The organism is Microvirga splendida (assembly GCF_016427565.1).
In the GTDB taxonomy this organism is placed as follows: Bacteria; Pseudomonadota; Alphaproteobacteria; order Rhizobiales; family Beijerinckiaceae; genus Microvirga; species Microvirga splendida.
This window is the reverse complement of record NZ_JAELXT010000029.1, coordinates 1-54445: the sequence shown is the minus strand read 5'-3', so window position 1 is coordinate 54445 and position 54445 is coordinate 1. Positions and strand designations below refer to the sequence as shown.

The following is a 54445-nucleotide window of genomic DNA, read 5'->3' as shown; positions in this document are numbered from 1 at the left end:
GTGCTCCTTGCGTGGCTCGAAACCCCACAGCTTACGAACAAGCGGGGCAGAAGCACGGCCGGACCATCCCATTACCGAAAGCCGCACCGCCGAGGCCCATGCCGAGGGCAGCGGCAAGGCCGTCAAGGCGGGACGACGTGATGGCAATGCGCGAGACCAGGACGAAGCTCGGACCGGGACTGATCGCACCGATCAGCAAGGCTCCGACGATCGCGGAAAGAACGGCGGTTGCAGACACGGGTAGGCTCCTTGTCGCGAGTGCACAGGGAAGCGGCATCGGGCATGGCACTCCCCGATGATCCAGCCCGCACCGCCCGTTACGCATATCACCGGATTAGGCTTGTTACATTATAAATTACAGTTGCCGGCGGAGTTCTCACGCAAGAGCCTGGCGAACCCTTGACCTCCCCTGCCCCGGATGCGAAAGCGCCCCGTCCTTCACAAACCCGGTGGCCTATGTCCCAGACCCGCATCGACGTTCTCACCCTCGGCAACGCCATCGTTGACGTGCTCGCCCATACGGACGAGGCCTTCCTGCTGCAGAAGAAGGTCCACAAGGGCGCCATGCAGCTCATCGACGAGGCGCGGGCGGAAGAGCTCTACGACGACATGGGCCCGGCGATCATCGTGTCGGGCGGGTCCGGCGCCAACACGGCGGCGGGCGTGGCCTCCTTCGGCGTGAAGGCGGGCTTCATCGGCAAGGTGAAGAACGACGAGACGGGCAAGCTCTTCGCCCACGATCTCAAGGCCATCGACGTCCATTACGACGTGACGCCGGCACAGGACGGCCCGGCCACCGCCCGCAGCTTCATCCTGGTGACGCCCGACGGTGAGCGCACCATGAACACCTATCTCGGCGCCTGCCAGAACCTCACCCCCGACGACGTGAACCCGGACACGGTGCGCGCGTCCAGCATCGTCTATCTCGAAGGTTATCTCTGGGATCCGCCGGCCGCCAAAGAGGCCTTCCGCAAGGCGGTGAAGATCGCCCATGAGGCCGGCAACAAGGTGGCGCTGACGCTCTCCGACGCCTTCTGCGTCGACCGCTATCGCGACGAGTTCCTCGGCCTCATGCGCGACGGCAGCCTCGACATCCTCTTCGCCAACATCCACGAGCTGCAGAGCCTCTACGGCACGTCGGATGCCGACACCGCGCTCGCGGCGCTGCGCGAGGAGAACGTGCTCGGCGCCATCACCCGCTCGGCCGACGGCGCGCTGATCGTCAGCCGCGGCGAGACCAGGGCCGTGCCGGCCTTCCCCGTGGAGCGCGTGGTCGACACCACCGGCGCCGGCGACCTCTTCGCCTCGGGCTTCCTCGCAGGCCTCGTGAAAAACCTCGACCTCACCGACTGCGCCCGCCTCGGCGGCCTCGCGGCGGCCGAGATCATCAGCCATCTCGGCGCCCGCCCGCAGACCAGCCTCAAGGAGATGGCCGAGCAGCAGGGTTTGCTGGGGTAAGGATCGCTGTCATTCCGGGGCCGCGAGCGGAGCCCGGAATCCATAAACGCTAACGCTCCAGGAAGCGGCGTGACGCTCATGACCCTTCTTGAGGCATCGTGTTTATGGATCCCCGCCTGCGCGGGGATGACAATGTCGAGGTTCCTGCGACCTCACCCACCCGTCCGCCCGAACCACAGCCCGAACAGCGCTGCCAGAGACACGAGCGCGAGAAAACCGTTGAAGCCAACGAGCAGGATGGGCGGAATCCGCTGCACGTCCGGTTGCGGTGGCCGGGCGCCGGTGAAGAGCTGGCGCCAGACGGCGGACGCGAAGCAGAAGGCGCTGAACAGGATCAGGATGGAGCCGGTGGAGATGATCAGCCAGTCCGGCACCACGCCCTCCAGAAGCTTCTTCGCGCCGATCCCGGCGGCAAGGGCGGTCAGGCCCGTGCGCACCCAGGCGGCATAGGTTCGCTCGGCGGCGAAGAGCGTGCGGTTGGCGGCCAGTTCCGTGCGCCGGTCGGCGCTGTCCTTCATCTGCACGCTGGCGACGGCCGTGGTCGTGGCCGCGGCCTGCGTGTGGTGCGCCGCCTGCTGTGTGTTTTCCGCAGCCTCCTGGGTCTGCTCGGCGGCTTCCTGGGTCTGGACGGCCGCCTCCTTCGCGTGCTCGGCGCTGCGCTTGAGCTTTTCGTCAACGGGCTGCGTAGGCATGCATCCTCCGATCGTCCGCAGGCACAACGCCTATGATCGCTGAAGGTTGGCAGTGATATTAACTCGCTCTTCTTTGATATGATATTAAGTTCAATAGAACGTCAGAGGTGCGGCCTCATGAACAGCCATCCTATCTCCTCCTGGTTTCCGGTCGAAATCCCGGAGGGTCCTGTCTCGATCGATCCAGGGGAAAACGAACAGGCTATCCTCTGCGATTGCTGTGGGCGCCGCACGATCAGAGTGAACGGCTTCGTGGATCGGCAGGGATGGGCTTGCGCGGTCTATTTCGCCGTTTGGACGGAAGGGCACATTCAAGAGCAGGGTTTGGACGTCATCATCAGCGTCGGCGGATGGGGCGAAGGCATGTCGCACCACCCGCGCCATCTGATCGCTTTGCGCTGCCGTGTAACCGGCGGCTTTCCCCAATTCATGATCCTCGATCCGGTCGAGCACGGCATCGCTAAGGATTGGGCGACAGAAGAAACGAAGTTTCTAGGAACACTCGTCAGCAGAGAAGAAGCTTTGCACCATCCCGACATGAAGGAAGTTTTCCGGCTGGCCGAGCATATCATCTACAACGATCAACGTATTAATGCTGCGCTTCGGGACGGGTGAGGCCTCACAGACTGCTCAGCAGCCACGCAATCCCAAGCCATGAGATGCCGCCCATGACGAACAGGGCTCCCGTCGATAGGCTGGAAATCTTGTCGCCCCACAGCGCATCCATGATCCAGCTCGGCTGATCGGCCGCGCTGGCGGCCATCACCGTGGAGGCGCTCACCCCTCTGGTCGAGCCGAAGACCATGAGGCCTCCGAGCGCGCCCATGCCCAACGCCACATAGGAGGCGACATCGAACATCTCGACGGCAGAGCGCCGGTCGAGGAGCCACACGGCCGCCGCCGTGACGATCAGCGCCAGGATGTTGAGAACGATCAGCCCTTTGGCAAAGCGCTTCATGCCGGTTTCACAGCCGCCGCAGCGCCACCGTCTCGATCCGGTGGCTCGCGCCCTTCTTCAGGATGAGGCTCGCCCGCTGGCGGGTCGGCACGATGTTTTCCTGCAGGTTCAGCAGGTTGATGCGGTTCCACAGACCCTCGGCGATGCCGATGGCCTCCGCCTCGGGCAGCTCCGCATAGCGCCGGAAGTAGGACAGCGGATCGCGGAAGGCCGTGTGGCGCAGGCGCAGGAAGCGGTTCACGTACCAGCGGTGCAGGTCGGCCTCGTCGGCATCGATATAGACCGAGAAGTCGAAGAAGTCGGACACGAAGGGGATGGCCGTGCCGTCCTTGGGCATGCGCGCCGGCTGGAGCACGTTGAGCCCCTCGACGATGAGGATGTCCGGCCGGTCGACCGTCGTCTCCTCGCCGGGCACCACATCATAGACGAGGTGGGAATAGAGCGGCGCCTTCACGTTGCGCTTGCCGGCCTTGATGTCGGCCAGGAAGTGCAGGAGCTTTCCGGTGTCGTAGCTCTCCGGAAAACCTTTGCGCTCCATGAGCCCGAGCCGCGTCAGCTCGGCGTTGGGCAGGAGAAAGCCGTCCGTGGTGACGAGGTCCACCTTCGGGGTGTTGGGCCAGCGGGCGAGCAGCGCCTTGAGCACGCGGGCCGTGGTGGACTTGCCCACCGCCACCGAGCCCGCCACGCCGATGATGTAGGGCACCTTGGCGTCGTTCTCGGCGAGCAGGAAGCGCTGGGTCGCCTTGAACAGCCCCTGGGTGGCCGCAACGTAGAGCGAGAGCAGGCGCGAGAGCGGCAGGTAGATCGCCGCCACCTCGTCGAGTGAGATCGGATCGTTGAGGGATTGCAGCTGCACCACCTCGTCGGCGGTGAGCGTCATCGGCGCATCGGCGCGCAGCTTCGCCCATTCGTCGCGGGAGAAGACCCGGTAGGGCGACAGCCCGTCATCGGTCTCGGGCGTGGAAACCACGTTGGGCTGGTCCATGCGAACCACCTCTCGTTTAGAGCTTGCGCGCGGCCTTTTCCGCAAGCCCTGACTGCGCCGTCCGGCGCTCCAGTTCGGCCATAACGTCACTTAGCGGAATATCGGCGCCCTGCAACACGACCAAAAGATGATACAGCACATCGGCGGCTTCCGCCGTGAGGTTCTCGCGGTCCCCCTCGACGGCCGCGATGGCAGCTTCCACCGCCTCCTCGCCGAGCTTCTTGGCCGCCTTGGCGGGGCCGCCGCCGATGAGCTTGGCCGTGTAGGACTCGGAAGCCGGCGCTGCGGCGCGCTCGGCGACGATGCGGGCGAGGTCGTTGAGGGTGAAGGAGGTCATGGGTGAACTAGCCCGGCAGGGTGACGACAAGGGGACCGTTGCGGGTGGCAACGACGGTGTGTTCGTATTGGACCGTGGGCGCGCGCGGCTCGCTGAACAGGGTCCAGGGATCGTCGCCGTCCTCGGCCCATTCCGCCCCCAGCGACAGGAAGGGCTCCACGGTGAAGACGAGACCCTCGTTCATGATCCGGCGCTCCGAGCGGTCGGGCCAGGTGGCGATCTCCTTCGGCTCCTCGTGCAGGGAATGGCCGATGCCGTGGCTCGCCAGGTTGCGCACGAGGGTGTAGCCGTTCTTCTCGGCGAATTGCCCGATGGCCTGGCCGATGCCGGCCAGCGGCCTGTCGGCCCCGACCTGGCGCAATCCGACCCATAGGGCGCGACGCCCGTCGCGACAGAGCCGCTTGGTCGCGTTCGTGATCGGCGGAACCGCGAAGGACGCGCCGGTATCGGCGAACAGGCCGTTCTTTTCCGCCGAGATGTCGATGTTGACGAGGTCGCCCGCCTCGATCCGGCGCGATCCGGGAATGCCGTGGGCGATCTCCTCGTTCACGCTGATGCAGGTGGCGCCGGGAAAATCGTAGACGAGCTCCGGGCCTGAACGGGCGCCCTCCTTCTCGAGCAGCCCGCGGCCGATCAAGTCGAGTTCCGCCGTGGTCATGCCCGGCTCGAGCGCCGCCGCCATGGCCTCGAGGGCATTGGCCACGATCCTGCCGATCTCCCGCAGCTTGTTCAGATCATCCTCGTTGGAGATCGTCATGGGCTAAATCCCTTATCTGTCCGGGGCTGCGGCGCACTCGTCGACGATGCGGGCGAGACCGAAGGCGGTTATGGGTTCGTCCTGCTCATGCTGCCTTACCGCTTTTGCCCACCATGGCAAGGGCTGCCTTCAGCCCGGCGCCCGGGCTTGTCAGCGGCAGGCCCCTGCGGCAGAGCCCTGCGGCGCCGGTCATCGAGGCCTGGGCCAGGGCGACGGTCTGAACGCCTTCCCCGAAGGCGTGGTCCGCCGCCTCGGCGATCAGCACCAGGTAACGGTCCCTCTGCCCTGCCTTGAACAGATCCCATGCGGCCGGGACGAGCCTCACCTCGACGGTCGCTCCCGTCCCCTGCGCGGCGGATTCGAACAGCGCGCGCGTCGGTTCGAGAGTCGTCGTCACGGCGCAGAGCGCGACGACTGTCCCGCCGCTCTCCGCCGCTTCACGGGCCAGGGCTTCGTCCACCCGCAGGATGGGGCTCGATGCCAATCCCGCGGCCCTGGCGACCACCGGCCCGAGGCTGGAGCAGGTCAGGAGCACGGCGTCGGCTTCGACCGACAGGGCCAGCAGGGCCTCGAGGGTCTTCTCCTCGATGGCCGTGGTCAGCCCCCCGCTCGCCTCGACCTCGGCCAGAAGGTCGGGCCGAACCTCATGCCTGAGCTGCAGGAGCGGAAAATCCCCGTTCCGGCAGCTCTCCTCGAAGACGGCGATGTTGCTCTCGGCGGTGTGCAGGCATGCGATGCGCATGGATCGGTCCGATCAGGGATGAGCCGGCTCGTCCAGCCGCATCTTCAGCCCGGCCCTGGCCATGTAGCCCTTGGCCTCGCTGATGGTGTGGGTGCCGAAATGAAAGATCGAGGCCGCGAGCACGGCGCTGGCGTGGCCTTTGCTCACGCCGTCGACCAGGTGGTCGAGGTTGCCGACGCCGCCGGAGGCGATGACGGGGACCGAAACCGCATCCGCGATGGCACGCACGAGGGCGAGGTCATAGCCGCCCTTGGTGCCGTCCCGGTCCATGGAGGTGACCAGAAGCTCCCCTGCCCCGAGGTCGGTCACCTGCCTGGCGAAAGCGATGGCATCGATGCCGGTGGCGGTGCGGCCGCCATGGGTGAAGATCTCCCAGCGTGGAGGTTCGCCCTCCCCTGAGACCTTCTTCGCATCGATGGCCACCACGATGCACTGGTTGCCGAATTTTTCGGATGCCTCGCGCACGAAATCCGGGTTCTTCACCGCGGCGGTGTTGATCGAGACCTTGTCGGCGCCGGCAAGCAGGAGGTTGCGGATGTCCTCCACCGTGCGCACGCCCCCGCCCACGGTGAGCGGCATGAAGCAGGCCTCCGCCGTGCGCTGCACCACGTCGAGCAGGATCCCCCTCGCCTCGTGGCTGGCGGTGATGTCGAGAAAGCAGAGCTCGTCGGCGCCGGCCGCGTCATACGCCTTGGCGGCCTCGACCGGGTCGCCCGCATCGACGAGATCGAGGAACTGCACGCCCTTCACGACGCGACCGTCCTTCACGTCGAGGCATGGGATGAGACGCACTTTCAGCATGGTTCACTCTTAAATCACCTTCCCCTCGAGGGGGAAGGTCGGACCGCAAGGTCCGGGATGGGGTGGATGCGCGAGGCTGGCAGAACGAGGCGTTTCCACCCTGCCCCGCCGATGCTCGCGCAGCGTCGACCCTCCCCCTCAAGGGGAGGATGAAGCGGGCACTTTCTTCAACAGCGCCAGCGCCTCAACCGGATCAATGCGTCCGTCATAGAGCGCGCGGCCGGAGATGGCGCCGTCGAGCACGGCGCAGTCGGGTTGGGTGAGGCGCTCGATATCGGCCATGGAGGCCAAGCCGCCCGAGGCGATCACCGGGATCGAGACGGCGCGGGCCAATCCTAAGGTCATCGGGAAGTTGAGGCCCTTCAGGATGCCGTCGCGGGCGATGTCCGTGTAGATGATGGCGGCCACACCGGCATCCTCGAACCGGCGGCCGAGCTCTTCGGCCGAGAGGGTCGAGGTCTGGGCCCAGCCCTCCACGGCGACGAGCCCGTCCTTGGCGTCGATGCCCACGGCAATCTTGCCCGGATGAAGGCGCGCCGCCTCGCGCACGAAGTCCGGATCGCGCACCGCCGCCGTGCCGATGATCACCCGGGATACGCCCTTGGCGAGCCAGCCCTCGACGGTCTTCATGTCGCGGATGCCGCCGCCGAGCTGCACCGGAATGCTCATGCGCTTGAGGATATCCTCCACGGCCGCGGCATTCATCGGCTTGCCGGCAAAGGCTCCGTCGAGATCGACCACGTGCAGCCACTCGAAGCCCTGGGTCTCGAAGGTGGCGGCCTGATCGACGGGGGAGTCGTTGAACACGGTCGCCTGGTCCATGTCGCCTTGGATCAGGCGGACGCAGCGGCCCTCTTTGAGGTCGATGGCAGGATAAAGGATCACGGGCGCCACCTTAGGAAATTGGCGATGAGCTTGAGGCCGAGGGCCTGGCTCTTTTCGGGGTGAAACTGGGTGCCGACGAGATTGTCGCGCCCGACGATGGCCGTGACCGATCCGCCATAATCGGTGGTGGCGACCACGTCGGCCGGATCGTTCGGCGACAGGGCGTAGGAATGCACGAAATAGGCGTGCAGGCCGTCCGGCCCGGTGGGGATGCCGTCGAGGACCGGATGCGGCTTTGCCAGCTCCAGGGTGTTCCAGCCCATATGCGGGATCTTCAGGCTCGGATCCTTGGGCTCGATGGTCTTCACGTCGCCATGGATCCAGTCGAGGCCATAGCTCGTGGTGTGCTCGAGGCCCCGGGTCGCCATGAGCTGCATGCCGACGCAGATCCCCAGGAAGGGGCGGTGATCCTCATGGACCCGGCGCTGCAGCACCTCCACCATGCCGGGCACGGAATCGAGGCCGCGGCGGCAATCGGCGAAGGCGCCGACGCCCGGCAGCACGATCCGGTCGGCCTTGGCGACAATATTCGGGTCGGACGAGACTGTGATAGCCAGGTCAAGTTCCGCCTCCCGGGCCGCCCGCTCGAAAGCCTTGGCGGCGGAGTGCAGGTTGCCGGACCCGTAATCGATGATGACGACGCTCACCGGGGACGCTCCGCATCGGGGAAGAGGCCGATCACCGGCTCGGACCGCCTCGGGGTGGACAGGATCGGCGACGGCGCCGGATTGCGGGGCAGGGGGGCGGACCTGGGATCGAGCCAGCGGGCGAAGGCCTTGGCCTCCGCCTCGTCATGGTCGGCGGCCGTCACAGCATCGACCGCGGGACGGCCACGACGGGCCAGGGTCCAGCGCCGGAGGCTGTTGGCCTCGAGGCCGATCAGGCTCTGCAGCAGGAGCTGGGCAATGGTGCCGGCGAGCGGATGCACGTCCAGCACGGCCATGATGCCGCCGAAGGCGAGGACGACGAGCAGCACGGCAAGGCCGGCGAGCCACAGCCGATGAACGAAGAACCACAGGAAGGTGAAGATAAAGGCGCCCCAGGAGAACGCATCCTTCACGAGTTCGGATTCGTCCAAAGCGCTCGGATCACCCGGCCGCGCATCGCGCGGGAGGTGCAGGGTATAGGTGGTCATTGCGACGTTTCCTCAGACCTTGTCCGGTGAGGCGACGATGATCGTCCCGGCCGAAAAGGCGTCTCTTCGAGCATCGGACCCAAAAGTGGTCTCCACTTTTGGGATTGATCCGATGCTCAATTCCTAAGATGGCGCATCGTTTGGCGCGGAAAACCGGTGCCCACTTTTCGCTGGCGCGGCCCGCTGGGTCCGCACGATGCGTTATCGACTTAGAGCGTGCCCTTGGTGGAGGGAACGCGCCCCTCTTCCCTTGGGTCCAGTGCCACGGCCTGACGCAAGACCCGTGCCACGCCCTTGAAGCAGCTCTCGGCGATGTGGTGGCTGTTCTCGCCGTAGAGCGTCTCCACATGGAGCGTCAGGCCCGCATTGATGGCGAACGCCTGGAAGAACTCGCGCACCAGCTCGGTGTCGAAAACGCCGATCTTCTCCGTGGGGAAGGTGGTCCGGAACACCAGGAAGGGGCGGCCCGAGATGTCCAGCGCCACGCGCGTCAAGGTCTCGTCCATCGGCAGATGGATGTCGGCATAGCGCCTGATGCCCTTTTTATCGCCAAGCGCCTTCAGGATGGCCTGACCGAGCGCGATCCCGGTGTCCTCGGTCGTGTGATGCTGGTCCACATGCAGGTCGCCGGTCACCTTCACGGTCAGGTCGAAGTGACCGTGTCGGGCGAACAGTTCGAGCATATGGTCGAGGAAGCCGACCCCGGTGGAGATCTCGGCCTTGCCGGTGCCATCGAGGGCAATCGACAGGGCGATATCGGTCTCGGCGGTACGACGGCTAACGCTCGCGGAGCGCATCATCACAATCCTTTGCGGAACAAGAGACGAGGCCTTCTAGCAAGCTGCGGGGAGAAACGCCACCCGCGTTGCTTTTGGCCGATCAGTGATTAAGTCAGGCCTCAGGCGTCTACCAAACACCCCCTCATCCTGAGGAGCAGCCGAAAGCTGCGTCTCGAAGGAGGGTCCAGAGAGCACTGGAGACGCCTCGTCCTTCGAGACGGACCTGACGGTCCTCCTCAGGATGAGGCTTCTGGTGGGCTTGTGAGGCGCGAGTTGCCGATGACCGTCCTTTGCCCTGCCGGAGCCCTGCCTTGTCCGAAGACGCCACCCCCCGCATGCATGCCACCACGATCCTCATGGTCAGGAGAGGAGGCCGTGTCGTCATCGGCGGCGACGGGCAGGTCAGCCTCGGCCAGACCGTGGTGAAGGGCAATGCGAAAAAAGTCCGCCGCCTGTCCAAGGGCAGCGTGATCGGCGGCTTCGCCGGCTCGACGGCCGACGCCTTCACCCTGTTCGAACGCCTCGAGGCCAAGCTCGAGCAATATCCCGGCCAGCTCACCCGCGCCTGCGTCGAGCTCACCAAGGACTGGCGCACCGACCGCTACCTGCGCCGCCTGGAGGCCATGATGCTGGTGGCCGACAAGGAGGTGGGCCTGCTGCTCTCCGGCGCCGGCGACGTGCTGGAGCCGGAAAACGGCATCATGGCCATCGGGTCCGGCGGCAATTATGCGCTCGCGGCAGCAAGAGCGCTCGCCGAATACGAGACCGACCCGGAGGCCATCGTGCGCCGGTCGCTCGGCATTGCGGCCGAGATCTGCGTCTACACCAATTCGAACATCGTGATCGAAACGTTGGACGCTGCGTAAAACTCACCGTGTCATCCCCGGCGGCCGCGAAGCGGCCGGGAAGGGGATCCAGACACGAAGCGCCTTGATTGTGGATCCCCTTCCCCTCCAGCAGCTTTCGCTGCCTCCGGCCGGGGATGACACCGGAAGACAAAAGACATGACCACCTTTTCCCCCCGCGAAATCGTTTCCGAACTCGACCGCTACATCGTCGGCCAGAACGACGCCAAGCGCGCGGTCGCCATTGCCCTGCGCAACCGCTGGCGCCGTCAGCAGCTCGAAGGGAGCTTGCGCGAAGAGGTGGCGCCCAAGAACATCCTGATGATCGGCCCCACGGGCTGCGGGAAGACAGAGATCTCCCGCCGCCTCGCCAAGCTCGCGGGCGCGCCGTTCCTCAAGGTCGAGGCCACCAAGTTCACGGAGGTGGGCTATGTGGGCCGCGACGTGGAGCAGATCGTGCGCGACCTCGTGGAGATCGGCATCGGCCTGGTGAAGGAGGAGCGCCGCCGTCAGGTGCAGGCCAAGGCCCATGTGGCGGCCGAGGAGCGCGTGCTCGATGCGCTCGTCGGCCAGACGGCGAGCGCCGCGACCCGCGACTCGTTTCGCCGCAAGCTGCGCGCCAACGAACTCGACGACAAGGAGATCGAGATCGAGCTGCAATCGGGCGGAGGGCAGGGGATGCCGATGTTCGAGATCCCCGGCATGCCGGGCGCATCTGTCGGCGCGATCAACCTCTCCGACATGTTCGGCAAGGCCTTCGGCGGCGGCCGGCCCAAGACGCGGCGCACCACGGTGCGGGAGGCCTACGATCCGCTGGTGACGGAAGAAGCCGACAAGATGCTCGACCAGGACGCCATCGTGCAGGAAGCCCTGCGCCAGGTGGAGAACAACGGCATCGTGTTCCTCGACGAGATCGACAAGATCGCCGGCGGCCGCGAGGGCCGCACCGGCGCGGACGTGTCGCGCGAGGGCGTGCAGCGCGATCTGCTGCCGCTGATCGAGGGCACCACCGTGTCGACGAAATACGGGTCGGTGAAGACGGACCACATCCTGTTCATCGCATCCGGCGCCTTCCACGTGTCGAAGCCGTCCGACCTGCTGCCGGAGCTGCAGGGCCGCCTGCCGATCCGCGTCGAGCTCTCGCCGCTCACGGTCGACGATTTCCGCCGCATCCTCACGGAGACGGAGGCGAGCCTCATCAAGCAATCCGTCGCGCTGATGAAGACGGAAGGCGTCGATCTCGTCTTCACGGACGATGCCATCGATGCGCTGGCCGAAGTGGCCGTCGAGGTGAACAACACCGTCGAGAACATCGGCGCGCGCCGCCTGCAGACGGTGCTGGAACGGGTGCTCGACGACGTGTCCTACACGGCGCCCGACCGCTCCGGCGAAACGGTGACCATCGATTCCGGCTACGTGCGCGGCGAGGTGGAGGAACTGGCGAAGAACACCGACCTGAGCCGGTTTATTCTGTAACGTGTCGCTGTCATTCCCGGCGCACGCAGTGCGGGAAGGGGATCCATGGCGAAGCAGTTCTGGTGGATTCCCTTTCCCTCCGCTGACGTGTCCTTCCGGGAATGACACCCTCTCACGTCATGGCCGGCCTTGTGCCGGCCATCCACGTCTTAAGAAATACAATCTTCATCCTGAGGAGGTCACGTCAGTGACCGTCTCGAAGGAGAATCCAGAGAGCACTGGATGATCCTTCGAGACGCAGCCTCACGGCTGCTCCTCAGGATGAGGTTGGAGGGATGGCCGCGAAGGCGTGGAACCACCCTGCCGATTCGCGACTTGCATCGGGATGAATCCGGACCTGCAGGATCTGAAAGCGAAGGCGCTCGCCCTTCATGAGCGCCTCTGCGCGGTCTACGGTTGCCCAATCCCGTATTTCCACACCCTCGATCCCTTGAGCGAGCTGATCTCCTCGCTCCTGTCCCATCGCACCCGCAATGCGGATTCCGGCCGCGCCTTCAAGGCGCTCCGAGTCCGCTATGCCGATTGGCGTGCGCTGATGCATGCGCCGACGGACGAGGTGGAGGCGACGATCCAGGGCGTGACCTGGCCGGACCAGAAGGCGCCGCGCCTGCAGGCGGTGCTGCATGCCATCGAGGAGCGCCACGGCAGCCTCTCGCTCGACTTCTTGAAGGACATGCCGGTCGAGGAAGCGCGGGCCTGGCTCGAGAGCATCCCCGGCATCGGCCCGAAAACGAGCGCGGCGGTGCTGTCCTTCTCGGTGCTGCGCAAGGCGGCGCTTCCGGTGGACAGCCACCATCATCGAGTCGCCCAACGCACGGGCCTCATCCCGTTGTCGGCGGCGGTCGGGCCGTCCCATGCGGCGCTCGCAGCGCTTCTGCCGGAGGAGTGGGACGCGCAACAGGTCTATGACCACCACGAGGTCATGATGCTGCACGGCCAGCGTTGCTGCTTCTTCAAGAACCCGGCCTGCCACCGCTGCGCGGTGCTGGATCTCTGCCCGACCGGGCAGGGGAGGGTTGAGGGAAGGCGGGTTTCGCCGGTTAGGCCAGACGCCGTGCCCGACGATCTTCGTTCCTCACGGTCCCGCGAAAGATAATCCGAAATTGCCGAAATTCGGAACGAGATGCGCCCTTCCGCGTTCGCCTCCCAACAATGGAGGAGTGATTCCATGCGTAAATTCTTCATGGCTGTGGCTGCCACGGCCGCACTCGGCACCTTCGGCCTTGCCGCTCCGGCTTCCGCCGGCGAGGCGCAGACCGCGCCTGTCAACGAGCTTGTCGCGGCCATTCAGAACGGCAGCGTGAACACCGATTATTCGCAGTATGTGGAACGCCGCTACTATCGCAGCCCCCGCGTGGTGGAGCGCCGCGTCTATCGTGGCAGCCCGCGCTATGTGGAGCGTCGCTATTATCCGAACCGCCGCTATTACGGCGACCGTCGCTATTACCGCCGTGACCGCGGCGATGCCCTGGCGGCCGGCGCTCTGGGTCTCGCCACCGGCGCCATCATCGGCGGCGCGCTCGCCCAGTCGCAGGCTCAGGCCGCTCCGGTTTATAACCAGAACCACGCCTATTGCTCGCAGCGGTTCAAGTCCTACGATCCGCGTTCGGGCACCTATCTGGGCTACGATGGCCAGCGCCATCCCTGCCCGTAAGTACGGCACGGCATCAAATAGACGAAGCGGGCCATCTGGCCCGCTTCTTTTTTGGTGACCTTACTTCGCCGCGATGACGGCGATCTCGACCTTGAAGGCCGGGGTCGCGAGCTTCGCCTCGACGGTCGCGCGGGCAGGGGTGTTGCCGGGAGACACCCAGGCATCCCACACGGCGTTCATCTCCTGGAACGTGCCCATGTCGGTGATCCAGATGTTGGCCATCAGGATCTTCGACTTGTCGGTGCCGGCTTCAGCCAGCAGGCTGTCGATGATGGACAGGATTTCCTTCGTCTGCTCGGTGACGCTCTTGCCTGCGCTCTCATGAGCGACTTGGCCTGCGAGATAGACGGTGTTGCCGTGAACGACGGCGCCGCTCATGCGCGGGCCGGGCTTGATGCGCTGGATCGTCATGGATTGTCCTTGAGCCTCACTTTACGAAAACGAGACCTGCCTTTTCGGGGGCAGGGGAGCGAAGGTCAAGTCATCAATAGAGAGTGGTGCGCTGCCGCTCCGGCAAAGCCCGGTCGTAGGCCTCACCGCCCGCCTCATTATTGGTGAGCGCGGCCAGCATCTGCCCGGCGCTCGGCAGGCTCTCGCGCGGCACGTGGCGGGCCGGGTTCCACAGCTCCGAGCGCAGAATCGCGCGGGCGCATTGGAAGAACACCGTCTCGACCGTGATCACGATCACCGATTTCGGCGCCTTGCCGTCGATGGAAAAGCTCTCGAGCAATTCCGAATCGACGGAAATCACCGCGCGCCCGTTCACCCTTAAGGTCTCGCCGATGCCGGGAATGAGGAAGAGCAGCGCGATGGCCGGGTCCTGCACGATGTTGCGCAGCGAATCGATGCGGTTGTTGCCGCGCCGGTCGGGCAGGAGCAGGGTCTTGTCGTCTAAGACACGCACGAAGCCCGGCCCGTCGCCGCGGGGCGAGCAGTCGAGCCCTTCAGGCCCCCGTGTGGCCAGAGCCGCGAAGGGGGAAGCTTCGATCAGGGCGCGGTATTCCGGCACGATCCGGTCCGCCTCCTTCAGGAGCGAGGCCCTGTTGACCTCGCCGTAGAGCGCTTCGAGTTCGCCGAGGCTGGTGATGGTGTGGGACATGATTCGCGACCGGGTTCTGTCCGTCCGGGAATAAACGGTTTGCCGTTCCCGTCCAGGGAGTGTGATTTGACATTGGCGCGTGCGGCTGCACCTGCATAGCCAAGGCAAGCCCCCGATGCAGGATCGCGAACGGTCACCGTCCATGAAGCAAACCGAGACAAGACCGGCATCCGAAGCGGCGGCGCCCGGCCCTCGCATCCCCTGGCGGGAGATCCGTCTCACTTCGGGGCTCGTGCTCGCAGCCTTTCTCCTGACCCATTTCAGCAACCACGCCCTGGGCCTCGTCTCGGTCGAGGCGATGGAGGCCGGACGCGCCTGGTTCAACCGCCTGTGGCGCAACCCGGTCGGCACAACCCTCCTCTACGGCTCCCTTCTGCTGCACTTCGGGCTAGCGCTTCAGGCCCTTTATCGGCGCCGGACCCTGCGCATGCCTGTCCGCGAGGCGGCGCAGCTGATCTTAGGCCTGAGCCTGCCCTTTCTCCTGATCGGCCATGTGACGGGAACCCGGATCGAGTGGACTTTGACCGGTCACGATTCCGGCTATCCCGAGGTGGTGCGCAATCTCTGGCTTCTCAGCCCCGAGGTCGGAGCCCGGCAGGCGGCAGCCCTGGTCATCGCGTGGCTCCACGGATGCCTCGGCGTCTATTTCTGGCTGCGCCCGAAGCCGTGGTTTCCCGCTTACGCGCTGCTCCTGTACACGGCGGCCGTGCTCGGACCCGTTTTCGCCCTGCTCGGCTTTGCCGAGGCCGGCCAGGAGATCGCCGGGGCGCCGGAGCGGTTCGCCACCCGGGCGGCTCCCGCCTCCGACCTGCTGCCCCTGGTCGGTCCAGGGCTCTATGCCGTCTTCGGCGGATTGCTGGCGGCCACCTTCGCAGCGCGGCTGATCCGCAGCGCAAACCTGTGGTCGCGGCGGGTCCAGATCCGGTATCCCAACGATCAGGTCGCCACCGTGCCGGCAGGCTTCAGCGTGCTGGAGGCAAGCCGCATCGCCGGGATTCCGCACATCTCGGTCTGCGGCGGACGGGGCCGCTGCTCCACCTGCCGGGTGCGGGTGATCGAGGGCGCCGAGGGCCAGCCGCCGCCGACTGCCCAGGAGCGGGGCACGCTGGCGCGCATCAAGGCCGGCCCCAATGTGAGGCTCGCCTGCCAGTTCCGCCCGAGCCGGAGCGTCACGGTGGTGCCGATCCTGTCCACGGGCCGCAACGGCATGACGGCCCTGGTGCGCGCCGGGCGCGCCCAGGGGCAGGAGCGCGAGGTCGCGGTGCTGTTCTGCGACCTGCGCGGCTTCACGAGCCTCACCGAGAAGCGCCTGCCCTTCGACACGGTGTTCATTCTCAACCGCTATTTCGAGGCTGTGGGCGAGGCGGTGGAGGATGCGGGCGGCTATATCGACAAGTTCATCGGCGACGGGGTTCTGGCCTTGTTCGGCCTGCGCACGACCCCGCAGGAGGCGGCCCGGCAGGCGCTCGATGCGGCGCTCAGGATCAAGGCGGGGCTCGCCCGCCTCAACGAAGACTACGCCAGCGAGTTCGAGCACCCCTTGAGGATCGCCATGAGCCTCCACGCAGGCCCCGCCATCGTCGGCCAGATGGGCTACGGCCAGGCCACGAGCCTGACGGCGGTGGGCGACACCATCAACGCAGCGAGCCGCCTGGAGGGGCTGGCCAAGGAACTCGACGTGGAACTGGTGATCTCCGAAGACCTCGCCACCCTGGCCGGCCTCGACCTCTCCGACCGCAACCGCCAGATCGTCTCCATCCGCGGCCGCGCAGCGCCCTTGGGGAGCTGGATCATTCCGGAAGCGGGGAGTTTGGGGCGGTGATCCTGAAGGTGATTATAGCTGCTGTTGCTCAGGTGTAATTTCAAAACGTTTAGTGGAGCCAAAAGCTAAGTTAAGGCCTTAGTTTTCTAAACAGTAGTGATATACATTTTGTATAGTTATTCGATGCCTTGGGTAGAAGTTCGCTAATAAATTAGAGGTGGTCTAGCGGTTTCTGATTCGCGGAAAAGCGCTGACTGTTATTCACAACTGTATGTGCATTCTGTGGATATATAGTGAGTAACTAACAGGCCTAAATCTTCTTCGTCAGATGCGAATTGAGATTTTTCGGCTTATATCTCAAAGGTTTATAGGAATTTCCGCAGCTACCCACGTTTCCCAATATCATGCACAACTCTGCACATGGAACTACTTAGTGGAAGACAAGTTCTTGACGTAGGGCTCGTATCGAAAATACGAATCTAGGTAAGGATAAGAAGAACCGCCCAGAGCTGGTACCTCTGAGCGGTTCGGAAGCCCTAGCCCAGCGATAGCAGTCGTGGGGCGGCTGATGCAAACGTGGTGGTTTGCGTTGTGCATTGAGAGTCCATGTGGACTCCAGTGTCAACTCAAATTCTGAGCATTGGTTCACGACTGCGCTCCGCTCAATCACGGAGGTGAAAATGAGCAAAAGGCGCAGTGGGAGCCGCATTCCCACATTTGATGAGGCTGTCGAAATTCATCGGCGGCTTCTTCGCGGCGAGTTCCAACACGATATTGCTGCGTATTTCGGCTTCAATCAGGGCCGTATTTCCGAAGTGAAGTCAGGCAAGCGTCATCCACTGGCACTTGTCATGGTTCAGCAGGGAGGCGGCTATGAGTAAGAAGACGGTGACTGTTCATCGTAGCGCGGTCTCAGGGCGCTTTGTCAGTTCAAAGACTGTCAAATCCAACCCGAAGACAACTGTCACAGAACGTCGGCCGACGAAGCCAAATAAGTAAAAAGAAAGGGCGGCTTTAGCCGCCCTTTCCGTTTCCAGTTCTGTGAAGCGAATTACTCGCCGGCAGCCTTCTGCTGGTCGCGCTGGGCGCGCTCGGCGTCGCGTTCGGCCTTGAGCTGCTCGGTGATGTCTTCGCCAGTCTCCTGGTTGACCACCTTCATGGACAGACGGACCTTGCCGCGCTCGTCCATGCCGAGGAACTTCACCTTCACCTTGTCGCCTTCTTTGACCACGTCCGTGACCTTGCCGACGCGGTTCTTGGCAAGCTCCGAGATGTGGACGAGGCCGTCGCGGGAACCGAAGAAGTTCACGAAGGCGCCGAATTCCATCACCTTCACCACCGTGCCCTCGTAGATCGTGTTGATCTCGGGCTCGGCCACGATGGAGCGGATCCAGTTGTAGGCCGCCTTGATCGACTTGCCGTCGGCCGACGCGATCTTGATGAGGCCGTCGTCGTTGATGTCGATCTTGGCGCCGGTCTTCTCCACGATCTCGCGGATGACCTTGCCGCCCGAACCGATGACTTCGCGGATCTTGTCGACCGGGATCTGCATGGTCTCGATGCGCGGAGCATGCTCGCCGAGCTCGGCGCGCGGTGCGGTGAGCGCCTTGTTCATCTCGGCGAGGATGTGCGTGCGGCCGGCCTGAGCCTGGTCCAGCGCGACGCGCATGATCTCTTCCGTGATGCCGGCGATCTTGATGTCCATCTGGAGCGAGGTGATGCCCTGCTCGGTACCGGCCACCTTGAAGTCCATATCGCCGAGGTGATCCTCGTCGCCGAGAATGTCGGACAGGACCGCATAGCGCTCACCCTCGAGGATGAGGCCCATGGCGATGCCCGCCACCGGACGGCGCAGGGGCACGCCCGCATCCATCAGCGCCAGCGAAGCGCCGCAGACGGAAGCCATCGACGAGGAGCCGTTCGACTCGGTGATCTCGCTGACGACGCGGATCGTGTAGGGGAAGTCGTGAGCGGCCGGCAGCATCGGGTGGATGGCGCGCCAGGCGAGCTTGCCGTGGCCGATTTCGCGGCGGCCGGGCGAGCCCATGCGGCCCGTCTCGCCGACGGAATAGGGCGGGAAGTTGTAGTGCAGCAGGAAGGTTTCCTTGCGGGTGCCCTCGAGCTGGTCGATGAACTGCTCGTCCTCGCCGGTGCCGAGCGTCGCCACCACGAGAGCCTGCGTTTCGCCGCGGGTGAACACGGCCGAGCCGTGGGTGCGGGGCAGAACGCCGACCTCGGAGACGATCTGGCGAACGGTCTTGAGGTCGCGGCCGTCGATGCGGGAGCCGGTGTCGAGAATGTTCCAGCGCACAACCTTGGCCTGCACTTCCTTGAAGGCCGCCTTGACCTTCTCGGGCTCGAACTTGGGTTCGCCGTCGGCGGGGAGAAGCTCGGCCATCACCTTCGCCTTCACGGCGTCGACGGCAGCGTAGCGGTCCTGCTTCTTGGTGATCTTGTAGGCCTCGCGCAGGTCCTTTTCGGCGATCGCCAGAACGGCCTGCTCGACCTCGGACATATCGGCCGGCTGGTAGTCGCGCGGCTCCTTGGCGGCCTTCTCGGCGAGGCGGATGATGGCCTCGATCACCGGCTGGAAGTGCTTGTGGCCGAACATCACGGCACCGAGCATCACGTCCTCGGCCAGTTCCTTCGCCTCGGACTCGACCATGAGCACGGCGTCGGCGGTGCCGGCGACCACGAGGTCGAGGGAGGTCTGGTCCATCTCCTGCAGCGGCGGGTTCAGCTTGTACTGGCCGCCGATGTAGCCGACGCGGGCGGCGCCCACAGGACCCATGAAGGGAACGCCCGAGAGGGTGAGAGCGGCGGAAGCCGCCACCATGCCGACGATGTCAGGATCGTTCTCGAGATCGTGCGAGAGCACGGTCACGACCACCTGAGTGTCGTTCTTGTAGCCTTCGACGAAGAGGGGGCGGATCGGGCGGTCGATGAGGCGGGAGACCAGGGTCTCCTTCTCGGTCGGACGGCCTTCGCGCTTGAAGTAGCCGCCCGGGATGCGGCCGGCGGCATAGGTGCGCTCCTGGTAGTTCACCGTGAGCGGGAAGAAGTCGACACCGGCCTTCGGCTCCTTGGCCGAGACGACGGTGGCGAGGACGGTGGTCTCACCGTAGGTGGCGACGACGGCGCCGTCGGCCTGGCGGGCCATCTTGCCCGTTTCGAGCACGAGCTTGCGGCCGGCCCAGATCAGTTCTTCGCGTTGAGTATCGAACATGCGTTCAGTCTTTCATGACAGTCGGGGCGGGGGCTCGATGCCATGAGCAAGACGGCAAGAGACTCCGCGGCGGGTTCGATCCGCCTGCACAAGTCTCTTGCGATCCTGCCATGGTCATCGCGTCTGCCGCCTCCTTGAGAGTACACCGGGACCGTCTGGTCTTGACCGGTGTAGAGGCCGTCCGGAGCCGGGCTCCGGACGGAAGTCGGTGAAAAGCTTAGCGGCGGATGCCGAGCTTCTCGATCAGCGTGCGGTAGCGGCTCTCGTCCTTCTTCTTCAGGTAGTCGAGAAGCGAACGGCGTGCCGACACCATCTTCAGGAGGCCACGACGGGAGTGGTTATCCTTGTTGTGGGTCTTGAAGTGACCGGTCAGGTTGTTGATCCGCTCGGTCAGAATGGCGACCTGCACCTCGGGGGAGCCGGTATCGCCAGCCTTCTGGGCGAATTCCTTCACGAGCGTGTTCTTGCGCTCAGCCGTAATCGACATCGTCAGTCCTTTCAGGTTGGTTTTGTAAGGAGACCTTGGCCCTCAGGGCTTCGGGTCCGGGGCATCCGGAAGGGCCGGGCCGGGATGTCGTCCAGCGCGGTCCGAACTCGGACGCGTCTTTCGGGGCATACGCCTTCAAAAAGATGGCGCACCATACACGAAATGCGCCCGAGTGCCAGTGAAATCGTTTTTCTCAAGCGGAGCAATAAGATGCGCCGATTGGGCCGCTCCCGGCGGAACTAGTTTTCCAGGTTACGGTTGGTGAACCAGAGACCCCAAGAGAGGAAGCTGACATCATGAGCGCCACCACAGGCATGGCCGACCTTACGTCCTCGGAGGACATCCGGAACATCTTCATCACGGGCCTGGAAAACGCCCACGCCCTTGAGAAGCAAGCCATTCAGCTCATGGAGCGGCAGGTCGAGCGCTTCGAGAACTATCCGGAAATGTCGGACCTCCTGCGCAGGCACATCAAGGAGACGGAAGGCCAGATCCGCCGCCTCGACGAGGCCCTGCACAGTTTCGGCGCCGACCGCTCGATCCTGAAGGACATGGCCACCCAGTTCATGGCCAACCTGGCGGCGGCCGGCCATATGCCGATGGCCGACGAGGTTCTGAAGAACACCTTCGCCAACCACGCCTTCGAGAACTTCGAGATCGCGACCTACAAGTCCCTGATCGTCATGGCCGAGGCGTCCGGGAACCAGAAGTTCATCCCGGCGCTCCAGGAGAGCCTGCGCGAAGAGGAAAAGACCGCCCAGGCGGTTTACGACATGATCGAGCCGATCACCCAGAAATTCCTAATGCGCTCGGCGCAGGGCCAGAAGGCCGACCGGTAAGGTCCAGCGCAATTCATGAACGTCATGGCCGGGCTCGTCCCGGCCATTGCCGTCTCTGAAACGCTTCTCACTGTCATTCCGGGCTCGGCCTATGGCCGCCCCGGAATGACAGTGGTGAGGATGGATCAACCCCCCAGGTTGAACACCCGGTGCGGCACGAGTTCGCCGCGCTCCACGTCGCCGACGGCGATGAGCACGCCGTTGCAGGTGGCATAGACCTTGCCGGACAGCGGCGCCTCGCGGCCGCGCAGGATGATGGACTGGCCGCGCATGAGGCGGCCGGCCATGTCGCGGCTGACGGCAATCGACGGAATTTCGCTGAGCGCCGTCTCCACCGGCCGCAGGGCCTCGGGAGCGGTGGCGACATCGTCGACCGTCACGGCGTCATGCTCCGTGAACGGACCGACGCGGGTGCGCCTGAGCGCCGCGATATGGCCGAGGCAGCCGAGCGCCCGGCCGAGGTCACGGGCGATGGCCCTCACGTAGGTTCCCTTGCCGCAATCGGCCTCGATCACCGAGCGGTTGCCGTCATGGTGGATGAGGGCAAGTCGGTCGATCTCGACCGTGCGCGGCTGAAGCTCCACCACCTCGCCGTCGCGGGCGAGGTCGTAGGCGCGCTCGCCCGCGATCTTGATGGCGGAAAAGCGCGGCGGCACCTGCTGCACCTGGCCGGTGAAACGGGGCAGGAACGCCTCGATCTCGCCCGGCTCCGGCAGCCTGTCCGTGCGCTCGACCACCTCGCCCTCTGTGTCGTCCGTGGTGGTCTCAGCGCCCCAGGCGACGGTGAACACGTAGGATTTACGCCCGTCCATGACGAAGGGCACGGTCTTGGTCGCCTCGCCGAGAGCGATCGGCAGGATGCCGGAGGCGAGCGGGTCGAGGGTGCCGGCGTGCCCGGCCTTCTTGGCCGAGAGGCCGCGCTTGACCACCGCGACCGCATGGGTCGAGGTCATGCCGACGCCCTTGTCGAGGATGATCCATCCATTGACGTCGCGCTTCTTCGGTCGGTCCCCGTGGGGCCTCCGCTGCGGGCGTTCGTCGCTCATGAATCCTGCTCGCTGTCGTCGTCGGAAATGTCGAGGCTGGATCTGCCCGTGTCGCGGGCCACCCGCTCGGTGCGCAGGAGCGCATCGATCCGTGCGGCCTCGTCGAAGCTCTCGTCGCGGCGGAAGCGCAGGTCGGGGGCGAATTTCAGGTTCACCCGGCGGGCGACCTCCTGGCGCAGGTGCTTCTTGTTCTTCTCCAAGGCCTTGAGCACCGCTTCCTCATCCTTGCCGCCGAGGGGCATGATGTAGGCGGTGGCGAGCTTGAGATCCGGCGACATGCGCACTTCGGGAATCGTGATGACGTTTTTCGTCAGCACGTCGTCCTGCAGGTCGCCGCGGGAGAGGACCTCGGCGAGCGCATGGCGCACGAGTTCGGCCACGCGCTGCTGGCGCTGGGAGGGTCCGGTGGTTTGTTCGAAACGTTTGGCCATTTTTCATCTCCGGGGTTGGACCGGACGGTTCAAAAGGGATCATGGCCGGGAATGACCCGACCATGAGAGATGTTCCAGATGGTGAGAAGATCAGAAGCGGCTTAGAGCGACCGCTTCACCTCTTCCACGCGGTAGCACTCGATGAGGTCGCCGACGCGCATGTCCTGGTAGTTCTCGAAGGACATACCGCATTCCTGGCCGGACGTGACCTCGCGGGCATCGTCCTTGAAGCGCTTGAGCTGCGAGAGCCTGCCTTCGTGGATGACCACGTTGTCGCGGATCAGGCGGACATGGGCGCCGCGCTGGACCACGCCGTCGAGGACGCGGCAGCCGGCGATCTTGCCGACCTTCGACACGTTGAACACCTCGAGGATCTGCGCCTCGCCGAGCCGCTCCTCGCGGAGCGTCGGAGCCAGCAGGCCGGACATCGCCGCCTTCACGTCATCCACGAGGTCGTAGATGATGTTGTAGTAGCGGATCTCGATGCCGGCGCGCTCGGCCGCCTCGCGCGCTTCCTTGTGGGCACGCACGTTGAAGGCGAGGATGATGGCGCCCGAGGCTTCCGCCAGGGTGACATCGGATTCCGAGATGCCGCCGACGCCGGCCTGGACGATGCGGGCGGCCACTTCCTCGTTGCCGACCTTTTCCAGGGCGCCGACGATGGCTTCCGCCGAGCCCTGCACGTCGGAGCGGACCACGAGCGGGAACTCCTTGCGGCCGGCTCCGGCCTTGAGGTCGCGCATCATGTCGGCCAGCGTGCGTCCGGCGGAGCCCATGCGGGCCGCCTGGCGCTCGCGCTTCTGGCGGGTGCGGTACTCGGTGACCTCGCGGGCGCGGGCCTCGGACTCGACCACCGCGACGCGGTCGCCGGCCTCGGGCGTGCCGTTGAAGCCCAGAACCTCCACCGGGACGGAGGGACCTGCCTCCTTCACGTTGGCGCCGAGATCGTTGATCAGGGCACGCACGCGGCCCCACTCGGCGCCGGCCACGACGATGTCGCCGGTGCGGAGCGTTCCGCGCTGCACGAGAACGGTGGCCACGGGACCGCGGCCGCGGTCGAGCTTGGCCTCGATGACGGTGCCTTCCGCCGAGCGCTCGGCATTGGCCTTGAGGTCGAGGATTTCGGCCTGGAGCTGAAGGCCCTCGAGCAGGCTCTCAAGCCCGTCGCCGGTCTTGGCCGACACCTCGAACTCGAGGGTTTCGCCGCCCATGGATTCGACCACGATGGAGTGCTGCAGCAGCTCGGTGCGCACCCGCTGCGGGTTGGCGTCGGGCTTGTCCACCTTGTTGATCGCCACGATCAGGGGCACGCCGGCCGCCTGCGCGTGGTTGATCGCCTCGATGGTCTGCGGCATGACGCCGTCATCGGCCGCCACCACCAGCACCACGATGTCCGTCACCTTGGCGCCGCGGGCGCGCATGGCCGTGAAGGCCGCGTGGCCGGGCGTATCGATGAAGGTGATCTTGCCGCCGAGCGGCGAGGTCACCTGATAGGCGCCGATATGCTGCGTGATGCCACCGGCTTCGCCGGACACCACGTTGGTCTTGCGGATCGCGTCGAGCAGCGAGGTCTTGCCGTGGTCGACGTGGCCCATGATGGTCACGACCGGCGGGCGGGACTCGAGGTTCTCGTCCACGTCCGGCGTGTCGAACAGGCCTTCCTCGACGTCCGATTCGGCAACGCGCTTCACCGTGTGGCCGAGCTCTTCCGCGACGAGCTGCGCGGTATCGGCATCGATCACGTCGGTGATCTTGTGCATCTCGCCCTGCTTCATCAGGAACTTGATCACGTCCACGGCGCGCTCCGACATGCGGTTGGCGAGCTCCTGGATGGTGATCGTCTCCGGAATCGTCACCTCGCGGGCGATCTTTTCCTTCTGCTCCACCTGACGGTGGCCCATGAGACGCTGGTTGCGGCGCCGGAAGGCGGCGAGCGAGCGGGTGCGCTCTTCCTCGCCCGAGGTCGCGTTGGCCAGGGTCAGACGGCCGCGGCGCTTCTCCTCGCCGGGAGCCGCCTTGGGGGTCTTCGGCAGGGCCGCGGGCTTGGCCGCGACGCCCGGACGGCGGATGGTGCGTGCGCCCTCCTCGTCATCCACCACGGCAGCGCGGGCGGCAGCCGGGGGAGCCGTGCGGGCATGGGGCTTTGCCGTTTCCGGATCGGGCACGACCGGCGCAGCCGGGCGCGCCATGTGGTTCAGGCTCGGCGGACGGCCGCCGGTGGTGCCGACGCCGGGGCGGCTGAAGCCGCCGGAACGCGGACCGTCCGAACGGGGAGCGCCGGTGCGCGGGCCGTCGGAACGGGCGCCGGCGGGACGCGGGCCATCCGAACGGGGGCGATCCGGGCGAGGACCGTCGAAGCGGCCACCCTCCGGGCGCGGGGCGCCGGTGCGGGCTGCCGGAGCGGAGCCTGCAGCCTGACGGGGAGCCTCCTCGCCCAGGCGGCGGCGAGCCTCGTCCTCGGCGCGGCGCTTGCGCTCCTCGTCCTGACGGCGGCGCTCGTCTTCCTCGCGCTTGCGGGCCTCGGCGGCTTCGCGATCCTTGGCCTCGGCAGCTTCGCGCTCGGCGCGGCGGTCTGCCTCTTCGGCCTGTCTCTTGCGGTCTTCCTCGTCACGGCGGCGCGCATCGACGAGCGCGTTCATGCGGGCATCGCGCTCCTGCTCGGAGAGCGTCTGCAGCACCATGCCGCCGGAGCGGGGCGTATTGGGAGCGGAACGCTGCGGACGTCCGCCCTGGGCGGGGGCCGCCGGCTTCGGCGTCGGAGCGGCTGGCTTGGGCGCAGCCGCAGGGGCCGCTGCCTGTTGCGGCGCGGGCTTTTCGTCCTTGGCCCCACTACCGGGGCCGACAGCAGGGCGACGCTTCACCGTCTCGACCACCACCGACTTGGACCGGCCATGGGAGAAGCTTTGGCGCACCACGCCCTGTTCGACGGGGCGCTTCAGAGAAAGCGTCTTGGACGACACATGAAGAGTCTTGTCGCCCTGGTTTTTCGTATCGGTCATTCCGCCTCAGTTCCTGCGGGTTTCATAGTCTTGGGTTCGCCGGTCTCGTTTTCGAGGCCAGTTTGATCGGCGCCGATGCCGCGAAAGAGGCGGTAACGATGCCAGCGGTTCAGAAAGCCGTCGCTCCCAGCGCCCGCGACGAGGGCAGCATGTATCACATGTGACCGGCCTAATGCCAAATCCAATTCGTCATTCGACAATTCTTGGATGACCGGAAAGCTAGATATTGCCTCGCCGAGGCGTTTTCGCAACGGGTTCGCCAATTTTCTTCGCCCATCTTCGGCCGCCTCTGCGGCATGAATAAGGGCAACGATGGGCTTATCCGTGATGGCCGACTCGACTTTGTGGAAGCCGGTGATCACCGATCCCGCCTTGTTGGCCAGCGCCAGGCCCTGACGGAGATCGTCCCGGAGAAGGCGCTCGATATCCTGGGCCAGGGTCTCCGGAACCTTGGCCTCGGTCTTGAAGGCGCGGGAAAAGAGGCGACGTTTGGCCGCCTCTTCCACCATGCTGGCGCGGGCCGTGACCCAGACGCCGCGGCCCGGCAGCTTGTGCCTGAGATCGGGCACGACCTGGTGGTCGGGCCCGAGGACAAAGCGGATCAGTCCCGCGGGGCCCTGGGCCTCGCGGGTGACGATGCAGGTGCGCTCCGGTTCATGCCGCGGCACGAATGCTGACCTCGCTCCGAGCATCGGACCCAAAAGTGGACACCACTTTTGGGTCCAATCCGATGCTCATTTCCTTTCCCTGCGCATCGTTGGGCGCGGAAAACCGGGACCACTTTTCCGCACGATGCGCTAACCATTGCCGTTAAGAGGGCTGAGCCTCGGTCTCGGCCTCTTCGGCCGATCCCTCGGTCTCAACGATCTCTTCCGGCTGCTCGATCCAGCCCGCCTTCACGCGGGCGGCCATGATCATGTTCTCCGCATCCGCACGGGACACGTCGAAGCCGTCCAGGGCCCCCTTGTAGCGGGTGGCCTCGGGGCCGCGGCCCTCCGTCCAGCCGACGAGATCGTCGGTGGCGCAGCCGGCCAGATCCTCGACGTTCTTGATGTCGTTCTCGCCGAGAGCCACCATCATGGCGGTGGTGACGCCGTCGATCTCCTTCAGGTCGTCGGAGACGCCCAGTTCCTGGCGGCGGGCGTCGTTCTCGGCCTCGATGCGGGCGAGATATTCCTGCGCGCGGCTCTGGATCTCGGCGGCCGTGTCCTCGTCGAAGCCCTCGATGGCAGCCACTTCACCGGCATCCACATAGGCGATTTCCTCGACGGACCGGAAGCCTTCCGAAGCCAGGAGCTGGCCCACGACCTCGTCCACGTCCAGCGCGTTCATGAACAGCTCGGTGCGCTCGGCGAATTCCTTCTGGCGGCGCTCGGACTCCTCGGCCTCGGTCAGGATGTCGATGTCCCAGCCGGTGAGCTGCGAGGCCAGACGCACGTTCTGGCCGCGGCGGCCGATGGCGAGCGACAGCTGGTCGTCGGGCACCACCACCTCGATGCGGTCGGCCTCCTCGTCGAGCACCACCTTGACCACCTCGGCCGGCTGGAGCGCGTTGACGATGAAGGTCGCCTGATCCGGGGACCAGGGGATGATGTCGATCTTTTCGCCCTGGAGCTCGCCCACCACCGCCTGGACGCGGGAGCCGCGCATGCCGACGCAGGCGCCGACCGGGTCGATGGAGGAATCGCGCGAGATCACGGCGATCTTGGCGCGGGAGCCCGGGTCGCGGGCCACGGCCTGGACCGTGACGATGCCGTCATAGATCTCCGGCACTTCGGATGCGAAGAGCTTCGCCATGAACTGCGGGTGGGTGCGGGACAGGAAGATCTGCGGCCCGCGGGCCTCGCGGCGCACGTCGAAGAGATAGGCGCGGATGCGGTCGCCGGGGCGGAAGGTCTCGCGGGGGATCAGCTCGTCGCGGCGGATGATCGCCTCGCCACGGCCGAGATCGACGATCACGTTGCCGTACTCGACGCGCTTGACCGCGCCGTTGACGATCTCGCCGATGCGGTCCTTGTATTCCTGGTACTGGCGGTCGCGCTCGGCGTCGCGCACCTTCTGGACGATCACCTGCTTGGCCGATTGCGCCGCGATGCGGCCGAAATCGAAGGGCGGCAGGGTGTCGGCGATCACGTCGCCCACCTGGGCCGCCGGGTTGTGGCGGGTGCGGGCCTCGGCCTGGGTGATCTCGCGGGAGTCGTTCTCCACCGCGCCGTCCTCGACCACGAGAAGATGCCGCGACAGGCGCAACTCGCCGGTCTTCGGGTCGATCGTCGCGTGGATGTCGGTCTCGGCGCCGTAGCGCGACCGGGCCGCTTTGGCGATGGCGTCCGCCATGGCGTCGAGGACGATCTGCTTGTCGATCACCTTCTCGCGGGCGACCGCATCGGCGATCTGCAAGAGTTCAAGCCTGTTGGCACTGATAGCCATCGAGGTCGCTCCTTAATTCGGTTTCGTCTCAGAGCAGGATGCCGTACGGCCTCCCGCTCCTATTCCTTTGGTTCGCGCATGATCTTACCGGTGAACCGGCATCCACTTCACCGGATCATGCGTCGTTGGACGGGTCCTGCGGCTCATCGGGCGCATCCACCACATCCGTGTCTTCATCAAGGTCGTCCGTGGTCGGCGCCGTTCCCCGGCGCAGCGATTCACGGATGAGGTCGTCAGTCAGAACGAGGTGCGCCTCGCCCAGATCCGTCAGAGGCAGGCGCGCGATGGGGTCGAGGCCCTCCTTCACGTCCGGCAACTCGACAACGAGCTTTCCGTTCTCAACGCCCCGGAGAAATCCCCGGAAACGCTTGCGGCCTTCCAGAGGCACGGCCATCTCGATCTTCGCGTCGTAGCCGGTCCAGCGCTTGAAATCGCTCTCGCGCACGAGCGGCCGGTCGATCCCCGGCGAGGAGATCTCGAGGTAGTAGGCCGTGTCGATGGGATCCTCGAGGTCGAGCACCGGCGAAATCGCCCGGCTCACGGTCTCGCAATCGCTCACCGACATGGTGCCGTCCGGCCTCTCGGCCATGATCTGCACGGTGCACCCGTTCGTGGGGGTGACCCGCACCCGCACGAGATTGAAGCCCAGATCTTCGATCACGGGCTCGACGATGGCCGCCACTCGGGCGGCGACGCCGTTCTCGGTAATCAGCCGCTTGTCGCGTTCGTTGGTCATGGCTCTCCGCACGCTCCGGCATTCAGGCAATAAAAAAGAGCGGACCCGGCGGGGCCCACTCTTGACCAGCAGCTTGACGCTGCAACCAGAGCTGACGTGCAACTTATAGCGATTCAAGCCCAAAAAAGCAAGGGTCCTCCATAGAGCCATCGGGGCAGGCCCTGCGACAGGGTCAAGGCACCTCCGGAAAGTTCCTCAATCGCCGCCCGGCTTCGCTTATGATAGAGGAACCTGTGTTTTTGGGAGCCGTTCCTTGAAGCTGTCCCGCCTCCTCATTCTCCTGGCGCTGCTGCTGGCAGCGGGAGCGGCCACTTGGCGCTTCAGCCGGCCGCAGGAGGTCGCCCTCGTGTCGCCCCGGCGCGGCGAGGCCGCCGAGATCGTCTATGCCACGGGCATCGTCGAGCCCCGCACCTGGGCCAAGGTGACGCCGCTGCTGCGCGAGCGGATCATCGAGCTGTGCAATTGCGAGGGCGAGGCGGTGGAGCGCGGGGCCGTGCTGGCCCGCCTCGACAGCCGCCAGCCCGAGGCGGCGCTGGCGGAATTGCGGGCGCGGCAGAAATTCACCCAGACCGAATACGAGCGGATCACGGCCCTCATGGAGCGCCGGGTGGCGAGCGAGCAGGCGCTGGACCGGGCCCGCAGCGAACTGGGGCAGATCGAAGCCCTCATCGCCGGCCAGGAGACGCGGCTCGAGTCCTATGTCCTGCGGGCGCCGGTGAGCGGCGTGGTCCTGCGCCAGGACGGCGAGGTGGGGGAGGTGGCCGAGCCCGGCACGGTCCTGTTCTGGGTCGGCGAGCCCAAGCCGCTGCAGGTGGAGGCCGACGTGAACGAGGAGGACATTCCACGCGTGGCCGTCGGCCAGCGCGCCGTCCTCAAGGCCGATGCCTTTCCCGACCAGGTGCTGGAAGCGCAGGTCGATTCGATCACCCCGAAGGGCGATCCGGTGGCCAAGACCTACCGGATCCACCTGTCCCTGCCGGAGGATACGCCCTTGCGGATCGGCATGACCGTGGAGGTGAACGTGATCGTCCGCGTCGCCTCCGAGGCTCTCCTCGTTCCCAGCAATGCCCTTCGCGGCGGCAGCCTTTTCGTGGTGGAGGGCGGCGTGGCGAGGCGGCGGGACGTGAAGGCCGGGATCCGCGGGACCGGCCATACGCAGGTTCTGGAGGGATTGAACGACACCGACCGGGTGATCGCTCCCTTCCCGGACGATCTCGCCGACGGGACGAAGGTTTCGGAAAAGCGGGGGTAAGCGTGCGCCTCATCCTCGAACTGGCCCTGACCCACATCGCCGGACGCGGCCGCCAGACCGTCGTGGCGATCTTCGGCGTGGCGCTCGGGGTCGGCTTTTCCATCGCCATGGCGGCGCTGATGCAGGGGACGGAAAAGGACTTCATCGCCCAGCTCGTCGACACCATGCCCCATGTGCAGATCACCGACGAGCGCCGCACCGCGCGCCGGCAGCCGGCCGAGGACTTGTTCGCCGCCGCCCAGTTCGAGGGCCTGCGCCCAAAGGAGGACCGGCGCGGCATCCTCAACCCGGCGGCCGCCACCGCTTCCTTACGCTCCTGGGTGCCCGGCCGCATGGCCCAGAGCCTGCGCACGCAGGGCGTGATCCGCTATGCAGGCCGCGACGTGGGGGTGGCCGTTATCGGGATCGATCCGGAGACCGAGGCGCGGGTCTCGTCAGTGGCTGGCGATTTCGTGGAGGGCAGCTTCGATGCCCTGCGCGCCGGCGGCAACAACATCGTGGTCGGCGACAGCCTCGCGCGGCGGATCGGCGCCTCCACGGGCACCACGATCCAGGTGGTCGCCCCGACGGGACAATCCCGGGGCTTTCGCATCGTCGGGCAGTTCCACACCGGCAACAATGCCCGCGACGAGGGCGAAACCTATGTGCTCCTGAAGAGCGCGCAGATCCTGTCCGAGCGCCCCAACGCTATCAACGACATCCGCCTTCAGCTCGACGATCCCGAAGCGGCGCCCCGCGTCGCCCGCCAGGCGGAGGCCGAGCTCGGCTACAAGGCGGTGCCCTGGCAGGAGGCGAACGAGTCGCTTCTGGAAGCCCTCGTGGTGCGCAACGTGGTCATGTACACGGTGGTGGGCGCGATCCTGCTGGTGGCGGGCTTCGGCATCTTCAACATCATCTCCACCATCACCCACGAGAAGGCGCGCGACATCGCGATCCTGAAGTCGCTGGGCTTCACCCAAGGCAACATGCGGCGGCTGTTCCTGATCGAGGGGCTGGCCTTAGGGGTGGCCGGCTCCCTGGTCGGCTGGCTCATCGGCTTTCTCCTGTGCTTTGCCCTGTCGCAGGTGGAGTTCAAGCTTTCGGGCGCCGGCGTCGGCCGCGAGATGACCCGGCTGCCGCTGTTCTGGAGCCCCTGGCACTACGCCATCGCGTCGGCCTTCGCGCTGATCTCGTCGGGCGTCGCCGGCTACCTTCCGGCCCGGCAGGCGGCGCGGCTCAATCCGGTCGACATCATCCGGGGGGCCACATGAGTCTGCTCATGGAGGCCGAACATCTCACGCGCATCCTGCCCGCCACCGTGCCGGTGACGCTGGTGCGGGACGTGTCGCTGAGCGTGGGCGAGCGGGAGTTCATCGCCATCACCGGCCCGTCCGGCTCCGGCAAGTCGTCGCTCCTCTATCTCCTCGGCCTGCTCGACCGCCCGACGAGCGGGACTTTAAGGATCGCCGGGCAGGATACGTCGTCCCTGGACGACGATGCCCTTGCCCGCCTGCGGCTTGAGATGCTGGGCTTCGTGTTCCAGTTCCACTTCCTGCTGCCGGAATTCTCGGTGCTGGAGAACGTGAAGCTGCCCATGCGCAAGGCGGGCCGCCTGACCTCCTCCGAGATGCGCGATCGCGCCGCGAGCCTGCTGGAGGAGCTTGGCCTGGCCGGCCATCTCGACAAGCGGCCCGACCAGCTCTCCGGCGGTCAGCGCCAGCGGGTGGCCGTGGCGCGGGCGCTGGCCAACGATCCCCATGTCCTCCTGGCGGACGAGCCGACCGGCAGTCTCGACAGCAAGAGCTCCGAGCAGGTGTTCCAGATCCTGCGCGACCTCGTGAAGAAGCGCGGCAAGACGGTGATCGCGGTGACGCACGACATGGACATTGCGGCCCGCGTTGACCGGCGCATCCACCTCGTCGACGGCGCAGTGGTGAGCGACGAGCGCGTGGTCCCGGCTGCGGTTTGAATCAGACGCGGATGAGGGTCAGATAGCTCGGCACGCGGCCCTCGCGGATCGCCTTGGCCTCGTAGCGGGTGCCCGGCCAGCCCTCGTAAGGAACCCGCCAGTCGTCGGCGCGCGTCGCGGTCCAGCGGAAATGCGGGGAGCGCAAGGCGCGGGCGAGCACCCAGCCGATATAGTCGTCGATGTCGCTGGCAAAGCGCAGCTCGGCGCCCAGCTTCATCACGCGGGCGAGCATCTCCAGATTCTCGTCGGAGACGAGGCGACGCTTGCGCTGCCGGCGCTTGGGCCAGGGATCGGGATAGAGAATGTAGACCCGGTCGAACGAGGCGTCGGGCAGGGTCGGCAGCAGGTCGGTGACGTCGTCGTCCCAGACCCGGACATTGTCGAGGTGTTCCTGCTCGACCACGGCGAGAAGCTTCGCCATGCCGTTCACGAAGGGCTCGCAGCCGACGATGTTGATGTCGCGATGGGCGCGGGCCTGGGCGGCGAGATGCTCACCGCCGCCGAAGCCGATCTCGAGCCAGGCTTCCCGCGCCTGAGGGTTCGGAAACTGGCCGGGAATATCGCGGCCCGGGACGACGCGAATTGCCGGCAGCAGGTTCTGGACGAGATCGTCCTGTCCGGCGCGAAGCTTCTTGCCTTTCCGGCGCCCGAAGAAGGCGCCGGCGCGTTCCGAGGCTTCGCTCATGGGACAGATGCTCCTGAAGACGGAATGACTGGCTCGAATGGCCGGTGCTGATCGCGGCGGATAATACATTGAGAGCCGGTCCTCCTCACGGGGAACCGGCTCTTTATCGTGAGTCTCAGTAGGGCCGGGATGCCCCGGCCTGCTCGAACAGCCCTTAGCGGAACGCCGCCTTCAGGCGATCGGCAAGGTCCGTGCGCTCCCAGGAGAAGCCGCCATCCTGGTCGGGCTTGCGGCCGAAATGGCCATAGGCCGAGGTGCGGGCATAGATCGGACGGTTGAGGCCGAGATGCGTGCGGATGCCGCGGGGCGAGAGGTCCATGGCGTCCATGAGGACGGCTTCGAGCTTGCCCTCGTCCACCGTGCCGGTGCCGTGCAGGTCCACATAGATCGACAGGGGCTTGGCCACGCCGATGGCATAGGAGAGCTGCAGGGTGCAGTTCGCGGCAAGGCCTGCGGCGACTACGTTCTTGGCGAGGTAGCGCGCGGCATAAGCGGCCGAGCGGTCCACCTTGGTCGGGTCCTTGCCGGAGAAGGCGCCGCCGCCGTGGGGAGCGGCACCGCCATAGGTGTCGACGATGATCTTGCGGCCGGTGAGGCCGCAATCGCCGTCCGGGCCGCCGATCACGAACTTGCCGGTGGGGTTCACGTGCCAGATGGTGTCGGGCGAGATCCAGCCCTCGGGCAGGGTCTGGCGGATATGCGGTTCGACGATGGCGCGCACATCCTCGGAGGAGAGGCTCTCGTCGAGGTGCTGCGTGGAGAGAACGATCTGGGTGGCCGAGACGGGCTTGCCGTTCTCGTAGCGCACAGTCACCTGGCTCTTGGCGTCGGGGCCGAGCTTCACGGCATCGCCCACCCGGCCCTTGCGGGCGGCGGTCAGGTTCTCGAGGATCTTGTGGGCGTAGTAGATCGGCGCCGGCATCAGGTCGGGCGTCTCGGTGCAGGCATAGCCGAACATGATGCCCTGGTCGCCTGCGCCCTCGTCCTTGTTGCCGGACGCATCGACGCCCTGGGCGATGTGAGCCGATTGGGCGTGCAGGTACACGTCGATCTCGGCGTTCTTCCAGTGGAAGCCGTCCTGCTCGTAGCCGATGTCCTTGATGGCGTCGCGGGCGAGCTGGATCACCTTGTCCTTGGTGATGGAGTCGGGACCGCGCACCTCGCCGGCGATGACCACACGGTTGGTGGTGGCAAGAGTCTCGCAGGCCACGCGGGCCTCCGGCTCGGCGCCCAGATAGGCGTCGACGACGGCATCGGAAATCCGGTCGCAAACCTTGTCCGGGTGCCCCTCGGAGACCGACTCACTGGTGAAAAGATAGCTCGAACGCCGCACGACGGAATTCCTTCAGGCGATGGAAAAGCAGGGCCCACGGGTTCCCGCAGGTCTGAAACCATGCTCATGCCGCACGCTTAAGGAAAGGTCAAGCGAACGTGTTCTTTATGACGAACGTTCCGCTTCGTCCTGGGCTGCCAGCGAAGCGACGAGCTGGACGATGCTCTTGCGGACCTTGGGGTTTGTGATCCCGGCGAAGTTCCGGACCAGCTGCAGACCCTCCGGGGTGGACATCATGTCGGCCACGTAGGTGGGCGGGGTCTCTTCCGCAAAGCCGGGGGTGGATGTGATGCTCGTGACGCCGTTGAGGAAGAAATGGATGTCGACGCCCAGGATCTTGGCGATCTCGATCAGACGAGCCACGCTGATCCGGTTCATGCCCTTTTCGTATTTCTGAACCTGCTGGAAGGTCAGTCCCAGCATGTCGCCAAGCTTCTCCTGGCTCATGCCGATGGACACGCGGCGCATGCGCACGCGGCTTCCGACTTCCTTATCGATAGAGCCCGTCGACTTCTTCATTTGGCCCCACTTCCTTCCCAGGAACGATGTAGCGTAAGGGCATGGTCTGATTAGGGAAAAGATCTTCGATGCCCGCGACGTACAATCAAGGCCATAAAGCAGATCAGAAGCGTGGCCGTCAAAGGAAACCTACCCCATCGGTGATAAACAGTGGCAGGTTCCGCAACTGGAAGCGAAGAATCTGCTATACCTTCAACTGATAGTGGAATTCTCTCCACGACGCGGCCGAAAGGATCGACGACCGCCGAGATTCCCGTATTGGCGGCCCGCACCAGGGGCAGGCCCTCCTCGACCGCCCGCAGGCGCGCCTGCGCAAAATGCTGGTAGGGGCCGGGCGTGTCGCCGAACCACGCATCGTTGGTCACGTTCAGGATGAGATCGGGCCGGGGGCCGTCACCTAAGACTTCTCCAGAAAAAATCGCCTCGTAGCAGATCGTCGCAGCCACCGGCGGCAGGCCCGGGATGGCGAGCGTCATGCGCTTCTCGGCCGGCTCGAATCCGCCCGGAATATGCACGAACTGGCGCAGGCCCACCGCACGGATCAAGGCATCGAGCACCTTCGGCACGTACTCGCCGAACGGCACCAGATGCACCTTGTCGTAGGAGCCAAGGATCGTGCCCCGGTCGTCGATCACCTGGATGGAGTTGTAGAACTTGCCCGCCGCTTCGCCGGGCAGCGGCTCGTCCATGCGGGCCGCGCCCGTGATCAGGACGGAGCCGGGCTCCAGGAGCGCTCCGATCTGAGCCAGCGAGGCGGGGTCGCGGTGGAGCAGGAACGGGAATGCGGATTCCGGCCAGATGAGGTGGGTCGGTGCGGTCCCGTCACGGGTTGGCCGCGCGCTCAGGGACAGGTAGCGCCGCATGATGGCGTCGCGGTTGCGCGGGTTGAACTTGGCGTCCTGGGGCAGGTTCGGCTGCATGATGCGCAGGCGCACCTCAGGGACGGTGGCGGACGCTTCCGACGGCACCCGCCAGAAGCCGAAGCTCGCCATGCCGAGGAGCATCATCGCCGCCAGAGCCGGCGCCATCCAGCGTGCGCGAATCGTGCGGCCGGTGAGCAGGACGGCGGGGGCCGCTCCCATGCAAAGGCTCAGGAAGGTGAGGCCGTAGAGGCCGACCAGGGAGGCGGCCTGCATCAGCCAGAGGTTCTGGCCGAGCGCCATGCCGGGACTGTTCCAGGGAAAACCGGTGAAGAGATGCCCGCGCAGGATCTCGCTGATCGTCAACCCGAGGGCGAAGGCCAGGATGCGCCGGGCGTCTGGCAGCCAGAGCAGGCGGGCCAGCGCGAAGCCGAAGGCCGGGAAGAAGGCGAGGAGGGCCGGCAGGCCCAAAACGCCGAAGGGCATCGCCCAGGCGAACTGGTCGGCCTCCACCAGGAAGGCGGCGCCGAGCCACCAGAGCCCGGCGACGAAAGTGCCGAAGCCCCAGAACCAGCCGAGCAGGGCCGCGGTCTTCAGCGGAGCCCAGCGGGACGGGCCCTCCTTCACGGTGCCGTCAAGGAGCCAGATCGCGGGGGCAAGGGACAGGACGAGCGCCGGCAGAAACCCGAAGGGCGGCATGGCGAGGGCGCCGACGGCCCCGGCCGCGAAGGCCGCGAGCCAGCGGCGCCATCCGCGCGCGTGGGAGCCGAACGCGGCAAACCCCGGCAGGATCCCTGCGATGCCCGACGTCTCCGTCAAGGCATCGCGCTTTGCCAGGCGCATCATTCGGCGGCAGCGCTTTCAGGGCGCGCGGCGACCGGCTGGCCCTCGGTGATCTCCACTTCCGTCGAGGCCATTGTGCGGCGCAGGATGCGAAGCCGCTTCACGCGTCGCGGGTCGGCGTCCAGAACCTCGAATTCGAGCCCGGCCGGGCCCACGATGACCTCGCTGCGGGACGGCACGCGCCCGGCCAGCGTCACGATGAAGCCGCCGATAGTGTCGATGTCCTCGGCGCCCTCCTCCTCGGTGAGGTCGACGCCGAGCGTCTCCTTGACCTCGTCGAGGCTCGCGCGGGCATCGGCGATGTAGGTGCCGTCGGCCGCCCCGACGATGGTGAGGGTTTCATCCTCGTCGTGCTCGTCCTCGATATCGCCCACCACCATCTCGACGAGATCCTCGATGGACACGAGGCCGTCGGTGCCGCCGTACTCGTCGATCACCAGGGCCATGTGGGTGCGGGTCGCCTGCATCCGCACCAGAAGGTCGATGGCCGGCATGGAGCGCGGCACGAAAAGAACCGGGCGCAGGATATTGGCGGAGGCGAGGGTCATCGACAGGTCGATCTGGCCGAGGCTCGGCGGACGGGTCTCGTCGCCTGCGCCCGACTCGGACGCACCGCCGTCGGCCCGCATGGCGATGAAATCGAGAAAGTCCCGGATGTGGACCATGCCCTTGGGGTCGTCCAGGGTCTCGCCATAGACCGGCAGGCGGGAATGGCCGGCCGTGCGGAAGAGGCTGAGCAGCTCGCCGAGGTTGGTGTCGGCCGCCACCGCCACGATGTCGGCGCGGGGCACCATGACGTCCTCCACCCGGATGCGGTGGAAGGAGAGCACGTTCTTGAGCATCGCCCGCTCCTGGGGCGAGAAGTCCGTGTCCTCGACGGTTTCCGCGAGGGCGTCCTCAAGATCGTGGCGGATGGAATCCCGGGGTTTCAGGCCCAACCGGGTCAGAACACGGTCATACCAATGTTCTCGCGGGTCTTCATCGTCCGATAAAGCTCGGACGGGGCGTTCGTGACGACTTCGATCTTCGTTCATTGCCGTGGGCTGTCAGCCGTTATGCTGCCATATCGCGATAGGGGTCGGCGATGCCAAGGGTGGCGAGCGCCTTGACCTCGAGACCTTCCATGATGTCCGCCTCCGCTTCAACCTCGTGGTCGTAGCCGAGGAGGTGCAGAACTCCATGGACGATCAAATGGGCGAAATGATGCGCAAGCTCCTTGGATTCCTCCTCGGATTCACGCACCAGGGTTTCGTACGCTAAAGCAATATCGCCCAAATGGCGAGGGCCAGCGGCGCCTGGCTGCTCCGGCGCCGGGAAGGACAGCACGTTGGTGGGCTTGTCCTTGTCCCGCCAGGTGCGGTTCAATTCCCGGATCTGGGCGTCGTCGGTGAGCATGACGCTCGCCTCGAACGCCTCATCCGCCTCGTAGGTGACGGCGAGCGCCGCCTCGGCGGCCTTCTGGGCCAGGGCCTCGGCGTCCTTAAGGCGGTCCCAGTCGCCCGCCTCGATCATGATGTCGAGGGTGATCACGGCCTGCGGTCCCGGTAATCCTGGCGCGGGGGCTCCGGCGGGGCTTCGCGGGCGGCCTTGTCGTAGGCGGTCACGATGCGGCGCACGAGATCGTGGCGCACCACGTCCGCTTCCTTGAAGGTCACCCGGGTGATGCCCTCCACCCCGTCCAGGATGCGCACGGCCTCCACGAGACCCGATTTCTGGCCCGGCGGCAGGTCGATCTGCGTCGGGTCGCCGGTGATGATCATGCGCGAGCCCTCGCCGAGACGAGTCAGGAACATCTTCATCTGCATCGTGGTGGTGTTCTGGGCTTCATCCAGCAGCACCAGGGCATTGGTGAGCGTGCGCCCACGCATGAAGGCCAGTGGCGCGATCTCGATCATGCCGGTCTGCAGGCCCCGGTCCACATGGCGCGCTTCCATGAAGTCGTAGAGCGCGTCGTAGATCGGGCGCAGGTACGGATCGACCTTCTCGCGCATGTCGCCGGGCAGGAAGCCCAGGCGCTCGCCCGCTTCCACGGCAGGCCGCGAGATGATCAGGCGGTCGACCTGCCCCGCTTCGAGCAGCGACACCGCATAGCCCACGGCAAGCCAGGTCTTGCCGGTGCCCGCAGGGCCCTCGGCAAAGACGAGCTCGTTGGTTTTCAACGCCTTGATATAGGTGTTCTGCGAGGCGTTGCGGGCGCGCACCGGCCCGCGCCGACGGGTGGAGATCTGGTCGAAGGCCGTGAGGCCCGCGGCCGGCTGTTCCTCGGCCGCCGGAAAGAGGCTGCCCTGGAGGGTGCTCTCCTCGATGGCGCCGTCCACATCGCCGGTCCCGAGCCCTCCGCCCTGGCGGGCGCGCTCGTAGAGCCCTTCGAGCACGCGCCGCGCCATCTCGGAGGCTTCCGGCGTGCCCTTCACAGTGACGCGGTTGCCGTTGGCGATGGCGGTCACGTCGAGTCGGCGCTCGAGATGGGCCAGGTTCTGGTCGTATTGTCCGAAAACGAGGCTGGCGAGGCGGTTGTCGTCGAAGGTGAGGATGATTTCGGCCTCTTCGACGACGCCGGGATGCAAGCTGGTGGGGTTACGTCCCTTTTGTGCTCGTGCGGTCGCGTTGTCCGCTGGGCTCAAATGCCTCTCCTCTGATGATCCGCCGCCAGTGCTGCGACGGACGGATATGGGGTCTCGATGGGGAAGGATCTAGGCCGCGGCCTGGCTGCCGGGCTCGGAAACTTCCCCGAACAGGCTGTTCGAGCCTGCCTGAACAATCCGCACCGTCACGATCTCGCCGACGGCGTGGCGGTCGCTCTCGAACTGCACAGGCTGCAGATAAGGCGACTTGCCTGCCATCTGGCCCGGGTGACGACCCGGCTTCTCCAAGAGAACGTTGAGGGTCTGGCCCACGGTTCCGTGGTTGAAGGCCTGCCGCTGCATTTCCAGCAGGTTCTGCAGCCGCGCCAGACGCTCGGCCTTCACGGCCTCGGCAACTTGCGTCTCGATATCGGCTGCGGGCGTGCCGGGGCGGGGGCTGTACTTGAATGAGAAGGAACTGGCGAAGCCCACATCCGACACGAGCCGCATGGTCTCCTCGAACTCCGCATCCGTCTCGCCGGGGAAGCCGACGATGAAGTCGGAGGAGAGCGCCAGGTTCGGCTGGGCCTTGCGGATGCGCTCGATCAGGCGGCGGTACTCGTCACCCGTATGCTTGCGGTTCATGGCGTCGAGAATGCGGTCGGAGCCGGACTGCACCGGCAGGTGCAGGTAGGGCATCAGAGCCGGCAGGTCGCGGTGGGCTTCGATCAGCTCGTCGTCCATGTCGCGCGGGTGGCTGGTGGTGTAGCGCAGCCGTGCGATGCCGGGGATCTCGGCGAGGCGATGCAGCAGGCGGCCGAGCGACCACACGGAGCCGTCCGGCCCCTCGCCGTGATAGGCGTTCACGTTCTGCCCGATCAGCGTCAGCTCGCGCACGCCCGCATCGGCGAGCCGCAGGGCCTCGTCCACAATCTTCGCGACAGGGCGCGAGACCTCGGCGCCGCGGGTGTAGGGCACCACGCAGAAGGTACAGAACTTGTCGCAGCCTTCCTGGATGGTGAGGAACGCCGATACGCCCCGGTTCCGGATGGCGGCCTTCGACGGCTTGGGCAGGTGGTCGAACTTGTCCTCGACCGGGAACTCCGTGTCGACCACGCGCTCGGAGCGCGGCTTCTTCAGCAGGCTCGGCAGGTTGTGGTAGTTCTGCGGGCCCACCACCACGTCGACGGCGGGCGCCCGGCGCAGGATCTCCTTGCCCTCGGCCTGGGCGACGCAGCCGGCCACCACGACCTTGGTCTCCTGGCCCTGAGCCTGCCGCTCCTGCTTCAGCTCGCGCACGCGGCCGAGCTCGGAATAGACCTTCTCGGCGGCCTTCTCGCGGATGTGGCAGGTGTTGAGGATGACGAGGTCCGCCTCCTCCATGGCTTTGGTTTCGCTGTAGCCCTCGGACGCCAGCATGTCGGCCATGCGCTCGGCGTCATAGACGTTCATCTGGCAGCCATAGGATTTGACGAAGACTTTTTTCACGAGGTCGGCCTGTCGGGTTAAAAATCGAGCGCCCTTTTAAGCCTTTTCATCACGCAAGAGAATAGCGGCCGTTTGGCTCAAGGATTTCGGCGCCCTGTGTCATCCTCGGTGAGCCGCAGGCGAGGGAAGGGGATCCATGGCGGTGTGTGCGTGTGAGTGGATTCCCTTCCCCTCCGCTGCGCTCCGGCCGGGAATGACACCAAGCCTTTACTCCCGGAACGCACCCTCGACCGGGGCCGACAATTCCGCGTCCGCTGTGAGGATTTCGGAAACGACCTTAGCGAAGGCTGGCCGGTGGCTCAGCCGATCGTACCAGCCGGCCAGGTTCTCATGCCCTCTGAATGAAGGCCCGCCCAGGCGCCGGGTCCAGAACACGGTCATGAACACGGCGATGTCCGCCGCCGAGAAGGCGCCGCAGAGGTAGTCCCGCCCCTGAAGCATCCGGTCGAGCGCAGCGAAATGGCCGGCGAGTGCAGGCTCGGCCTCGCGGGCCTTCAGCTCCTTGGCCTCCCAGCGCTCCGGGTCGTCCGGCTTCGGTTCGGTCCGGTGCATGAGGAAGCGCAACGGCGCCAGCATCACCTCGTCGGCGAAGACCTCGATCAGGCGGCAGCGGGCGCGCTCCCTGGGAGCCTTCGGGTAGAGGGCGGGTTCCGGATGGGCGTCCTCCAGGTACTCGACGGTCACGGTCGAATCGTAGAGGGACAGGTCCCCGTCGACGAGAACCGGGACCTGTCCCTTGGGGTTGATCGCCAGCACCTCGGGGTGCTTGGGCGAATAGCCCTTCGTCTGGCTGAAGGTGACCCCGACGCGCTCGAAGGCGAGCCCCTTCTCGTAAAGGGCGATCTCCACTTTACGGGAGAAGAGGCTCAAGGGGCCGGAATAGAGCTTCATCGGGGTGCCTTCCGGGTTGGGGTTATCGGCTCATGGGCGGCGGCAGGTGGTCCTGCCAGGAGGCCTCATTCAAGCCCTCCACGTCGGCCCGCGACAAGCCGATATCATGCAGCGCATGATCGTCGAGCTCGTACAGGATCCTGGAGGTCCTGCGCCGGTCGAGCCAGGCCTCATAGCGCAGAAGCAGATCCATCAGCGTGTTCCTGCTCTCGCGGCGGGTGGTGTGGAACCCAAGATTTGCTGTGGCATATCCGGTCGCCATGACGGTTCTCCTTCGATGGCGTTTCACTGGAGACAAATGTGCTCCCGTGATAGGCTGCAAGCAAACGAGAAGTTCTTGCGTCTTGCCCAAGTATAACTTGGGCAAAGCACCTCAAGGGTTCCCATGTCCCGCCGCCGTCTGCCGCCCCTCAATGCCCTGCGCGCCTTCGAGGCCGCGGCCCGCCACCTCAATTTCGAGAAGGCGGGCGACGAGATCGCCGTCACGGCGAGCGCCGTGGGCCAGCAGGTGAAAGCGCTGGAAGCCTGGCTCGGGCGACCGCTCTTCCTGCGCCAGCCGAGCCGTGGCGTGGTGCTGACGCCCTTGGGCGAGCGCTATGCCGCCTCGCTCTCCGATATCCTCGATCGGCTCGACGAGGCCACCGCCCAGGCCCTGCGGCCGGAGGCTTCGCATGTGATCACGGTGAGCGCCATGCCGAGCCTCGCCTCGAACTGGCTCATTCCCCGGCTCGGCTCCTTCCAGCAGCGCCATCCGGAATTCGACGTCCGGGTTTCGGTCTCGATGCAGCTGACCGATTTCGCCCGCGAGGACGTGGACATCGCGATCCGCTTCGGCCGCGGCGACTATCCGGGCCTGCGCACGGACCTGCTGATGGAGGAGGTCTTCTTCGCCGTGTGCAGCGCGGCCCTGCTCAGCCATCCGGATCGGCCCTTGAGGGAACCCGCCGACCTGCGTCACCATATGCTCATCCATGAGGCCGCAAGCGGCGTACCGGACTACACCACCTGGGACACCTGGCTGAAGACCCTGGGCGTTGACGGCATCGACACGTCGCGCGGCCCGCGCTTCAGCCACACTTATCTCTGCCTCCAGGCGGCGGCCTCCGGGCAGGGTGTAGCGCTCGCGACCAGCGTCCTGATCGGCGATTATCTCAAGGCGGGCCGTCTGGTGCAGCCCTTCCCGCATCAGGTGAAGGGCGCCTACCGCTACTACGTCGTCTGCCCCGAGGCGACCGCCGACCGGCCGGCGCTGGCGGCCTTTCGCGCCTGGCTGCTGGACGAGGCGAGGGTGCAGGCCGCCGCCGAGGCAATGCGGCCCTAATCGAGACGACTTACGCCGCCCTCAACGCCCGCCGCACCTCGGCCTCGGCGAAGGCGGTTGCCTGCTTGCGGCTGCCGTTGAAGGGCATCGGCTCGCCCCAGGTCACCACCACGTCGAGGGGAATGCCCCGGATGAACATCTTGAGATGGGGCGCGAGATCCATGTCGCCGTACCAGGCGATGAAAGGCCGGTCGCGCCGGGTCACGGGCAGGCCGTGGCGGTGGGTGTAGGTGATGGCAAGCGGCTGGAGGAGCACGCGCTCGACGCTGTCGTGCATGAGCGCCGTCTGGGCCGCGCCCACCAGGGAGGAGCGAAAGGGCAGGAGCCGGTTGCCATCGCTCGTGGTGCCTTCGGCAAACAGCACGATCACCTCGCCCTTCACCAGCCGGTGGGCGAGCGCATCGTTCACCTCGGCGGTGGCCTTGCGGCGCTGGCGGTCGATGAACACGGAGCGCTGGAGCGTCGCCATGAAGCCCACCACGGGCCAGCCCTCGATCTCGGATTTCGCGATGAACGAGAGCGGGTGCAGCGATCCGATCACCGGAATGTCGAGCCAGGAGACGTGATTCGACACCACGATGGTGGCCGCCCGGCCCGGCGGGGTGCCGCGCTCGATCACGCGCACGTTGAAGATTTTCAGGAGCGCCCGATGAAACCACACCGGCAGCACGTGCAGGGTGGCCGACCAGCCGAGGCGGAGGGCCAGCATCTGCAGGGGCACGAGCACGAGGCTGCACAGGCCCAGCACCAGGAGCCTCAAGACAACGGCGATTTTTGTCACGCGTCGTCCTTGTCCAGCGGCACCGCGTAGAGCTCGAGCCGGTGATAGACCACCTTGTAGCCGAGCCGCCGGGCGATCTCGTTCTGCAGCGCCTCGATCTCCTCGGAGCGGAACTCGATCACGTCCCCGGTCTCGAGATTGATCAGGTGGTCGTGATGCTCGCGGGCCGCCTGCTCGTAGCGCGAGCGACCGTCGCGGAAGTCGAGCCGCTCGAGAATGCCCTCCGTCTCGAACAGCTTTACGGTCCGGTAGACCGTGGAGAGCGAGATCCGATCGTCCACTTCCGCGGCGCGGCGATGCAGTTCCACCACGTCGGGGTGGTCCTCGGCCGAATCGAGCACCTGCGCGATGATCCGGCGCTGGCCCGTCATGCGCAGGCCCTTCTCGCGGCAGGCGCGCTCGATGGCGTCCGACCGGCGCGTTCTGGCGGATGTGCTGTTGCGTGTGGCCAAGATGAAAACGCTCCTTGAGCCTCGGACCCAAAAGTGGAGACCACTTTTGGGACCCGTCCGATGCTCAGCTTTATAACTTGCGCATCGTTCGGGCGGAAAACCGGGTCCACTTTTCCGCACGATGCGCTCACGCAGGCTTATAGGGGACAGAAGCGAAGCGGGCTATAGGTCCAGCGCCATGGTGAGCGCGGAAGCCTTCGTGCCGTCGGCCTTCCGGTAGTAGCCCTCGCGCCGCCCGGTCTCGCCGAATCCTGCGCGGCGGTAGAGGGCGATGGCGGGCGCATTGCCCTCCTCGACCTCCAGATGCACGCGGGCGACGCCGCGGCGGGAGAGCGCGTCGAGGTGATGCGCCAGCAGCGGGCGCGCATGGCCCTTGCCGCGCGCTTCGGGGGCAACGGCCACCGTGATGATCTCCGCCTCGTCCAGCACGATCCGCGACAGGACGAAGCCCGACGGCTTCGTGGACCGTCCGAGGAAGAGCCCGTCGGCCATGACGCCGCGTTCCCCGAGCATGCGCTCGAAATCGAGCGTGCCCCAGGGGCGCGGGAAGGCCGAGGCGTGGATCGCCGCGAGCCGCGCGGCGGCCTCGGTGCCCACGGGCTCGAAACGGGGAGCGGGCGGGGGGATGAGCCGGCCGAGGATGCTCACTGGGAGTGATTCTTACTGCCGGGCAATCCGCGCGCCGTCCTGCGGCTTGGCATCGGGATCGCGCAGATAGAGCGGCTTCGGCAGGGCCTGGGCCGGGTCGGCCAGCGCCCCGAGGCGCGCCACCCAGGCGATGTCGGCAAACCCGGAGACGTCGCCGATATGGGCCTCGACCCCCTGCATCCGGGCCTCCGCGGCCAGCATGGGGGCGGCCGAGCCGGACACGATGATCGGGCCGGAGCCGAGAAGCCGGATCGCGTCGCGATAGGTCATCAGTCCCGGCGGGATGATCGCCCGTCCGCCCGGCGCGACGGCCTGGATGTAGAGATGGCCGTGCTTGGCGTCGATGGCGGCGGTGCAAAGCCCGCGCCGGTCGCCCACCATCAGCGGGGCGAGATAGGCCGAGAGCGTCGCCACGCCCACGACCGGAATGCCGGCCGCAAGGCCGATGCCGCGGGCGGCGCTGATGCCGACCCGCAGGCCCGTATAGCTGCCTGGCCCGACCGTCACCGCGACCCGGTCGAGGCTCTCGAAGCCGCCGTCCACCTGGGCGGAGAGCCGGTCGAGGAGCGGCATCAGCGCCTCCGCGTGGCCGCGCTCCATGGGAATGGTCTCGGCGGCCAGCGGCACGGTCTCCCCGGCCTGAACGATGCAGGCCGAGCAGGCGCCGAGGGCGGTATCGATGGCAAGAACGCGCAACGTTCGTCTCCGTCAGGTCGTGGCGTTTCTTTAGAGCATGACCGGGAGGAGTGGAAACCCGGTTTGTCGATTGCCCGGAATTTTGACACGGCGCGGCCTCGAGAGGCCGGGTCGGGCCGGCCCGGGCCGGTCCTGGCTCAGGCCAAACAAAAAAGCGCGGCCCAGGAGGGTCGCGCTTCGATTGTCGCCGCCTCGGGCCTGAACCGAGCGGCCCCTAGACCGCCTGCACCTCGCGCACATCGGGGAGGAAGTGGCGCAGCAGGTTCTGGATACCGTGGCGAAGCGTTGCGGTCGAGGACGGGCAGCCCGAGCAGGCGCCCTTCATCACGAGATAGACCGTGCCGTCCTTGAAGCCCCGGAAGGTGATGTCGCCGCCGTCGCCCGCCACTGCCGGGCGGATGCGGGTGTCGAGCAGCTCCTTGATGGTCTCGACGGTGGCCGCGTCCGCATCGTCGAAGAACTCCTCGCCGTCCTCCTGGCTGGCGCCGAAGCCGTTGGCGAAGAGCGGCGCGCCGGTCATGAAATGCTCCATGATCGCGCCGAGGATCGCCGGCTTCAGGTGCTGCCACTCGCCATCGGCCTTCGTCACGGTGACGAAGTCGTAGCCGAAGAAGACGCCGGTGACGCCCGGCACGGCAAAGAGCCGCTCGGCCAGGGGCGAGACTTCGCCCTGCTCGGGAGTCTTGGCCTCGAACGTGCCCTCCGGCATGACCACGCGGCCGGGCAGGAACTTCAGGGTGGCGGGATTGGGTGTGGCTTCGGTCTGAATAAACATCGTCATTTGTCCTCTGCGCCGGTTCAAGGCCGGCCGAGTGTGGGTCTTAGAATGGTTCTAACAGGTTCACTCGGAAATGTGGATCGTCTTATGAGAATTCCAAGCCCGTGACGACCCCGTTCCTTCCCGCCGCTCCAGGGATCTGACCATGTGGTCAGCCAGGCGCTCGGCCGGGATGGACAGGCTCGGCACCCTCATCAGAGCGATCTCGGTGTCGGACAGGTCGGGCGCGCCGGCCGCCGTGTCGATGATGAAGAAATCCTCCGGCACCATCTCCTTGGGCAGGACCGTCAGCCCCAGGCCCGCCCGCACGGCGGCCTGGGCGCCCGCCAGGGACGTGGACGTGTAGGCGATCCGCCAGGGCCGCCCCGCCCGGTCGAGGGCATGGGTTGCCCGCTTGCGATAGACGCAAGGGTGCGGCGAGACCACGAGCGGGAGCGGCCCGCCTCGCTCGAAGGGATCGGGCCGGGTCGAGGCCCAGACCAGGGGCTCGCGCCAGACCCGCACCCCATCGGTCGGCCCCATGGGCTCACGCTTGATGAGGACGAGGTCGAACTCGCCCTCCTTGAAGCGCTCGATGAGGTTGAGGGTGAGGTCGGTGGTCACCTCCAGGGCCACGTTCGGGTGGGCCTCCGCGAACCGGGCCAGCACCCCGGATAGGTGGGTGGTGGCGAAATCCTCCGGCGTTCCCAGCCGCACCAGGCCCTGCATGGTGGGCTCGACCAGACGCGCCACCGCCTCGTCGGTGAGGGACAGGATGCGACGGGCATAGGACAGCAGGGTCTCGCCCTCGGAGGTGAGGGACAGGCTGCGCGGGGTGCGCTCCATCAGGGCGCAGCCGAGCTGTTCCTCGAGGCGCTTGATCTGGAGGCTCACCGTCGGCTGGCTCAGCAGCAGCCGCTCCCCGGCCCGGGTCAGGTTCCCGGTTTCCGCGACGGTCACGAAGGTCCGCAGGAGATCGAAGTCGAGACGCGGCAGCATGACATCACCATTGCGAAATACAATGATAACAAGATTTATTATTTATTTCAACAAAGGTGAGGTCTCCCTCATGGTCTTGGCACCAACGCGGAGATCATCATGAACTTTCACCCCGGAACCCGGACCTTCGTCACCCTCCCCACGGCCACGCCGGTCACCGTCGCCCACGGCGACGGCGTCGGACCGGAGATCATGGATGCGGCCCTGCGCGTCCTTGAGGCCGCCGGAGCAAAGCTTGCCATCGAGGAGATCGAGATCGGCGAGAAGGTCTACCGCCGGGGTCTCTCCGCCGGCATCGCGCCCGAGGCCTGGGACAGCCTGCGGCGCACGGGGCTGTTCTTCAAGGCGCCGATCACCACCCCGCAGGGCGGCGGCTTCAAGAGCCTGAACGTGACGATCCGCAAGGGGCTCGGCCTCTTCGCCAATGTGCGCCCGACCCAGGCCTATGCGCCTTTCGTGGCGACGAAGCACCCGGCCATGGACGTGGTCATCGTGCGGGAGAACGAGGAGGATCTCTATGCCGGCATCGAGCACCGGCAGACCGACGAGGTCTACCAGTGCCTCAAGCTGATCTCCCGGCCCGGCACCGAGCGCATCGTGCGCTATGCCTTCGACTATGCCCGCGCCTCCGGCCGCCGGAGCGTCACCTGCTTCACGAAGGACAACATCATGAAGCTGACGGATGGGCTCTTCCACAAGGTGTTCGACGAGATCGGGGCCGAGTATCCCGAGATCGAGAAGCGGCACATGATCATCGATATCGGCGCGGCGCGGCTGGCCGATTCGCCCGAGCGCTTCGACGTGATCGTGACGCCCAACCTCTACGGCGACATCGTCTCCGACATTGCAGCCGAGGTCGCAGGCTCGGTTGGCCTCGCGGGCTCCGCCAATATCGGCGCCCATGGGGCGATGTTCGAGGCGATCCACGGCTCCGCGCCCGACATTGCCGGCCAGGGCATCGCGAACCCGTCGGGGCTCATCCTCGCCGGCGTGATGATGCTGCAGCATGTGGGCCAGGCGGAGGCCGCGCAGCGCCTGCACAATGCCTGGCTCACCACCATCGAGGACGGCATCCACACGGCCGACATCTACACCCCGGCCGGGTCCACGAAGCAGGTGGGGACGCAGGCCTTCGCGGACGCGGTGATCGACCGGGTCGGCGAGAGCCCGAAGAGGCTCAAGCCCGCGCATTACGACGCGTCGCAGGGCGCGATCCCGATCCCGGCCTACGAGCGCAAGGCGCCTGCCCGCAAGGAGCTTGTCGGCATCGATGTGTTCGTGGAATGGCGCGGCACGCCGGACGACCTGGCCGCGCGCCTGAAGGGCGCCGAGGACGGCCTCGTGGCGCTGAAGCTGATCACCAACCGCGGCGTGAAGGTGTGGCCCGAGGGCCTGCCCGAAACCTTCTGCACGGACCATTGGCGTTGCCGCTTCGAGGCGCATCCGGGCAAGATGCCCAACAAGGCCACCCTGGCGCAGCTTCTCGGCCGCCTGGCCTCGGCCGGGGTGGAGTTCGTGAAGACGGAGCACCTCTTCACCTTTGACGGCACCCCCGGCTATTCCCTCGGCCAGGGGCAGTAGCCGGAATCAAGCATCGGGATCACCCTGCGAGCGCGTCGATCTCCTCGTCCGACAATCCGCCGGGCACGATGACGATGGGGACCGGAAAGGAGGCGGCGGCGCGCCCGCCCAGGGTCGAGACCAGCGGGCCTGGGCCCTCCTTGCCGCTGCCGGCGCCGAGCACCAGGAAGGAGATGTCCTCGTCCTCCTGGATGAGCTTCATGATCTCGTCGGACCGGCTGCCGACGCGGATGGTCTGCTCGGGCTCCACGCCCGCCGCGTTGCGGGCCTCGCGGGCGGCGGCATCGAGGAGCTTCTGGGCCTCCTCGCTCGCCTCCTCGATCATGGCCTCGCCCACGCCGATCCACTCGAAATCGTCGGGCGGGTCGACCACCGCGAGCATTACCATGCTGGCGCCCGTGCGGGCCGCGCGGCGGGAGGCGAAGTGCACCGCCCGGGCGCATTCCGGGGTCTTGTCGACCACCACCATGAATTTCGGGCGGTGGCCCGATTCGTAGGATCGGCGCTTGTCGCTCACGGCACGCTCTCCTGATGAACCCGGATGCTGCCCTGCCTTTGCGTCAAGGGCAAGCCGGTCGCATGCCGCTCTTTTAAACAGCGCATGCGATTAGCGGGAGCGCACGAAACCCACGATGTCCTTGACCGCATCCATGGTGACGGACGCAAGAGCGCGGGCGCGGGCCGAGCCGTCCGCCAGCACCGCATCGATGTGGCCGGGATCGGCCATGAGGCGGCGCATCTCGTCGGCGACCGGCGAGAGCCTCGTCACCGCCACGTCCACGAGCGCCGCCTTGAAGCCGGAGAACTGCGCGCCGCCATGCTGGCGCAGCACCTCTTCCGGGGTGATGTCCATCAGCGCCGCGTAGATCGCCACGAGGTTCTCGGCCTCGGGCCGGGCCTTCAGGCCCTCGACCTCGGAAGGCAGCGGCTCGGGATCGGTCTTCGCCTTGCGCACCTTCTGGGCGATGGTGTCGGCATCGTCCGTGAGGTTGATGCGCGAGTAGTCGGACGGGTCCGACTTCGACATCTTCTTCGAGCCGTCGCGCAGCGACATGACACGGGTGGCCGGGCCCTGGATCATCGGCTCGGTGAGCGGGAAGAAGGCATCGCCGAAGCCGTGCGCGGCAATCGACTCGGCCCAGTCGTTGTTGAACTTCTGGGCGATGTCGCGGGTCAGCTCCAGATGCTGCTTCTGATCCTCGCCCACCGGCACGTGGGTGGCGCGATAGACCAGGATGTCGGCCGCCATCAGGCTCGGATAGGCGTAGAGGCCGACAGACGCGTTCTCCCGGTCCTTGCCGGCCTTGTCCTTGAACTGGGTCATGCGGTTGAGCCAGCCCAGCCGCGCGACGCAGTTGAACACCCAGGCGAGCTCCGCGTGCTGGGGCACCTGGGACTGGTTGAAGACGATGTGGCGCTTCGGGTCGATGCCGGCGGCGAGGAAGGCTGCCGTCACTTCCCGGATCTGGCGGGTGAGGTCGGCGGGGTTCTGCGGCACCGTGATCGCGTGCATATCCACGACGCAATAGATGCAGTCGTGCGTCTCCTGCATGGCCACGAAGCGCTTGATGGCGCCGAGATAATTCCCGAGATGAAGGTTTCCGGTGGGCTGAACGCCCGAGAACACCAGCTCCTTGAACTGCGCCATCGCCTTGAACTCCCACGGGGCGCGCAGGCGAGCCGGATGACCCGCGCGCTGCCCCAGCCCTTTCCAGTGCTACTCTGCGGCGCGGGTTATGACAGGGCCGCGCCGCGATGCAAGGGCCCTCACGGTTTTTTCGTGAGAGAGGCCCAATCGTCGCGGGTGACGGCGCCGGTCGCAAGGGCGGCGAGCGCATAGAGGGCCAGGCCGCCGAGGCAGAGCGCCGCCAGCACGGAGGCATCCGTCCCGGGCAGGGCGCTTCCGGCGCCCAGGAGACCCAGGCTCATGACGAGGGTGGCGACCGCCGTGCGTACCAGGCGGCTCAGGCTCCGGCGGCCGGGCGACCAGAGGCCGAATCGGTGCAGCCCCAGGATCACCGCGCCCGCATGTGCGAGGCAGCCGAGGCTGACGCCCAGGGCGATCCCGGTCGAGCCGAAAGGCCAGGCGAGGAGGAGGGAGGAGGCAATCGTCACGATGAGGCCGAGGCCCGCCGCGGCAAGGGCGGCGCGCAGCGAACCGCAGGCGAAGAGGGTCTGGCTCAAAACCTTCGCCAATGTGGCGAAGGGCATCCCTAAGCTCAGGGCCATGAGCACCAGGGCGGTGCCCTCGGCATCCGCGGACGCGAAGGCGCCACGCTCGAACAGAACCGTGCTGATGGGGCGGGCGAGGATGAACAGGGCGGCGGCGGCCGGCAGGGCGAGCAGCAGCGCCACCTCCAACGCCCGGTTCTGCGCCGTCACGAGGGCCTGGCGTTCACCTGCCTGATGGCGCCGGGCAAGTTCCGGCAGGAGGAGGCTCGCGCTCAAACCCGCCATGAGGCCCAGCGGCAGCTGCATCACCCGCTCGGCATAGTAGAGCCAGGAGATCCCGGAGGGCCAAAAGGATGCGATCTGGGTGGCGGCCAGAAAGTAGATCTGCACCGCGCCGCTGGCGGCGAGCACGGGAAGCCCGGCCGCCAGCAGGCTCTTCAGGAAAGGCGACCGGCGCGGTCGGCGAAAATGGATGAGGCGCGGCCTGCCCTGCAGGAGCGCTGCGGCCACGATGCCGAGCTGGACCAGCCCGGCGAGGCTCGACGCGGCGGCAAGCCATGCGGCCTTTTGGGCCAGAGGAAGATCGAAGCCGCTCTCGAGTGCGACGAGCGTCAGGATCAGCCCGCCATTGACGGCAAGAGGTGCAAGCGCCGTTGCGGTAAAGCGCCCGCGCCAGTTGAGAACGGCAGCAGCCATGGACGCGAGCGTCACGCAGATCACGATGGGAAAGGACAGGCGGGTGTAGAGCGCGACCAGCGCCAGCGTCCCACCATCATCGTGCAGGCCCGGCGCGAGGAGGAGGGCAATGAGGCCCGCGCCGATCTCCACCAGTCCCGTGAGCGCCAGCAGCGCAAGGGCGAAGGCGCTAAGCGCATCGCCCGCCAGCTTGGCTCCTTCGTCCACTTCCACGCGGCTCAAGGCCGGCACGAGCACCGGGTTGAGCCCGCCCTCGCCGAGAATGCGGCGCACGAGGTTCGGCAGGCGGAAGGCCGCCAGAAACGCATCCGCCACCGGACCTGCGCCCAGGGCCTGCGCGAACAGCACGTCGCGCGCGAAGCCGAGGATGCGCGACGCGACGGAGCCGAGGCCGACCAGAAGGGAGGAGCGGATGAGCGACATGCGCCCTGAGGCTTAGCCGGTTCGCTTCGTCTCGTGCAACTTTCCCCTTAACGCCTGCTGAAAATGTGCTGCGCTGTGTCATCCTCAGGCCAAGCGTAGCGAGGGAAGGGGATCCATAGGGTGGAGGGGTTGTGTGGATTCCCTTCCCCTCCACTGACGCTCCGGCCGGGAATGACACCGGAGAGCGTATTAGCGAAATGATCGATCAGCCCCTCGCCTGCGCAATCGCCTCGCGCTTCTGAGCAAGCGTCATGCCGCCCGCGTAGGATTGCGTGGCGACCAGGAAGGACGGGGTGGCGACGAAGCCAAGGGAATCGCCGATCTTGAGCGTGTCCTTCATCCACTGCGCGGTGCGCTCGGCATTGGCGGCATCCTCCAGGCGCGCACGGTCGCCGCCGAGGCGCTCGGCCTCCGAGAGCACCCGGTTGCCGTCCACCGTGCCGCGCAGGCGGAACAGGGCGAGATGCAGGTCGAGGTAGCGTTCGGGGCCGTGGAGCTGGAGATAGGCGAGCGCCGCCTTGTGGGCCGTCACCGAGGGCACGCCGAGCACGGCGAAATTCACCAGCACGTAGGAGAGGTCCGGCTCCGCCTTCAGCAGGGCCGCCAAGTCCCCGGCCGAGCGTTTGCACCACGGGCAGTTGTAGTCGAAATACTCGATCATGATCACGTCGCCGTGCTTGTGGCCGAGGCGCACGGCGGAGGGCAGGGCGAGCGTATCCTCCACCAGCTCGATGGGAACGAGCTGCGGCTCCGGGGCGGATTGCGCGAAGGCGGGAAGTCCGGCGCTCGAGGCGGCAAGACCGGCGAGAAGGGTGCGGCGCGAGAGGATCATGCAGGGCGACTCGTCTGGAGGGAGGCCCCTCGTGCCGGCCGATCATGGCGATGGCAAGGCCAAGCTCCGCCGTCTCGCACACTCGTGAAGACCGGGCCTGACACGACCATCGGCTACTCAGTTGCACTTAAGCTTTGCACTTGGCCCCGCTTGCGCCGACAATCGCCGCGACAGACGAGGAATGCCCGATGAGTTCCGTTTTCAGCCAGACCGAACTGGCCGTGATTCGACGCGCCTACGCCAAGCAGATTCTCACGCTCTCAGGCATCGCAGACGACCCCAGGCTCGAGGAGGCGATTGCTGTCGTTCCACGCGAACGCTTCCTCGGCGCGCCGCCGTGGCTGATGTCGCGCGGGCTAAGAGGCTACGAGACCGTCGCATCGCACGACCCGGCGGTGCTCTATCAGGATGTGCTCTTCGCCCTCGCGTCCGACAAGGGCGTCAACAACGGCAGCCCGTCCCTTCATGCCCGCTGCCTGCATGTTCTGTCCCTGCGCGAGGGTGCGCGCGTGGCTCATATCGGTGCGGGAACCGGCTACTACACGGCGCTGCTGGCCCATCTTGTCGGCGCAAGCGGGCATGTGCTCGCCGTCGAGTTCGATCCCGTTCTCGCCGAGCGCGCCCGGGACAATCTGGCGGACCTGCCCAATGTCACCGTCGTCCAGGGCGACGGCGCCGAATGGCCGCGCGAGGATGTGGATGCCGTTTACGTGAATTTCGCCGTCGGGCGACCGGCCGAGGCGTGGATCGAGCGCCTCAATCTCGACGGCCGGCTCATCTTTCCCCTCGGCGTTCCCCAGCCGAAGCCGAGCCCGGGGGGAGGGAGGCACTCGCTTTACGGCGCGGGACTGTGCGTGACACGCAAGAGGGATGGCCTTGCCGTGCAATGGCTCGGCCACGTGTCCTTCGTCTGCGCGGAAGGGCAGCTGGCGCAGCCGGGAGAGGAGCGGCAGGCGCTGCAGGCCGCCTTCGAGGGCGGCGGGATGGAATTCGTGCGCAGCCTGATCTGGCGCGAACCCGCCCCGCCCGGACGGTGCTGCTTCACCGGCTCGGGATGGGCCCTGTCCTACGACGAGGTGAAGGACTAGCCTTCCTCGCCCGTTACGCCGGCGGCGTCCTGGGCCTTGAGCACCTCGGGGCGTGGCATGGAGATGATGTTGTAGCCGGAATCCACGTAGTGGATCTCGCCCGTCACGCCGCCGGAGAGGTCGGAGAGCAGGTAGAGGGCCGAGCCGCCCACGTCCTCGATGGTGATGTTCTGGCGCAGGGGCGAATGGGCCTTCTGGTAGGTGAACATGAGGCGCGCATCGGCGATGCCCGCGCCCGCGAGCGTCCGCACAGGGCCGGCCGAGATGGCGTTGCAGCGGATGCCCTCGGGGCCGAGATCGTTGGCGATGTAGCGCACGCTGGCCTCGAGGGCCGCCTTGGCCACGCCCATCACGTTGTAGTTCGGCATGACCCGGGTGGAGCCGCCATAGGTCAGCGTCAGGAGCGAGCCGCCCTTCTTCATGCGCTTGGCCGCGCGCTGGGCGATCTCCGTGAAGGAGAAGCAGGAGATCACCATGGTGCGGGAGAAGTTCTCCCGGGTGGTGACGTCCACGTAAGGGCCCTTGAGCTGCGACTTGTCGGAGAAGCCGATGGCGTGGACCACGAAGTCCAGCCCGTCCCACTGCTTGTCGAGGGTGTCGAACACCGCGTCCACGGAGGCGAGATCCTCCACGTCGCAGGGAATGACCAGGTTGGAGCCGAGCGACTGCGCCAGCGGGGTCACGCGCTTGCCCAGCGCCTCGCCCTGGTAGGTGAAGGCGAGCTCCGCCCCGTGCTGCGACAGGGCCTTGGCGATGCCCCAGGCGATGGAATGGTCGTTCGCGACGCCCATGATGAGGCCGCGCTTTCCTTGCATCAGACCGGTCACGTGGGTTCCCCTCTGCATCGGCTCCAGGGTGCGACGCCAATTGTTATGAAAGTGTGCATCGCGGGCCGGAATTGTGGTGTCGGTGAGCGTGTCCATGCGAGGTCCCCCTTGGAATCACCGGGGCATCGCATGGACCTGTCTCAGGTTGATGACGCTAGAGTATCCGTCTTGATCAAGCGGGTTTTGGGGACCAGTTTCGCTGATCTCGCAAGAGTGCATTGGCCAGGATG

Annotated in this window: 57 protein-coding genes and 1 pseudogene; 15 read left to right on the top strand and 43 right to left on the bottom strand. The window is 66.3% G+C overall.

Going from position 1 to position 54445, the window contains the following annotated elements; translation table 11 throughout:
• Nucleotides 1–76: 76 nt before the first annotated feature.
• Nucleotides 77–238, bottom strand: a pseudogene (locus JAO75_RS20105) (LysE family translocator); the annotation flags it as partial.
• A gap of 218 nt (nt 239–456) precedes the next feature.
• Between JAO75_RS20105 and JAO75_RS20100 the strand changes: the two are divergent.
• Nucleotides 457–1458, top strand: a complete 1002-nt coding sequence (locus JAO75_RS20100) for an adenosine kinase (protein ID WP_199050926.1) — start codon at nt 457–459, stop codon at nt 1456–1458.
• 152 nt (nt 1459–1610) lie between these two features.
• Here JAO75_RS20100 and JAO75_RS20095 read toward each other — a convergent pair whose 3' ends face one another.
• Entirely contained in the window at nt 1611–2150 is a 540-nt protein-coding gene (locus JAO75_RS20095) for a YidH family protein (RefSeq protein WP_199050925.1), read from the bottom strand.
• 117 nt (nt 2151–2267) lie between these two features.
• Here JAO75_RS20095 and JAO75_RS20090 point away from each other — a divergent pair, with 117 nt between their 5' ends.
• Nucleotides 2268–2765, top strand: a complete 498-nt coding sequence (locus JAO75_RS20090) for a hypothetical protein (RefSeq protein WP_199050924.1) — start codon at nt 2268–2270, stop codon at nt 2763–2765.
• Between the two features lie 4 nt (nt 2766–2769).
• Here JAO75_RS20090 and JAO75_RS20085 read toward each other — a convergent pair whose 3' ends face one another.
• From JAO75_RS20085 to hisB, 10 genes are all read right to left on the bottom strand, one after another.
• Complete coding sequence (locus JAO75_RS20085) at nt 2770–3108, bottom strand: hypothetical protein (protein WP_199050923.1); 339 nt, start codon at nt 3106–3108, stop codon at nt 2770–2772.
• A 7-nt stretch (nt 3109–3115) separates the two neighbouring features.
• Entirely contained in the window at nt 3116–4093 is a 978-nt protein-coding gene (gene coaA, locus JAO75_RS20080; protein WP_199050922.1) for a type I pantothenate kinase, read from the bottom strand.
• Nucleotides 4094–4109: 16 nt separating this feature from the next.
• A complete protein-coding gene (locus JAO75_RS20075) occupies nt 4110–4430 on the bottom strand; it encodes a phosphoribosyl-ATP diphosphatase (protein WP_199050921.1) in 321 nt (106 codons plus the stop codon).
• Nucleotides 4431–4437: 7 nt separating this feature from the next.
• The gene (gene map / locus JAO75_RS20070; RefSeq protein ID WP_199050920.1) at nt 4438–5187 is read right to left on the bottom strand and encodes a type I methionyl aminopeptidase; all 750 of its coding nucleotides are present in this window, start codon (nt 5185–5187) and stop codon (nt 4438–4440) included.
• Between the two features lie 85 nt (nt 5188–5272).
• Nucleotides 5273–5929, bottom strand: a complete 657-nt coding sequence (locus JAO75_RS20065; protein WP_199050919.1) for an aspartate/glutamate racemase family protein — start codon at nt 5927–5929, stop codon at nt 5273–5275.
• Between the two features lie 12 nt (nt 5930–5941).
• On the bottom strand, nt 5942–6730 hold the full coding sequence (gene hisF / locus JAO75_RS20060) for an imidazole glycerol phosphate synthase subunit HisF (RefSeq protein WP_199050918.1): 789 nt from the start codon (nt 6728–6730) through the stop codon (nt 5942–5944).
• A 138-nt stretch (nt 6731–6868) separates the two neighbouring features.
• Nucleotides 6869–7624 (bottom strand): 1-(5-phosphoribosyl)-5-[(5-phosphoribosylamino)methylideneamino]imidazole-4-carboxamide isomerase, encoded by a 756-nt coding sequence (hisA, locus tag JAO75_RS20055; RefSeq protein WP_199050917.1) that lies wholly within the window; start codon nt 7622–7624, stop codon nt 6869–6871.
• Entirely contained in the window at nt 7612–8262 is a 651-nt protein-coding gene (gene hisH / locus JAO75_RS20050; RefSeq protein WP_199050916.1) for an imidazole glycerol phosphate synthase subunit HisH, read from the bottom strand. Before hisH ends, hisA begins: the two co-directional genes overlap by 13 nt.
• Complete coding sequence (locus JAO75_RS20045; protein WP_199050915.1) at nt 8259–8750, bottom strand: DUF2628 domain-containing protein; 492 nt, start codon at nt 8748–8750, stop codon at nt 8259–8261. The genes hisH and JAO75_RS20045 overlap by 4 nt, the downstream gene beginning before the upstream one ends.
• Nucleotides 8751–8959: 209 nt before the next feature.
• Nucleotides 8960–9547: an imidazoleglycerol-phosphate dehydratase HisB gene (gene hisB / locus JAO75_RS20040; RefSeq protein WP_199050914.1), complete on the bottom strand. Its 588-nt coding sequence runs from the start codon at nt 9545–9547 to the stop codon at nt 8960–8962.
• 317 nt (nt 9548–9864) lie between these two features.
• Here hisB and hslV point away from each other — a divergent pair, with 317 nt between their 5' ends.
• The 4 genes from hslV (at nt 9865) to JAO75_RS20020 (ending at nt 13504) form a co-directional block, all read left to right on the top strand.
• Complete coding sequence (gene hslV / locus JAO75_RS20035; RefSeq protein WP_199050931.1) at nt 9865–10395, top strand: ATP-dependent protease subunit HslV; 531 nt, start codon at nt 9865–9867, stop codon at nt 10393–10395.
• 138 nt (nt 10396–10533) lie between these two features.
• On the top strand, nt 10534–11850 hold the full coding sequence (hslU, locus tag JAO75_RS20030; protein WP_199050913.1) for an ATP-dependent protease ATPase subunit HslU: 1317 nt from the start codon (nt 10534–10536) through the stop codon (nt 11848–11850).
• Nucleotides 11851–12175: 325 nt separating this feature from the next.
• Entirely contained in the window at nt 12176–12946 is a 771-nt protein-coding gene (locus JAO75_RS20025; RefSeq protein WP_199050912.1) for an endonuclease III domain-containing protein, read from the top strand.
• A 72-nt stretch (nt 12947–13018) separates the two neighbouring features.
• On the top strand, nt 13019–13504 hold the full coding sequence (locus JAO75_RS20020; RefSeq protein WP_246742616.1) for a BA14K family protein: 486 nt from the start codon (nt 13019–13021) through the stop codon (nt 13502–13504).
• A gap of 60 nt (nt 13505–13564) precedes the next feature.
• On the opposite strand, the gene JAO75_RS20015 is transcribed toward JAO75_RS20020, so the two are convergent.
• Nucleotides 13565–13915, bottom strand: a complete 351-nt coding sequence (locus JAO75_RS20015) for a RidA family protein (protein ID WP_036349533.1) — start codon at nt 13913–13915, stop codon at nt 13565–13567.
• Between the two features lie 73 nt (nt 13916–13988).
• Nucleotides 13989–14603, bottom strand: coding sequence for a pyridoxamine 5'-phosphate oxidase family protein (locus tag JAO75_RS20010; protein WP_199050911.1), 615 nt, complete (start codon nt 14601–14603; stop codon nt 13989–13991).
• A 142-nt stretch (nt 14604–14745) separates the two neighbouring features.
• Between JAO75_RS20010 and JAO75_RS20005 the strand changes: the two genes are divergently transcribed.
• Together JAO75_RS20005 and JAO75_RS20000 are read left to right on the top strand one after the other, a co-directional pair.
• Nucleotides 14746–16425 carry an adenylate/guanylate cyclase domain-containing protein gene (locus tag JAO75_RS20005; RefSeq protein WP_199050910.1) on the top strand — a complete coding sequence of 560 codons (1680 nt, stop codon included), beginning with the start codon at nt 14746–14748 and terminating at the stop codon, nt 16423–16425.
• Nucleotides 16426–17045: 620 nt separating this feature from the next.
• Nucleotides 17046–17246 carry a hypothetical protein gene (locus tag JAO75_RS20000; RefSeq protein ID WP_199050909.1) on the top strand — a complete coding sequence of 67 codons (201 nt, stop codon included), beginning with the start codon at nt 17046–17048 and terminating at the stop codon, nt 17244–17246.
• Between the two features lie 170 nt (nt 17247–17416).
• On the opposite strand, the gene pnp is transcribed toward JAO75_RS20000, so the two are convergent.
• The gene (pnp, locus tag JAO75_RS19995; protein WP_199050908.1) at nt 17417–19591 is read right to left on the bottom strand and encodes a polyribonucleotide nucleotidyltransferase; all 2175 of its coding nucleotides are present in this window, start codon (nt 19589–19591) and stop codon (nt 17417–17419) included.
• Between the two features lie 217 nt (nt 19592–19808).
• The gene (gene rpsO / locus JAO75_RS19990; protein ID WP_199050907.1) at nt 19809–20078 is read right to left on the bottom strand and encodes a 30S ribosomal protein S15; all 270 of its coding nucleotides are present in this window, start codon (nt 20076–20078) and stop codon (nt 19809–19811) included.
• Nucleotides 20079–20374: 296 nt separating this feature from the next.
• On the opposite strand from rpsO, the gene JAO75_RS19985 reads away from it, so the two are divergent.
• Complete coding sequence (locus JAO75_RS19985) at nt 20375–20917, top strand: ferritin-like domain-containing protein (protein ID WP_199050906.1); 543 nt, start codon at nt 20375–20377, stop codon at nt 20915–20917.
• A 125-nt stretch (nt 20918–21042) separates the two neighbouring features.
• Here JAO75_RS19985 and truB read toward each other — a convergent pair whose 3' ends face one another.
• The 6 genes from truB to rimP form a co-directional block, all read right to left on the bottom strand.
• Nucleotides 21043–21963: a tRNA pseudouridine(55) synthase TruB gene (truB, locus tag JAO75_RS19980; RefSeq protein ID WP_199050905.1), complete on the bottom strand. Its 921-nt coding sequence runs from the start codon at nt 21961–21963 to the stop codon at nt 21043–21045.
• Complete coding sequence (gene rbfA, locus JAO75_RS19975) at nt 21960–22394, bottom strand: 30S ribosome-binding factor RbfA (protein WP_199050904.1); 435 nt, start codon at nt 22392–22394, stop codon at nt 21960–21962. Before rbfA ends, truB begins: the two co-directional genes overlap by 4 nt.
• 101 nt (nt 22395–22495) lie before the next feature.
• Nucleotides 22496–25393: a translation initiation factor IF-2 gene (gene infB / locus JAO75_RS19970; RefSeq protein ID WP_199050903.1), complete on the bottom strand. Its 2898-nt coding sequence runs from the start codon at nt 25391–25393 to the stop codon at nt 22496–22498.
• Entirely contained in the window at nt 25390–26085 is a 696-nt protein-coding gene (locus JAO75_RS19965; protein ID WP_210340335.1) for an RNA-binding protein, read from the bottom strand. Before JAO75_RS19965 ends, infB begins: the two co-directional genes overlap by 4 nt.
• A gap of 118 nt (nt 26086–26203) precedes the next feature.
• Nucleotides 26204–27823 carry a transcription termination factor NusA gene (gene nusA / locus JAO75_RS19960; RefSeq protein ID WP_199050901.1) on the bottom strand — a complete coding sequence of 540 codons (1620 nt, stop codon included), beginning with the start codon at nt 27821–27823 and terminating at the stop codon, nt 26204–26206.
• Between the two features lie 115 nt (nt 27824–27938).
• On the bottom strand, nt 27939–28559 hold the full coding sequence (rimP, locus tag JAO75_RS19955) for a ribosome maturation factor RimP (protein ID WP_199050900.1): 621 nt from the start codon (nt 28557–28559) through the stop codon (nt 27939–27941).
• A 253-nt stretch (nt 28560–28812) separates the two neighbouring features.
• On the opposite strand from rimP, the gene JAO75_RS19950 reads away from it, so the two are divergent.
• From JAO75_RS19950 to JAO75_RS19940, 3 genes are read left to right on the top strand one after another with little or no spacing between them, the layout of a single operon-like run.
• Nucleotides 28813–29811, top strand: coding sequence for an efflux RND transporter periplasmic adaptor subunit (locus tag JAO75_RS19950; RefSeq protein WP_199050899.1), 999 nt, complete (start codon nt 28813–28815; stop codon nt 29809–29811).
• Nucleotides 29812–29813: 2 nt separating this feature from the next.
• Nucleotides 29814–31061 carry an FtsX-like permease family protein gene (locus tag JAO75_RS19945; protein WP_199050898.1) on the top strand — a complete coding sequence of 416 codons (1248 nt, stop codon included), beginning with the start codon at nt 29814–29816 and terminating at the stop codon, nt 31059–31061.
• Nucleotides 31058–31759: an ABC transporter ATP-binding protein gene (locus JAO75_RS19940; protein ID WP_199050897.1), complete on the top strand. Its 702-nt coding sequence runs from the start codon at nt 31058–31060 to the stop codon at nt 31757–31759. Before JAO75_RS19945 ends, JAO75_RS19940 begins: the two co-directional genes overlap by 4 nt.
• A gap of 1 nt (nt 31760) precedes the next feature.
• Here JAO75_RS19940 and trmB read toward each other — a convergent pair whose 3' ends face one another.
• The 10 genes from trmB to JAO75_RS19890 form a co-directional block, all read right to left on the bottom strand.
• A complete protein-coding gene (gene trmB / locus JAO75_RS19935; protein WP_199050896.1) occupies nt 31761–32444 on the bottom strand; it encodes a tRNA (guanine(46)-N(7))-methyltransferase TrmB in 684 nt (227 codons plus the stop codon).
• A gap of 154 nt (nt 32445–32598) precedes the next feature.
• Nucleotides 32599–33777, bottom strand: coding sequence for a methionine adenosyltransferase (gene metK, locus JAO75_RS19930; RefSeq protein WP_199050895.1), 1179 nt, complete (start codon nt 33775–33777; stop codon nt 32599–32601).
• A 105-nt stretch (nt 33778–33882) separates the two neighbouring features.
• Nucleotides 33883–34296: a helix-turn-helix domain-containing protein gene (locus JAO75_RS19925; protein ID WP_199050894.1), complete on the bottom strand. Its 414-nt coding sequence runs from the start codon at nt 34294–34296 to the stop codon at nt 33883–33885.
• A gap of 50 nt (nt 34297–34346) precedes the next feature.
• Nucleotides 34347–36002 (bottom strand): apolipoprotein N-acyltransferase, encoded by a 1656-nt coding sequence (lnt, locus tag JAO75_RS19920; protein ID WP_199050893.1) that lies wholly within the window; start codon nt 36000–36002, stop codon nt 34347–34349.
• A complete protein-coding gene (locus JAO75_RS19915; RefSeq protein WP_199050892.1) occupies nt 35999–37033 on the bottom strand; it encodes a hemolysin family protein in 1035 nt (344 codons plus the stop codon). The genes lnt and JAO75_RS19915 overlap by 4 nt, the downstream gene beginning before the upstream one ends.
• 19 nt (nt 37034–37052) lie before the next feature.
• Nucleotides 37053–37511 carry an rRNA maturation RNase YbeY gene (gene ybeY, locus JAO75_RS19910; RefSeq protein WP_199050929.1) on the bottom strand — a complete coding sequence of 153 codons (459 nt, stop codon included), beginning with the start codon at nt 37509–37511 and terminating at the stop codon, nt 37053–37055.
• Nucleotides 37512–37525: 14 nt separating this feature from the next.
• Entirely contained in the window at nt 37526–38623 is a 1098-nt protein-coding gene (locus tag JAO75_RS19905) for a PhoH family protein (RefSeq protein ID WP_199050891.1), read from the bottom strand.
• A gap of 69 nt (nt 38624–38692) precedes the next feature.
• On the bottom strand, nt 38693–40051 hold the full coding sequence (miaB, locus tag JAO75_RS19900; RefSeq protein ID WP_199050890.1) for a tRNA (N6-isopentenyl adenosine(37)-C2)-methylthiotransferase MiaB: 1359 nt from the start codon (nt 40049–40051) through the stop codon (nt 38693–38695).
• A 207-nt stretch (nt 40052–40258) separates the two neighbouring features.
• Entirely contained in the window at nt 40259–40942 is a 684-nt protein-coding gene (locus JAO75_RS19895) for a glutathione S-transferase family protein (protein ID WP_199050889.1), read from the bottom strand.
• 22 nt (nt 40943–40964) lie between these two features.
• On the bottom strand, nt 40965–41204 hold the full coding sequence (locus JAO75_RS19890; protein WP_199050888.1) for a DUF1127 domain-containing protein: 240 nt from the start codon (nt 41202–41204) through the stop codon (nt 40965–40967).
• Between the two features lie 123 nt (nt 41205–41327).
• Between JAO75_RS19890 and JAO75_RS19885 the strand changes: the two genes are divergently transcribed.
• The gene (locus tag JAO75_RS19885; RefSeq protein ID WP_199050887.1) at nt 41328–42263 is read left to right on the top strand and encodes a transcriptional regulator GcvA; all 936 of its coding nucleotides are present in this window, start codon (nt 41328–41330) and stop codon (nt 42261–42263) included.
• Between the two features lie 10 nt (nt 42264–42273).
• Here JAO75_RS19885 and JAO75_RS19880 read toward each other — a convergent pair whose 3' ends face one another.
• From JAO75_RS19880 to JAO75_RS19855, 6 genes are all read right to left on the bottom strand, one after another.
• Entirely contained in the window at nt 42274–43044 is a 771-nt protein-coding gene (locus tag JAO75_RS19880; RefSeq protein ID WP_199050886.1) for a 1-acyl-sn-glycerol-3-phosphate acyltransferase, read from the bottom strand.
• A complete protein-coding gene (locus tag JAO75_RS19875; protein ID WP_281433534.1) occupies nt 43041–43496 on the bottom strand; it encodes a Fur family transcriptional regulator in 456 nt (151 codons plus the stop codon). Before JAO75_RS19875 ends, JAO75_RS19880 begins: the two co-directional genes overlap by 4 nt.
• Before the next feature lie 162 nt (nt 43497–43658).
• Complete coding sequence (locus JAO75_RS19870; RefSeq protein WP_199050885.1) at nt 43659–44144, bottom strand: GNAT family N-acetyltransferase; 486 nt, start codon at nt 44142–44144, stop codon at nt 43659–43661.
• 12 nt (nt 44145–44156) lie between these two features.
• Nucleotides 44157–44840 carry a tRNA (adenosine(37)-N6)-threonylcarbamoyltransferase complex dimerization subunit type 1 TsaB gene (gene tsaB / locus JAO75_RS19865; RefSeq protein WP_199050884.1) on the bottom strand — a complete coding sequence of 228 codons (684 nt, stop codon included), beginning with the start codon at nt 44838–44840 and terminating at the stop codon, nt 44157–44159.
• 214 nt (nt 44841–45054) lie between these two features.
• Nucleotides 45055–45615, bottom strand: a complete 561-nt coding sequence (locus tag JAO75_RS19860) for a NifU family protein (RefSeq protein WP_199050883.1) — start codon at nt 45613–45615, stop codon at nt 45055–45057.
• Between the two features lie 66 nt (nt 45616–45681).
• A complete protein-coding gene (locus JAO75_RS19855; RefSeq protein ID WP_199050882.1) occupies nt 45682–46596 on the bottom strand; it encodes a LysR substrate-binding domain-containing protein in 915 nt (304 codons plus the stop codon).
• Nucleotides 46597–46695: 99 nt separating this feature from the next.
• On the opposite strand from JAO75_RS19855, the gene JAO75_RS19850 reads away from it, so the two are divergent.
• The gene (locus JAO75_RS19850) at nt 46696–48177 is read left to right on the top strand and encodes an NADP-dependent isocitrate dehydrogenase (protein WP_199050881.1); all 1482 of its coding nucleotides are present in this window, start codon (nt 46696–46698) and stop codon (nt 48175–48177) included.
• 19 nt (nt 48178–48196) lie between these two features.
• On the opposite strand, the gene JAO75_RS19845 is transcribed toward JAO75_RS19850, so the two are convergent.
• The 4 genes from JAO75_RS19845 to JAO75_RS19830 all read right to left on the bottom strand — a co-directional run bounded on the left by JAO75_RS19845 (nt 48197) and on the right by JAO75_RS19830 (nt 52300).
• A complete protein-coding gene (locus JAO75_RS19845) occupies nt 48197–48694 on the bottom strand; it encodes a universal stress protein (protein WP_199050880.1) in 498 nt (165 codons plus the stop codon).
• Nucleotides 48695–48784: 90 nt separating this feature from the next.
• Nucleotides 48785–49825: a tryptophan--tRNA ligase gene (gene trpS / locus JAO75_RS19840; RefSeq protein WP_199050879.1), complete on the bottom strand. Its 1041-nt coding sequence runs from the start codon at nt 49823–49825 to the stop codon at nt 48785–48787.
• A 119-nt stretch (nt 49826–49944) separates the two neighbouring features.
• On the bottom strand, nt 49945–51468 hold the full coding sequence (gene murJ / locus JAO75_RS19835; RefSeq protein WP_199050878.1) for a murein biosynthesis integral membrane protein MurJ: 1524 nt from the start codon (nt 51466–51468) through the stop codon (nt 49945–49947).
• Nucleotides 51469–51673: 205 nt separating this feature from the next.
• The gene (locus tag JAO75_RS19830) at nt 51674–52300 is read right to left on the bottom strand and encodes a thioredoxin domain-containing protein (protein ID WP_199050877.1); all 627 of its coding nucleotides are present in this window, start codon (nt 52298–52300) and stop codon (nt 51674–51676) included.
• 188 nt (nt 52301–52488) lie between these two features.
• On the opposite strand from JAO75_RS19830, the gene JAO75_RS19825 reads away from it, so the two are divergent.
• Complete coding sequence (locus tag JAO75_RS19825; protein ID WP_199050876.1) at nt 52489–53388, top strand: protein-L-isoaspartate O-methyltransferase family protein; 900 nt, start codon at nt 52489–52491, stop codon at nt 53386–53388.
• Here JAO75_RS19825 and fabI read toward each other — a convergent pair.
• Nucleotides 53385–54215 (bottom strand): enoyl-ACP reductase FabI, encoded by an 831-nt coding sequence (gene fabI, locus JAO75_RS19820; protein ID WP_343234663.1) that lies wholly within the window; start codon nt 54213–54215, stop codon nt 53385–53387. The two genes, JAO75_RS19825 and fabI, sit on opposite strands and share 4 nt — an antisense overlap.
• Between the last annotated feature and the right edge of the window lie 230 nt (nt 54216–54445).

Bases quoted from the DNA above. Each gene is read 5' to 3' on its own strand.
- JAO75_RS20005 (WP_199050910.1), top strand. From the start codon at position 14,746: ATGAAGCAAACCGAGACAAGACCGGCATCCGAAGCGGCGGCGCCCGGC.
- JAO75_RS20015 (WP_036349533.1), bottom strand. From the start codon at position 13,915: ATGACGATCCAGCGCATCAAGCCCGGCCCGCGCATGAGCGGCGCCGTC.
- JAO75_RS20010 (WP_199050911.1), bottom strand. From the start codon at position 14,603: ATGTCCCACACCATCACCAGCCTCGGCGAACTCGAAGCGCTCTACGGC.
- rpsO (WP_199050907.1), bottom strand. From the start codon at position 20,078: ATGTCGATTACGGCTGAGCGCAAGAACACGCTCGTGAAGGAATTCGCC.
- JAO75_RS19940 (WP_199050897.1), top strand. From the start codon at position 31,058: ATGAGTCTGCTCATGGAGGCCGAACATCTCACGCGCATCCTGCCCGCC.
- hslU (WP_199050913.1), top strand. From the start codon at position 10,534: ATGACCACCTTTTCCCCCCGCGAAATCGTTTCCGAACTCGACCGCTAC.
- JAO75_RS20065 (WP_199050919.1), bottom strand. From the start codon at position 5,929: ATGCGCATCGCATGCCTGCACACCGCCGAGAGCAACATCGCCGTCTTC.
- JAO75_RS20020 (WP_246742616.1), top strand. From the start codon at position 13,019: ATGCGTAAATTCTTCATGGCTGTGGCTGCCACGGCCGCACTCGGCACC.
- rimP (WP_199050900.1), bottom strand. From the start codon at position 28,559: ATGACCAACGAACGCGACAAGCGGCTGATTACCGAGAACGGCGTCGCC.
- JAO75_RS19915 (WP_199050892.1), bottom strand. From the start codon at position 37,033: ATGAACGAAGATCGAAGTCGTCACGAACGCCCCGTCCGAGCTTTATCG.
- JAO75_RS20000 (WP_199050909.1), top strand. From the start codon at position 17,046: ATGAGCAAAAGGCGCAGTGGGAGCCGCATTCCCACATTTGATGAGGCT.
- coaA (WP_199050922.1), bottom strand. From the start codon at position 4,093: ATGGACCAGCCCAACGTGGTTTCCACGCCCGAGACCGATGACGGGCTG.
- JAO75_RS19890 (WP_199050888.1), bottom strand. From the start codon at position 41,204: ATGGCGACCGGATATGCCACAGCAAATCTTGGGTTCCACACCACCCGC.
- JAO75_RS19830 (WP_199050877.1), bottom strand. From the start codon at position 52,300: ATGATCCTCTCGCGCCGCACCCTTCTCGCCGGTCTTGCCGCCTCGAGC.
- trmB (WP_199050896.1), bottom strand. From the start codon at position 32,444: ATGAGCGAAGCCTCGGAACGCGCCGGCGCCTTCTTCGGGCGCCGGAAA.
- hslV (WP_199050931.1), top strand. From the start codon at position 9,865: ATGCATGCCACCACGATCCTCATGGTCAGGAGAGGAGGCCGTGTCGTC.
- ybeY (WP_199050929.1), bottom strand. From the start codon at position 37,511: ATGATCGAGGCGGGCGACTGGGACCGCCTTAAGGACGCCGAGGCCCTG.
- JAO75_RS20045 (WP_199050915.1), bottom strand. From the start codon at position 8,750: ATGACCACCTATACCCTGCACCTCCCGCGCGATGCGCGGCCGGGTGAT.
- JAO75_RS20095 (WP_199050925.1), bottom strand. From the start codon at position 2,150: ATGCCTACGCAGCCCGTTGACGAAAAGCTCAAGCGCAGCGCCGAGCAC.
- map (WP_199050920.1), bottom strand. From the start codon at position 5,187: ATGACGATCTCCAACGAGGATGATCTGAACAAGCTGCGGGAGATCGGC.
- JAO75_RS19860 (WP_199050883.1), bottom strand. From the start codon at position 45,615: ATGTTTATTCAGACCGAAGCCACACCCAATCCCGCCACCCTGAAGTTC.
- JAO75_RS20090 (WP_199050924.1), top strand. From the start codon at position 2,268: ATGAACAGCCATCCTATCTCCTCCTGGTTTCCGGTCGAAATCCCGGAG.
- JAO75_RS19825 (WP_199050876.1), top strand. From the start codon at position 52,489: ATGAGTTCCGTTTTCAGCCAGACCGAACTGGCCGTGATTCGACGCGCC.
- JAO75_RS20085 (WP_199050923.1), bottom strand. From the start codon at position 3,108: ATGAAGCGCTTTGCCAAAGGGCTGATCGTTCTCAACATCCTGGCGCTG.
- JAO75_RS19855 (WP_199050882.1), bottom strand. From the start codon at position 46,596: ATGCTGCCGCGTCTCGACTTCGATCTCCTGCGGACCTTCGTGACCGTC.
- hisB (WP_199050914.1), bottom strand. From the start codon at position 9,547: ATGCGCTCCGCGAGCGTTAGCCGTCGTACCGCCGAGACCGATATCGCC.
- nusA (WP_199050901.1), bottom strand. From the start codon at position 27,823: ATGGCTATCAGTGCCAACAGGCTTGAACTCTTGCAGATCGCCGATGCG.
- hisF (WP_199050918.1), bottom strand. From the start codon at position 6,730: ATGCTGAAAGTGCGTCTCATCCCATGCCTCGACGTGAAGGACGGTCGC.
- JAO75_RS19985 (WP_199050906.1), top strand. From the start codon at position 20,375: ATGAGCGCCACCACAGGCATGGCCGACCTTACGTCCTCGGAGGACATC.
- rbfA (WP_199050904.1), bottom strand. From the start codon at position 22,394: ATGGCCAAACGTTTCGAACAAACCACCGGACCCTCCCAGCGCCAGCAG.
- murJ (WP_199050878.1), bottom strand. From the start codon at position 51,468: ATGTCGCTCATCCGCTCCTCCCTTCTGGTCGGCCTCGGCTCCGTCGCG.
- infB (WP_199050903.1), bottom strand. From the start codon at position 25,393: ATGACCGATACGAAAAACCAGGGCGACAAGACTCTTCATGTGTCGTCC.
- trpS (WP_199050879.1), bottom strand. From the start codon at position 49,825: ATGGCGCAGTTCAAGGAGCTGGTGTTCTCGGGCGTTCAGCCCACCGGA.
- JAO75_RS20100 (WP_199050926.1), top strand. From the start codon at position 457: ATGTCCCAGACCCGCATCGACGTTCTCACCCTCGGCAACGCCATCGTT.
- JAO75_RS19925 (WP_199050894.1), bottom strand. From the start codon at position 34,296: ATGAAGAAGTCGACGGGCTCTATCGATAAGGAAGTCGGAAGCCGCGTG.
- lnt (WP_199050893.1), bottom strand. From the start codon at position 36,002: ATGATGCGCCTGGCAAAGCGCGATGCCTTGACGGAGACGTCGGGCATC.
- truB (WP_199050905.1), bottom strand. From the start codon at position 21,963: ATGAGCGACGAACGCCCGCAGCGGAGGCCCCACGGGGACCGACCGAAG.
- JAO75_RS20025 (WP_199050912.1), top strand. From the start codon at position 12,176: ATGAATCCGGACCTGCAGGATCTGAAAGCGAAGGCGCTCGCCCTTCAT.
- pnp (WP_199050908.1), bottom strand. From the start codon at position 19,591: ATGTTCGATACTCAACGCGAAGAACTGATCTGGGCCGGCCGCAAGCTC.
- JAO75_RS19895 (WP_199050889.1), bottom strand. From the start codon at position 40,942: ATGAAGCTCTATTCCGGCCCCTTGAGCCTCTTCTCCCGTAAAGTGGAG.
- JAO75_RS19885 (WP_199050887.1), top strand. From the start codon at position 41,328: ATGTCCCGCCGCCGTCTGCCGCCCCTCAATGCCCTGCGCGCCTTCGAG.
- JAO75_RS19850 (WP_199050881.1), top strand. From the start codon at position 46,696: ATGAACTTTCACCCCGGAACCCGGACCTTCGTCACCCTCCCCACGGCC.
- JAO75_RS20075 (WP_199050921.1), bottom strand. From the start codon at position 4,430: ATGACCTCCTTCACCCTCAACGACCTCGCCCGCATCGTCGCCGAGCGC.
- JAO75_RS19965 (WP_210340335.1), bottom strand. From the start codon at position 26,085: ATGCTCGGAGCGAGGTCAGCATTCGTGCCGCGGCATGAACCGGAGCGC.